We start from the raw sequence: 56,726 nt of genomic DNA on the forward strand, positions 1-56,726 counted from the left end.
CCATCCCGGAGGAGTACGGCGGAGCCGGAGCCGGATACGCCGAGCTCGCGGTCGTCCTGGAGGAGACCGGGGCGGCGCTGCTGCCGGGGCCCTTCCTGGCCACCACCCTCGCCGCGATCCTGCTGACGGAGGTGGGGGACAAGGAGTCGCTGCCCGGCATCGCCGCGGGAACCACGGTCGCGACCGTGGCGCTCGACGGCGACCGTGCGCTCAACGGGGCCGAGGCCGACGTGATCCTGGCGGTCGACGGCACGCGGGTCCGGGCCGTCCGGGGCGGCGACCGTACCCCGCTGACCACCCTGGACCCGACGCGCAGGCAGGCGCGGGTGGAACTGGGCCCGGGAGAGGAGATCGCCTCGTCCGAGGCGGCCGTGGCGCGGGCCAGAGACCTCTTCGCGGTGGCGGTGGCCGCCGAGCAACTCGGAGTGCTGCGGGCCTCGCTGGACGCCATCGTGGCCTACGCCGGGGTCAGGGTGACCTTCGGCCGCCTTATCGGCTCCTACCAGGGGGTCAAGCACAAGCTCGCCGACATGCACTGCAAACTGGAACAGGCCGAGTCGATCGTCCGCCACGCGGCCTGGGCGGCCGACGAGGCGCCCGGCGAGCTGCCCACGGCCGCCGCGCTCGCCCAGGCCTACGTCGGCCGGGCCTGCTTCGAGGTGGCCCGCGACAGCCTCCTGCTGCACGGTGGAATCGGTTTCACCTGGGAGCACGACGCGCATCTCTATTACAAGAGAGCCAAAGCCGACGAGGTGCTCCTCGGCCCGTCGCGGACCCACCGAGCCCGGCTCGCCGAGCTGCTGGAGCTCTGAGGAGGCCGGTGAGGATCCGAGGAGATTCAAGGAGAGCTGAGGAGAGCCGAGGAGAGTCGCATGCCTGAAACCAGTCTTCCGCCCGGCTTCTACAAGATCGCGGAGGCCGACCCGGACCGCCGCGCGGTGATCGACGCCGACGGCACCGTGACGACCTTCGGCGAGTTGCTCGCCAGGGTCAACCAGGTGTCGCACGGCCTGCGGGCCCGCGGGCTCGGCACGGGCGACGTGGTCGCGGGAGTGCTGCCCAACGGGCTCGACGCGGTGGTCATGCTGCTGGCCACCGGGCAGGTGGAGCTGTACTACGTGCCCGTCAACTGGCACCTCACGGCCGCGGAGATCGACTACATCCTGGCCGACTGCGACGCCAAGGTCGTGATCGAAGATCGGGCACACCCGGCGGAGAACACGGCCGAGGGCGTCGCCGAGCCTGCCGCCATGACCGTTCCCGAGCCTGCCGCCGTGACCGTTCCCGAGCCGGTCGCGGGACGGCCCCCGGCCATCGCCGAGCCGGCCGCGAGAGAAACCGTGACCGTCTCCGAGCTGGCCGAGGGGCAGCCGGTGACCGCCCCGGAGAACCGGTCGTCCGGAGCGATCATGTGGTACACCTCGGGCACCACCGGCTTCCCCAAGGGGGTGCAGCGGCCGTTGTCCGGCCGCGAGCCGGAGGCGGCCGTCCCCCTCGCCACCTGGTTCCTCGGAGAGGTCTGCGACCTGCGACCCGGCGACGAGATCCACCTGGTGACCTCGCCGATGTACCACTCGGCCCCGTGCGCGCACACCGTCTTCGCACTCCATCTGGGCCACACCCTGGTCATCACCCCGAGGTTCGAGCCGGTGAGCATCCTGGAGCTGATCGAGAAGCACCGCGTGACCAACGCCCTGATGGTCCCGACGATGTTCCACCGGATGCTGCGGCTTCCACCGGAGGTCCGGGAGCGATACGACGTGTCGTCGCTCCGGCAGGTGATCCACACCGGCGCGGCCTGCCCGGTGGCGGTCAAGAAGGGGATCATGGACTGGTGGGGTCCGGTCCTGTACGAGTACTACGGCTCCACCGAGTCGGCCATCGCCTTCTCCATCAAGCCTCACGACTGGCTGGAACACCCCGGCACCGTCGGCCGCCCCGTTCCGGGCTTCGAGGCGAGGATCCTCGGCCCGGACGGTGAGGAACTTCCCGCGGGGGAGCCCGGCATGATCTACGTCAAGTCGGGCCAGGGCCGCTTCCAGTATCGCAAGGACCCCCAGAAGACCGCCTCCAGCATGCGTGGCGAGTGGTACGCCCCGGGTGACATCGGCTTCATGGACAAGGACGGTTTCCTGTTCCTGTGCGACCGCCGTACCGACCTGATCATTTCCGGCGGGGTGAACATCTATCCGGCGGAGATCGAGGCGGCGCTGCTGGAGCACCCGTCGGTCGCCGACGTCGCGGTGATCGGCGTGCCCGACGAGGAGTGGGGCCACAGGGTGGTCGCGCTGGTCCAGCCGGTGCCCGGCGCCCGGCCCTCCCCGGACGAACTGCTGGAACACCTCGGCCCGCGCATCGCGCGCTTCAAGCACCCCAAAGCCGTCGAGTTCCGTGACGAGCTGCCCCGGACCCCTACGGGAAAGCTCTCCCGGTCCAAGGTCAGGGAGGAATACCTGGCCCGGTAGGCGCGGGCTCCGGGAGCGCGGAGAGCGGCCCGTAGGTGAGGCCCCGGGAGTGCCCGGGGCCCGGTGGGTACGGGCGTCGGTCGGCGCGGTGCCGTGGCCGGAGTCCCGGCACGGCACCGTGCGAGCCGCGCGGCCCGTCGGCCGCACCCCCCCGGGACGCGGTGGTGTCGTGGGGGTTCGGCGGTGCTACAGGGGGATCCATTCGGTGGAGGTGGTGACGGCGTCGAGGAGGTCGGGGATCGGGTCGATGCCGATGCCGGGTCCGGTGGGGACGCTCAGGTGGCCGTCGTGCAGTTCGAAGGGCGGGGTGATGTCGGTGGTGTAGTAGCGGTCGGAGGCGGAGGTGTCGCCGGGCAGGGTGAAGCCGGGCAGGGCGGCCAGGGCGACGTTGGCGGCGCGGCCGATGCCGGTCTCCAGCATGCCGCCGCACCAGACGGCGATGCCGTGGGCCTGGGCGAGGTCGTGGATGCGGCGGGCTTCGAGGTAGCCGCCGACGCGGCCGGGTTTGATGTTGATGATGGAGCAGGCGCCCAGGGTGATGGCGGCGGCGGCGTGGGCGGCCGATTCGATGGACTCGTCCAGGCAGATGGGGGTGGTGATCTTCTGGGCGAGGTGGGCGTGCTGGATCAGGTCGTCGTGGGCGAGGGGTTGTTCGATGAGCAGCAGGTCGTAGGGGTCGAGTTTGGCCAGGTGCGGGGCGTCGGTGAGGGTGTAGGCGGCGTTGGCGTCGACCTGGAGGAGCAGGTCGGGGCCGAAGTGTTCGCGGACGGCGCGGACGGGGGCCAGGTCGTTGCCGGGTTCGATCTTGAGTTTGATGCGCCGGTAGCCCTCCTCGAGGTAGCCGGTGACGGCCTCGAGGAGCTCGGGGATGGAGTTCATGATGCCGACCGATACCCCGCTGGGCACGCGGTCGCCCGCGGCGCCGAGGTAGGTGGCCAGGGATTGGCCGCCGGTGCGGAGCTGGGCGTCCAGGACGGCGGTGTGCAGGGCGGCTTTGGCCATGCGGTGGCCTTTGAAGGGATGCAGGGCGCGTTCGACGTTGTGGGCGTCGGGGTTCGGGGGCAGGGCGGGGATGAGAAAGCGGCGCAGGACGTCGGCGGCGCCGTCGACGTATTCGGGGGAGTACAGCGGGTCGGACATGGCCACGCATTCGGCCCAGCCCTCGGCGTCGGGAGTGGCGACCCGCAGGAGGAGCACGTCGCGTTCGGTCTCGGTGCCGAACGAGGTGCGAAACGGGGTGATGAGCGGCATCGCGATCCGGCGGAGCTCAATCCCAGTGATCTTCACGTTCTCTCCCTCTTGTCGCCGCTTTCATTCAGACCCCGCGCGAGGCGGGGTTCGTCCTCCGTACGTCGTTCAACGACGTATCCACCCTCACGCGCGAACCCCGTCACCCGGGCACCGTCCTTCATCAGCCCGCCCAGCACGTCGCGTACGGCGTGCCGCCAGGCCTTGGCCGCGCCGGGATCGGTGCGGCGCAGGCCCTCGATGTCCTCGGGAACGGCCACCAGCACCGTGCGCGCGTCGGCCCGCCCGAGGACCGGCCGGCCGTCGCGGTCGCTCAGCGCGGCCACCGCCCCGGACGGGACCCGCGGGGGGTGGGGTCGCCGCCGGGCGGCGGCCAGGACGTGCGGTTCGGACAGCCGCCAGACGGCGAGCACCCGGTCGGACTCGTCTCCGGCGTTGATCGCGTCGTCCATGGCGCCGTAGAAGGAGGGCAGGTACTCCTCCGGGCGGGCGCCGAGCTTGGCCAGGTTGAAGTGCGCGTTGCGCCGGACCAGCGGGTCGTAGGTCCAGGTGATCCGTTCCAGGCCGCGCTCCAGTGCCCAGGCGCGCTGGTGCAGTTTGAGCGCGAACCCGATCCCGCGTCCGATCGAGGCGCCGGTGACGTGCGAGTGCAGCACCTGTCCGGGGGGTGCGCCCAGGAACGCCACCGAGGCGCCCACCAGGCGGTCACCGTCGTAGGCCCCGGCCACGTAGTTGCCCGCGTGCGACAACGCCCGCATCATCTCCACCGAGATCGGCGCGCTGGCGGGGTCGGGGCGCCAGATGTCGTCGAACAGCCGGAAGACGTCCTCGAAGTCGCCGATCTCGAACAACTCCACGACGCGCACCCCGCCGGCTGCCGTGGCGAGGGCGTGCTCCTCGTCCCGAGGCTGGGGATCTCGCGGTCCGTCGCCGCCGGGCCGGCCGTTCCGGGGCCCGTCGTCCCGGGGTCCGTCGCCCTGGAGCCCGTCGCCCTGGAGCCCGTCGCCTCGGGGAGAGGCCGTCACCTGCCGTCCTTCCCCGTCAGCACGGAGGCGACCAGTTCGGTGAGCAGCTCCGTCCTGATGGGCATCTCCGAGACGACCACGTGCTCGTGGGGCGCGTGCGCGCCACCGCCCAGCGCGCCCAGCCCGTCGAGCGTGGGACAGCCGACCCCCGCGCTGAAGTTGCCGTCCGAGGCCCCGCCCACGGAGACCGCGCGCAACGGTTCCATGTCCAGATCCTTCGCGATCCGGCAGGCCAGCTCGAACAGCTCCGCCGCGGCGGCCTCCTCCATGGGAGGACGGTTCGGTCCCCCGTCCACCTGCAGCCGGGTTCCCGGGATCCGGGGGGTGAGCGCCCGCACCAGCTCGTCCACCCGCGTCTGCTCCGCGATGCTGGCGGACCGGACGTCCACGCTCACCTTCGCCAGCGCGGGCACGGTGTTGACCGTGACGCCCCCCGACAGCACGGTCGGCGTGACCGTGGTCGTCCCCTGGCCGAGCGTGCTGAGCGCGAGGATCTGGTGGGCGAGCTCGATGCCGGCGTTCGCGCCCTTCTCCGGTTCGAGGCCGGCGTGTGCCGCCTTGCCGTACACGGTGATCTCGTAGTTGGAGGTGCCCTTGCGCGCGGTCTTCAGGGCGCCGCCCTCCCCACTGGCCTCCAGCACGAACGTGGCCGCGCACTCGCGCGCCGTCTCCTCGATCAGCGCGCGTGAGGACGGCGAGCCGACCTCCTCGTCCCCGGTGACCAGCACGCACACCCCGTCCGGCGACGGCAGCGCGGCCAGCGCGTGAAACGCCTGCACCAGCCCGGCCTTCATGTCGAACACCCCCGGGCCGCGGGCGATCCCGTCGGTGAGCGACCAGGGAATCCTCTCCAGCGTCCCGATCGGCCAGACGGTGTCGTGATGGCCGAGGATCAGGACCCGGGGCGTGCCGAAGGTCCACCGCAGATGGGTCACCCCGTCGATCACGATCGTCTCCGGGCGCGCGCCCAGCCTCCGGAACCCCTGCTCGGCGACCACCGCGGCGCTGCGGGCCACCGCCTCGTGGTCGGCGGAGAACGACTCGCACCCGACGAGCTCCTCCAGGTCCTCCAGCATGTGCCCCAGATTCATGCGGTCTCCTTCTCCAGCCCGACTTCCCGGCCGGACGCACCTGTGATCGTCGTACCCGCCGTCTCACCTGCTTGGACAGGCCTGCCCAATTCGGCGCGGAAAAGACGCAGGACGTTGCCGCCAATGATCTTGACGATCTCCTCGTCGGCGAAGCCGTGCTTGAGCAGGGCGTCGGTGACCAGGGGCAGACCGCGTGGCCCGTCGAGCCCCGGCAGGACGGCCATGGCGTCGATGCCGCTGTAGCTGAACCCCTCGCAACACGGCGGGGTGACGTCGTGCATGACCTCGCGCATGAAGTCGGGGCCCAGGCCCACGTGGTCGATCCCGCCGACGCTCACGACGTGTTCGATGTGGTCCACCAGCCGGTCCACGGTGTAGTCGGCCGGATCGTCCGACAGGAAGGCGGCCAGGAAGTTCACGCAGACGACGCCGCCGGTGGCGGCGATGGCGCGAATCTGGTCGTCGGTGAGGTTGCGGTGATGGTCGCGCAGGGCGCGGGCCGAGGAATGGGTGGCCATCACCGGGCGGGTCGCGAGCTCCAGCACGTGACCGACCCCGGAGGCGCCCAGATGCGAGACGTCGAAGATCATACCGAGGCGTTCCATCTCCGCCAGGACCTCCACCCCGGCCGCGGTCAGCCGGCTGCCGGTGGCGTCCTCCCCGCTGCCGTCGGCCAGAGGGGTGCGACCCCAGTGCGCGATCGAGGCCACCCGCACCCCCAGCCGATGCACGGTGGAGAACAACTCCACGCTCGCGTCCAGCCCCGGCGCGCTCTCCAGCGCCAGCACCAGGGCGATCCGCCCCTCACCGAGCGCCTGATCGATCTGCGCCCCGTCCACGCACAACCGCACCGCGTCGGCGTTGCCCTCGGCCAGCACGTGCGCACACTCGATCATGCGTAACGTCTGCCGCAGCGCCCCCTCCGGCCGATACTGGTCATCGATGAAGACCGGCAGCACCTGCAGGTTCACCCCGCCCTCACGAAGCTGGGGCAACCACCGCTCACGAAAGAACGACGCCCACCGCTCCGGAGGCCGGGCGGAGACCGCCATCAACAGGTCGTTGTGAGTATCGGCGACCACGGCGTCGCGGTGGAGGTCTGTGGACACGGGCAGGCCCTTCTACGCAGGTGACTCTCGTTCGTCATGACGTTATCGAGAGTGTGATTCTTTCGCCCGGACGGGTGCGCCCGTCCGGGCAGGGGAGCGGTTCCCCGCTCAAGCGGGCGTGCTCGTCCGGACGGGGGTCCCGCTCGGGCGGGCGCGGTCTCCCCGGCTGTTTCCCACCTGTTCCCACCTGGACGGGTGGCGCGGGGAACCCCGGCCGGGCACGGGGGACGAGCGCACGGCACCCGCGGTGAGAAGGCCGCGGATTCCGTGCCGGGACGGGTCAGCGCGCGAAGCGGAACGCCCCCGGCCGGGGCTCCTTGGTGATCCGCCGGTAGACGGTCGTCGCCTCCGGCCAGTTGTTGGTCACCCGGCCGGCCGCGTTCTTGTACCAGCTCGTGCAGCCCGCCTGCCAGATCATGGTGCCCATGGCCCGGTTCAGGCTCCGCCGCCAGGTGTCCATCGCCTCCGGCCTGACCTCCATCGATCCTCTCCGCGCGATGTACGGCAGGCAGCCCATGATGTATCCGACCTGGCATTCGATCATGAAGACGATCGAGCTGTGGCCGAGGTTGGTGTTGGGCCCGTAGAGCATGAACAGGTTCGGGAAGCGCGGCACGGCGATGCCCAGGTAGGCCTCCGCCCCGTCCTTCCACTCCTCGTCGAGGCGGTGTCCCTCCCGGCCGGTGATCTCGATGGGAGCCAGGAAGTCGGAGGCGTGGAAGCCTGTCGCGTAGACGATCACGTCGGCCTCGTGAAGGCCCGTGGCGGTCTCGACGCCTCCGGGGGCGATCCGGGTGATCCGGTCGGTGACGACGTTCACGTTGGGCCGGGTCAGCGCGGGATAGAACGCGCTGTCGATGACGATCCTCTTGCAGCCGATCGGGTAGTCGGGGGTGAGCTTGGCCCGCAGTTCCGGGTCGGGGACCTGGTCATGAAGGTGGCCCAGGGCGATTTTGCGTAAGAGCCCGGTGCTCCAGCCGCCCGCCAGGGCCGGATAGAGGGCGCCCTCGGCGTACCGGTAGATCCACTCGCGATAACCCCGCTGCAGGAGGGGCAGGCGGCGGAAGGCCGTCGTCAGGGCGTCACCGAAGGTGGCATCCGACTTGGGGATCACCCAGTTGGGGGTCCGCTGGAAGACGTCCACCCGCCCGGCCACCGCGGCCACCCGGGGAATGAGCTGCGCCGCCGACGAGCCGTTCCCGATCACCGCCACACGCCTGCCCGTCAGGTCCTGGGAGTGGTCCCAGCGAGCGGAGTGGAAGGCCGCGCCCTCAAAGGCCGGCATCCCCGCGATGTCGGGCATCCGAGGCCGGTTGAGCTGGCCCACCGCCGACACCACGACGTCGAACAGCTCCTCCCCGGCAGAAGTGCGGACCCGCCACCTGCCCAGCGACTCGTCGAAGGCCGCGGCCGTGACCTCGGTGTTCAACCGGAGGCGCGGGCGCAGGCCGTACTTGTCGGCACACATCTCCAGGTAACCGAGTATCTCCGGCTGCTCGGGGTATCGGCGGGTCCAGCTTGAGTACTTCTCGAAGGAGAAGGAGTACAGGTGCGAGGGAACGTCGCACCCCGCACCCGGATAGGTGTTGTCGCGCCAGGTGCCCCCGACGTCGGGTCCCTTCTCGAAGATCGTGTAGGAGTGGATTCCGGCTTTTTCGAGCTGTATGGCCATGCACAGCCCGCCGAATCCGGCACCGATGATCGCGACAGTGAGGCTCATACGCCGGCCCTCCGGGTGTCAGAATCCACTTACATTAGGCGATCGGCCTGCGCTGGGAAATAGGCCGGTAGTCTGCGCACGTGCCTACGCTTGCCGACATCGTCCAAGAGCTCGAATCCATCTACGACCCCGCATGGGCGGAGTCGTGGGACGCGGTCGGGCTCGTCTGCGGAGATCCTTCCGCGAAGGTGCGGAAGATCCTGTTCGCGGTGGATCCGGTGGCCGTCGTCGCGGACGAGGCCGTCGCGTGGGGCGCCGACCTCATCGTCACCCATCACCCGCTCTACCTGCGCGGCACCACGAGCGTCGCGGCCACCACCTTCAAGGGCCGCCTGATCCACACACTGATCAAAAACGACGTCGGTCTCTTCACCGCCCACACCAACGCCGACGTCGCCGACCCGGGCGTCTCCGACGCGCTGGCCCGCAGCGTGGGCCTGACCGGTCCGCTCGTTCCTCTGCGGCCCTCCTCGGATGATCCCCGGCGCGGCCTCGGCCGGGTCGGCACGCTGCCCGCCCCCGTCTCCCTCGGCGAGTTCGCCCGGCGGGCGGCGGACGGGCTTCCCGCCACGGCGGGCGGCCTGCGGATCGCCGGAGACCTCGACCGTCAGGTCCAGCGGATCGCCGTGAGCGGGGGAGCGGGAGACTCCCTTCTCGACACGGCCCGCGCCGCGGGAGTGGACGTGTTCCTCACCGCGGATCTGCGTCACCATCCGGCCGCCGAGTTCATGGAGACCTTCGGCGGTCCCGCGCTGATCGACGCCGCCCACTGGGCCACCGAATGGCCCTGGCTGACCGATGCGGCGCGGCGTCTGACGTCCATATCGGCCACGAAGGGGATTACTGTTGAGACGCGCGTATCCGAGACGGTCACGGACGCCTGGAATACAACAGCAAAGTGCGAGGAATTGAAGTGAAAGCAGCCCCGGCAGCTCAGAAGCGTCTGCTCGACTTGGCCGAACTCGACTCCGTCATCGATCGGCTGGCCCACCGCCGCCGCACCCTGCCCGAACTCGCTCAGATCGACGAGCTCTCCGCCCGCGTGGCCCGGATCGCGACCCAGGTGATCGGCGCCGAGACCGAGTCGGGTGACCTCGCCCGCGAGCAGGCCAAGGCCGAGGCCGACGTCGACTCGGTCCGAATCCGCGCCGAGCGCGACCAGAAGCGCCTCGACTCCGGCCAGGTGTCCTCCCCGAAGGATCTGGCCAGCCTTCAGTCCGAGATCGTCTCCCTGGGTCGCCGCCAGAGCGATCTGGAAGAGGTCGTACTGGAGATCATGGAACGCCGTGAGGCGGCCGACGGGCAGGTCACCAAGCTCGTCGCCGAGCGCAACGAGCTCGCGGCCACCCGCGGCGTCGCCGAGGACAGCAGGGACGCCGCCTTCTCCGAGATCGACAAGGAGAAGGGCGAGGTCCAGTCCAAGCGCGATGAGACCGCCGCCGACATCCCGGCCGACCTGCTCGCGCTCTACGAGAAGCTCCGGGAGCAGTCCGGGGTGGGCGCGGCGAGGCTCCAGGGTGCCCGCTGCCTCGGCTGCCGCACGAGCCTGTCCATCGCCGAGATCAACCGGATCAAGGCCGCCTCCCACGACGAGGTCATCCGCTGCGAGGAGTGCCGCCGGATCCTGGTCCGCACCTCGGAGTCCAACCTGTGACCTCCTTCGTCGTCGAGGCCGACGGCGGATCCCGGGGCAACCCCGGGCCCGCCGGCTACGGCGCCGTGGTCAAGGACGCCTCGGACGGCCAGGTGCTGGTGGAGATCGCTGAGGCGATCGGCACCCAGACCAACAACGTCGCCGAATACCGAGGGCTGATCGCCGGCCTGCGGTTGCTTCTCGACCTCGCGGGAGACGGCGCGGCGGTCGAGGTCCGGATGGACTCCAAGCTGGTCATCGAGCAGATGGCGGGCCGTTGGAAGATCAAGAACGAGGGGCTGCGGCCACTCGCGCTGGAAGCGGCGGCCCTCGCCCGGCGCCTCAAGGTCACCACCTGGCAGTGGATCCCCCGCGAGAAGAACAAGGACGCCGACCGTCTGGCCAACGAGGCCATGGACGCCGCGGCCAAGGGCCGTCCCTGGCGCCTCGGCGCCTCGGGTACGGGGCTCTCCGATTCCTCCGGATCGAGGGATTCGAGCTCCTCCGGTTCCCCGGTCGCCGGAGCGCGAGGCACGGGACACTCCAACGTCCGGGACGCGGGGGGTTCCAGCCCCCGGTCCGCGACCTCTGGCTCGGCGACCGGTCTCGGTGCTCCCGCGGAGGACCTTCTCCTCTTCGACCCCGACGATCTCCAGCAGGGGGAGAAGCCATCGCCGGCGCCCACGGCCTCCGGTACCGGCTGGCGTGCGCCCACGACCGTGGCGACCTCGTTGCTCCTGCTCCGGCACGGCGAGACCCCGCTCTCGGTCGAGCGAAGGTTCTCCGGGCTCGGCGACCCCGAGCTCACCCCCAACGGCATCGCCCAGGCGGAGGCCGCCGCGGCCAGGTTGTCGCGCAAGCCGTACAACCTCCAGGTGATCGTCAGCTCGCCGCTCAGGCGCGCCCGCGTCACCGCCGAGATCGTCGCGGCGAGGGCCGGGCTGGAAGTGATCGTCGAGGAGGGTCTCAGGGAGACCGACTTCGGCGACTGGGAGGGCTACACGTTCACTGAGATCCAGCGCCGCTGGCCGGACGAACTCGCCGCATGGCTGGCGGACCCGTCCGCCGCCCCGCCCGGCGGGGAGAGTTTCGGGGTGGTGGCGCAGCGGGTCGAGGCGACCCGAGACCTGCTGACGGAGCGCTACGAGGGCAAGACGGTCCTCGTCGTCTCCCATGTCACGCCGATCAAGATGCTGCTCCGGCTCGCGCTGCTGGCCCCTCTCGCCGCGCTGTACCGCATGCATCTCGATCTGGCGGCCCTGTCCCAGATCGAGTACTACGCCGACGGGCCTGCGGTGGTCAAGGCGTTCAACGACACCTCACACCTGCGCTGAACCGGAGGCCCGTTCGAAACGCTCCCGCGGGTGAATCCGGGAATTCCCGTCGGCCCGGACCCGCGGGCTTGCGCCACCGGCTTTCCCCGGGATCCGACCGGAGGCGAAGCACCGCCCGGTTGGAGACCGCCTGGGGAGCCACTAGGCTTGGATCACGGCAGACGAGTCGGCCGGGCGACCGCGTTGGGTCTCTTCGGAGACTCGCCGAGGAAGGTCCGGGCTCCACAGGGCAGGGTGGTCGGTAACGCCGACCCGGGGTGACCCGCGGGACAGTGCCACAGAGAACAGACCGCCTCTCGCAAGAGAGGTAAGGGTGAAACGGTGGTGTAAGAGACCACCAGCGCCCACGGTGACGTGGGCGGCTTGGTAAACCCCACCCGGAGCAAGGTCAAGAAGGGACACTCCCAGGAGTGTTCCGCGCGCGGCGTTCGAGGGCTGCCCGCCCGAGTCGCGCGGGTAGACCGCTTGAGGCCGACGGCAACGTCGGTCCTAGATGGATGGTCGCCCCTTCACGCAAGTGAAGGACAAAACCCGGCCTACAGGCCGACTCGTCCGCCCTATCCGCCTCTGACCTGCGGCGGAGCCTCCGCTCGTCAAGATCGAAGTGCTCAGAGGGCACAATGGGGGCACATTGCGGGGTCTTCGAGGTTGAGCGGGCAGCGGTGAACAACAGTCTGGATCACCGCGGACGCACGAAACGGATGCCTGGTCTCTTGATGCTGGATGATGGCAGTGGTGGCGATAGTGGATCTTCGAGCTTGAGACCCGTCGAAATCACGCTGCGTTAAGCTCTCGCGAGACTGGAGGTGCCGGTGAGGCCTTTGAGCGACGTCCAATTGTCATTTTGGCAGGCTTATCTGGAGACTCTCTTGCCGGAGAGCCGGCCGGCTGATCCCTTCGTTGAAGCAGCCTTCGCTGGCACCAGGGAGTCGGCTGACGAGCTACTTGACTTGTACTTGAAGGGACGAAAGACCGCAGGTAGCAGCAGCAAGGAAGACTTCCTTGCTGCGGGCGACCCGTTGCCACGGGTCGGTAATTTCTGGATTCTGCTGAACAGCCGAGACGAGCCGGGATGCCTCTTGAGGACCGAGAAGATAGTGGTTCACAAGTTCTATGACGTGCCGCCGGAGATCGCCTTGGCTGAAGGCGAAGGGGACCTGTCGCTGGATCATTGGCGACGAGTGCATCAAGCGGCATACGAGCCGCATCTCGCGGAGTGGGGGCTGGCGTCGATCGCGGATGCGACCGTCATTACGGAGTACTTCACCTTGTTGTTCAAATAGCCCATCTTCTCCACTCGCAGGGTGAGCACGATGAGGATTGCCCCATATTTCCTTGTTCCTTCACGGGGTCAGGCGGGCTTGAGGTGTCCTCGGGTGCGGCGGTTGGTGGCGCAGCGGATGCGTAGCCGCTGGTTGGCGGGGTTGCGGAAGCCGTAAGCTTTGCGGGCTTCGAGCTTGATCACTCGGTTGAGTCCTTCGCTGACGGCGTTGGTGATCCCGGTTGCGATGAAGGCCCTGATCGCGGGCCACCAACGCTCGATCGTGGTAGCGAGGCGGTGCAGTTCGGGCTGACCAGATATGGCGCACCAATCGTGGAACTCGTACAGCCCCGCCCTGACCTGTTCCGGGTCCGGGTCCGGCCGGGTGCGAGCCAGGCGCAGCAGGTCACGCAGCTTCTCTTTGATGATCCATGCACCGAGCAGGGTGACACCGTGCTCACCACGTCCGACCAGATCCGCGACACGGCCACCCGGATGGGGGACATCGGCGCCGACGAGGTCATGTTCTACTGCTGGGCCTCGGACGTGAGCCAGGTGGATCGCTTCGCCGGGGCGCTCAGCGGTGCTTGAAAGCCGATGACGCCCTGAGGCCGCGGTGACCCGTGGCGGTGTGCCAGGCCCGTGGTTGGCGCGGACGGGGCATTTCATGAGCACCCGGAGGACGTGCGCTTCTGGTGCAGCCTGCGTGGCATGACGCGGAACGGACGAGAGCTTTGCAGTGGCGGTGGCGTCCGTTCGGCGTCCTGGCGGCCTGGCTCCGGTCCGGGGAACGGTGCCACGCCGCGGGTCCTCGGTCAGGGGACGACTTCGATGTTGGCCATCATGCCGTGGTCTTCGTGGTTGAGGATGTGGCAGTGGTAGGGGTATTTGCCGGTGAAGTTGCGAAACCTCATGCGGATGACGACTTCGCCGCGGGTGGGCAGCTGGACGGTGTCCTGCCAGCCGCGGAAGGGGTACGGCTTGCCGTTGACGCTCATCAGCTGGAAGTCGTTGACGTGCACGTGGAAGGTGTGTTGTTCGTCGGAGACATTGCGGACGGCCCATTCTTCGGTGGTGTTGAGCTTGGCCCGTACGTCGATGCGGTTCGGGTCGAAGAGTTTGCCGTTGATGAAGAACTGGTTGGTCTGGTCGTTCTCGGAGAAGGTGATGGTGCGCCGCTGGGCCAGGGGGTCATGGCTCAGGTCGTCGATCTCGGCGAAGTCGGCGGGGATGGCGGCCGGCTGCATGGGGCTGCCGGAGGAGACCAGGGTGGCGAGCGTCGTCTCCGGGTAGGAGTCGCCGTCCGGGCCGGTGTTGTAGGCCGTGGTGATCAGCCGGGTCCGGCCTTCGGGAGGGCCTTGCACGAGCACGTCGTATCGGCTGCCCGGTGGCATGAGCAGAGCTTCGTCGCTCCAGGTGTGGTCGACGGGATTGGCGTCCTGGGCCAGCACGGTGAAGCGGGCGCCCTGGAGTTGCACGTTGTAGGCGATGTCGGCGCCGATGTTGGCCAGGCGCCACAGCTGGGTCTCGCCGGGGCGGATGCTGATGACGGGGTTGACGAGTCCGTTCACGGTGCGGGTGGTGGGGGCGTTGCTGTCGATGTCGGCGGTGGGGATGGCGCCGCCCTTGACCTGGAAGTCCTTGAGTGCGATCAGCCGTTCGGTGATGTTGCGCAGGCCGGGTGGGAGGTAGCGTTTCAGGCCGTCGATCACGATTGCGCCGGACAGCCCGGCGAACACCTGTGGTTCCGACAGCGGGTGTGCGTGCGAGTGGTACCAGTAGGTGCCCGGGGCGAGATCCTCGCGCAGCCGATAGCTGTAGTGATAGCTCTGCCCCGGCTTGATGTGCAGGTAGATGTTGTCGGAATTGCCGCTGGGGGAGACGTGCCAGCCGTGGGTGTGCAGGTTGGTGTGCTCGCCTAGACGGTTGACCAGGGTCAGGTCGAGCCGGTCGCCGGGGCGCAGGCGGATGGTCGGCGGCATGTAGTGGCCGTTGTAAGTCATCGCCCGCACGTCCTGGCCGGCCAGCCGTACGGTGCGCTGTTCCACCACCAGTCGCACGCGCAGCAGGCCGTTGCTGCTGGTCAGCTCTTGCGGCTGGCGGAACGCCGGCTGAGCCTCGGTGGTCGGGGAGGTGGGACTGGCGGGTGAGGCCTGCATCGTCGCGGTGCCGGCGCAGCCCATCGCCAGCACGAGCGCCAGTCCCGATGAGGCGATGAAGCGCGACAGGGACATGATGCTCCTCGGGCATGATGTGGAACGCCCGCATAAATGCCCCGGGAGTTATCTACCCATACCGGGTCTAACCTGCATTTTCATGAAAAATGACCAGGCGCGGATGGAGGCTTCGGAGCAGTTCTCGGCGCGATGTTCACCGGCGGAGCCGCGCACCGTCGGCTCCGCCGGTGTCCCGATGCCTTCCGGCGGAAAGGTTACTTGCGACCGTGACCGTGGTCATCGTGATTGTCGTCGTGCCGGGGGGACGCAGGCCGGACAGGTCCCGGGCGCCGACGATGTTTCGGTCGGAAACGCTGCTGCCGAGAGCGAACTGCGGCCAGTAGCCCATGATTTCCTGCCGGCTGCGCTCGCTCCACTGCCGGGCCAGATCGCTGCGCGTCTTGTAGAAGTTCAGCGCGTAGCCGCCGGTGTAGAGGCGCAGCAGGGAGAAACCGCCGGGGTACTCCTTGCCCGCGGCCACCTCCTGCAGGGTGACGCGCGGGGCTAGCGGGCTGATCGTCCGCTTGTTGCGGTGGGTGTGCCCCGCGTAGTGCATGAAGAGCCCGGGCGTGCGGGCGTAGTCCTGCAGGATGATCTGGGCCTGCCCGGCGTCGAGGGAGCTGCTCGGGCTGATGGGGAACGCCGAGTCCTGGACGACAAGGGGGTGGTGGCCGAATACCAGGGTCGGCTGGTCACGGTCCTTGGCCAGCTCGGAGCGGAACCAGGCGAGCTGGTCGGTGGACAGGGCGCCCGCGTCGCCGCCGCCTCCCGGCTTGTCGTAGGTGTCGATCCCGATGACGCGCAGGCCCTGCAGATCGCGAGTGAAGTAGGTGGGCTCGTCGCCGGGGAAGAACTGGTCGTGGAAGCAGTCGTTGCCCTGCCACTGTCCGACCCGGCAGTGGGCGTAGGGGTCACCGATGTGCGCCCGGTCGTGGTTGCCGCGGGTGACGAAGTAGTCGCTGCGGTACTTGCCGAACTTGGTGAGCAGTTGCCCGGCCTTGCTCAGGTCGACCGGAACCGCCTCGGACGAAATGTCCCCGGCGGCCAGCAGGTAGTCCGCTTCGAGCGCGCCAGCGTCGCGGACGAGGGACTCCAGCATGACCTCGGGGTACGGCGGAAGCCCGGGGACCTGCTTGATCCCGATGTACTGCGGCTGGCCGCCGACGAGGCCCGCCTGGGTCTCGCCCATGTGCAGGTCGTTGCAGAGCGCGATGGAGAACAGGTACCGGCCGGGCGGCGGCTGGGGCGCGGTGAAGCTGAAGGGACCGGTGGAACCGTCCAGACCGTAGTCGGAGGTGCCCACCGCGTTGCCGCTGATAAGGGTGAACTGGGTCGGCGGAACAGGCTTCCCGTTGGAGCGGGCCTGATAGTAGTACGTACGACCCGGCTCCAAGCCGGTCAGTTCGACGTAGTGGTAGGGCGTGTGATGCGACAGGCCGCTCGCGACCCGGTTCAACCGGTCGGGACGGGTGCCCCAGTAGACCGCTCCGTCGGCGGGGGCGGGCTCCATGCGGCCCAAGCCGTCGTCGCTGCCGGTGTAGCCGGTGTACCAGGTGATGATGGCGCGGTCTTCGGTCAGTGTCGCCAGCTCGAGGTTCGCTGGCGACACGTCGTCGCGGCGGGTCGAGGCCACCGCCACCCCGCCACTGAAGGCGGCATTGGCAACAAGGGGGGACGCGGCTGCCACAGCAGACCAGCACAGAAGGTCTCGTCGGGTGAAATCACATCCAGGCATGCTCTGAGAACTATGGGGCGGGAGTGAATGGCTCGTGGGCGCAAGGAAACCTCAAACGGTCTGAATCTACCGCGGGTTGTCGTACGCCCCCGCTACAGTCCGGTCGTGAATGACGATCTTAAGAACGGCCTCATCTGGTGGTCCACGCACCGCGCCACCGTTGGACTGGTCGTGCGTGACGGCATCGTGGTCGAGTCCGCCCCGTATGCCCGGCGATGGGCGCAAGGACGCGACGCCCGCGAGATCTACCGCAAGGGGGAGCAACAGAAAGGCGTGACCCTCGCGTGGGTACCGGTGGAGGCATGCGGTCCGGAGGGCGGCAGCAATCTGACCCGTTGTTAAGATCACGCCTCCGTTCTTCCACGTGCAGGAGGAGACTCGATGCCTGACAAGACCGTCCGCGATAAAGCCCTCTGCTACATCGTCCGAGACGGGCGACTCCTCGTCTTCCGCCACCTGGACTACGGCTCCGAAGAAGTCGGCATACAAATACCTGCGGGCACGATCGAGCCGGGAGAGGATCCCGCGAGCGCCGCCCTACGCGAGGCCCGGGAAGAGACCGGCCTCACCGGGTTCACCATTGTCCGCAAGCTCGGGGTGGTCGACTACGACATCACCCCCTATCGTCCTGAGATCCAGCGCCGTCACGTCTTCCAGTTCGCTCTTCATCAGGACACCCCCCGGCGCTGGACAAGCCATGAAGACCATGACGGGACCGAGCGGTCCATTCGCTTTGAATGCTTCTGGATCCCCCTCGAACACGGACACGTTCTGCAATCTGGCCAAGGCGCTCTGCTCTCACGCCTTTTCGACGAGTAGACGGAGGCCGGCTCCGGGATATTCGCCGAGGTGCGTTCATCACCGCCGCCTGTGGGGCTTTGAGCAAGCGGGCGGAGCGTGCGCGCCTACGTAGGTCGTCATCCGTTCCTAGTTGCAGTTCTCGTTGCAATTCAGCGCCGCGTCATGTCGTTCCAGACGGACCAGCCGCGCCTGTTGGTCCAGGTGGGACCAATCGGGACAGGCAAGATCAGAGCTGCTAATGCGGTTTGGGTTTACCGTCTATTCGGGGTCCGAATCACTGTTCAGATTCAGATTCCTCGGAACGAGGGCCGGAAGCGATTCATGCGACAGCGAAAAACCCAGCCGGGCGTCAGGATCGCAACCCCCCGGTGACAAGGCCGAGATCAGCGATGGCCAAAGATGATCTCATGAGAAGATCATCCATACTGCTAGGTGTCCTGGCTCTCCTGCTCACGCCGTCGCTACCAGGCACGGCGCACGCCCAGAGTCGCGGCTCACTGACACAGGCGATATCCGCGCTGAAGAGTGAGTTCGCAGAAAAAAGCAGTGTGCTCTTCTCCCAGAAGACCCACGACGGCTTCGGCTCGGACGTCGTCGCCTTGACGGTCGCCCACGGCAAACACCGTTTCGCGGCCAAGGTGGGCGTGTACGCCAGCGACGTCACGGACACCTTCACCACGGGTGACATGCCTACGAACTTCCGAATGATCAACGTCGGTCGCGACAGCTACACCCAAGGCACCTGGACCAAGATTCCTGAAGGCAAGAAGTGGCTCCACTGGCGGGACGCGGACGGCTTCCTTTGGTCTCAAAACCTGGTAGACGCGCTAAATCCGAAATTCTTGCAGCTGATCTCCTCCGGAGCGGAGAAGACATCCGCCAGGGATCGGTACGACGGTGTCCCTACCATCCGGTATGACGGTTCGGTGAAGGTCGGTAGCCTCGGCTCGCGCCAGGCCGGGATCTACTACGGCCCGAGAGATGGGAGATCGGTAGGAGGTCGCATCAAGTGGAAGCTCTGGTTGGGCCCGGACAATCTGCCCAGGCGCTTCCAGACCGAGATCGTCTCTGATTCCTACGGCCCAGAGCGGGAAGTGGACATCGTGAGGATGAACGTCCTTTACAAGGGCTGGGGAACGCCTGTCCACATCGTGGCCCCGTCCAAGAACCTTGTGGCCGAAGACGACTGAGCCCACCGCCCAGCTCGCGTCCTTTTGCGGCCCACGACCGGACTGGCTTGCAAGCAAGTGATCCACCAGCATTCTGGGAGCCATCAAGCTCGGGTCGCGTCACGCCGGCAAGCTCGTCACCGTTGTCATTTAAGACACCCATTTCCGGATCCTGCACGGTGAGGAAGAGATCGCCGTCAGGCCGCGTAAGGACCTCACGCCTATCACCCGGCTCTACGTTCGTGGCGTGAACACCCAGCCGAGCTGACGTCAACCATGTCCTGAGACCAAAGCGTCAAGGATGTCCTGAGACCTCACATTGACAGTTTTGAGCCCACAAGCTGTCTACCCGGATGTTCGGACATAGTTGGACGACTCGGGGCATGGGTTGTGACCCCCGTTCGGTTACTTGAAGTCGCGGCGTGCCGCTGAGGACAGCAGGAGAGCCGTGACCACGATGGGGATTGCCACGAAGAACACCGCCTGAAGGACGGACATCCTCTACTCGGGGGTCTGGGTGCGGGCTGCCCAGCCTGGGCCTCGTACCAGGAGGGACAGTTCGGCCAGCAGTTGCGAGAAGAAGGCGGCGCAAGCGCAAACCGACACGACGACCGCGGCCCAGCGGGCGGTGGCCCGCCGACGCAGGACGCCCACGGCGAGCGCTGTCAGGCTGACGATGAGGGTCGCGATCGGTGGGAGTAAGACCATGACGAGGATCCCGTCCATCCCCATGGCTTCGCGGCGAGCCACGTCCCAAAGGACCACTGACAACACCGCGCCGCCTATCAGGAAGACCGCCGCCACGGTGGTCGCCCAGGACGCCCGATGCTCTGCATGTTCGGAGCGAGGCGTGCCCTGCGTGAGCAGATCTCGCGCGGCGATGCCGACCAGGACACCGGCGACGGCGCCGAAGGGGGCGCCGATGATGGCCAGTCCGCCGATCCCCAGGCCAAAGATCGCTGACGTCATGGGCCCGATTACGGCTCCGGCGACCGCGCCTGCGATGGCGGCCATCCCTGTGTGATGCGGACGCAACGGGTTGAGGCCCGCTGCCTTCGATACATTCGTCTCCATGCCTTGAGAGTGGAGGACGAGGGCTCCACGAGCTATCCGTTCCCGTACTCAGATGGTGGGAGGGTTGCGATGCTCAGCTGCCCAGCAGCGAAGCACGGCAACAGGGCCGTGCGTCCCCGTACATTGGCAAGCACTACCTCATGCCGGAGCAGCCCGAGACCTTACGTCGACATATCGCACGTTTCAGCATGGGGATGTTGTTGACGGCTTCTGTTACGGCCGTGCGGGTGTGGCTGATCGGTTTGGGAATCCGGAGGCTTCGGCGCGGGCCACGCTTATCCGTCTGAGGAGGGCGTTCGTGTCATGTAAGCCGCTGGCGTGGTGACGGTCCTTGAGTATGACTCGGAAGCGTAGAGGGCACATCGGGGGCACATGGCGTCGGAAGACAGGGGCGAGCACCGTCAATTGACGGCAGCGTTCTGGCAGCTCAGAAGCGATGTCCCTGGTTCCGCCGCAGGTCACGGGCAGGCGGAATTTGCACCCGGCCTACAGGCCGACTCGTCCGCCCTTAAGTCGCTGACCTGGGGCTTGGCTCCCGTGATTGGCCTCTGTTCCGGTTGTGTTCCGGATGGCAGGTTTGATCACGCTCTCGATGGCCCCGCGTCCGAGGTCCTCATCGTCGGGGAACGGGTGCCCGTACGTGTCCATCGTCTCGGCGATCGTCGCGTGGCCAAGCCGCGACTGGATCACCTTCGGGTTCGGATTCGTCTTGATCAGACTCGACGCGTAGAAGTGCCGGAGATCATGAAAGCGGGTGCCCTTCGGGAGCCCTGCCGCATCCACCGCCTCGCTCCAGCACGTCCAGAATGACGACCGCTGCACGGGCCGACCGCTCCGGTTGGTGGTGATGAGCTGATGCGGCTCCGGCTCCCATTTCTGCATGTGCGCGGTGATCTCGGTCAGCACCATGTCGTCCGCAGGCAGGTTGCGTTTCGACGACATGGTCTTCGGCTCGACGAACTCGCCCTTCTGGACCTGCTTTTGGATGTGGACCTTCCGGCGCAGAAAGTAGACGCGCGGTACGACTGGGCCGAGCGCTTCACCTTCCTGAAGGCCCGGACCGGCGCCGAGCTAGACCGCCGGCCTGTAGCGAGGCGTGATTGCCTCCGCGAGAGCGATGACCTGGGCTGCCGCCGGCGGCTCCATTACTCGGGGCTCCACCCGGGGGAGCGGTACCCGGGAACACGGGTGCGCCGGAACCACGCCGTCGTCCACCGCTGACTGCATGAGCGAGCGCAGCACCACGTACACCGTGGCGACCGTGCTCGGTTTCAGGACTGCGGATATGGCGGCCACGAACGACTTCGTGTCGGTGCGGGTCAGCGGTGACGGTGCAGGGCCGGGGATGGTCGTCGCCGAGCGGGAGAACCGGCCGGCCAAGTAAGCGGCACCCCAGATCAGAGAGACACGTCCGAGTACTGCCCAAGCTTGAAATTGGTTACTCCAAGTAGTCATATGGAGCGTGCAGTGACGGAGAGGGTGATCCGCAGTAGGCGGGGCGCCCCTGCTCAAAGGAGAGAACCGCGATGAACCGCACTACGATCGCCGCCGGCCTTATCGCCTGCGGCGCCATCCTGGCCGCGCCCGCACTGGCCGCCGGCCCAGCCCAAGCAGCAACGATCTCGTCCTATCCCGTCGGCGGGTTCGGCGGGTTCGGCGGCGGGTTCTACGGCGGCGGCATCTATGGAGGCGGCATCTATGGAGGCGGCATCTACGGCGGTGGCATCTACGGCGGTGGCATCTACGGTGGTGGCTTCTGCGGCGGTGGTATCTATGGAGGTGGCATCTACGGTGGTGGCATCTACGGCGGTGGCATCTACGGCGGTGGCATCTATGGAGGTGGCATCTGCTGCTAAGGCGACAGGTTCGGCGGGGGCTTCATCAACGGCAGCGACGTCAGTGGCGGCAGCGGGTTCGGCCACGGCGTCGGAGTAGGTGGCCTCATCGGCATCGGCGGCCTCAAAGCCAACGTCCTCGGCAGCCAGATTGGTGGGTAGAGGACCGTGGAAGGCGGGGAGGGCGGCGAAGGACGTCGTGACCGAGGCCTGCGGCACCCCGGTTCACGTCCTGCCCGACGTGACGCCCCACCCGGCGAGCAGGGCAGGGGCGTGGCACCTCGCGAAGGGGCTGGGGTGTCACGTCTGAGGGGGTTGTTACAGGTCAGAAGGGGTGCCACATGTCGTGGCACCCCTCCGTGGCAGGAGCGTGGCACTCTCCGTTGCCACCCCCTGGCGGCAAGAGTGCGTGATTCCGCTGTTCCGTCTCTGTTCCGGACGGCAGCAGCCAGGGGCGACCAACGGTCACTAATGATGACCAGCGAAACGCCAGGTCAGAGCGGGTGTCGGCGGAGTAGTCACAGGTCACAAACCCGCAGGTGACAAAACCCGGTCCATAGACCGGCTCGTCCGCCATAACGGCCGCGAACCGGCGGGGACCGCTGGGGCGTCGCGGCCACAGGTCCGTCAGCGGGCCGAGGTCCGGGGGCGATTCCACCACAGGGAGAGAGACAGGGCCGCGGTGACGAGGATGCCACCGCCGGCGGCGAAGGCGGCTGCTGTGTCGACCCGTTGGTGGACGACGGCGAAGCTGCCGGGGAGGGCGTCGAGGGCGCTTTGGAGCTGGTCGGCGTTCTCAGCGCGGTGGTAGGAGCCGCCGGTGGTCTGGGCTATCTGTTTGAGTGCGGGCTCGTCGATGGTGCGGGGGTTGCGGCCCCTGTCGAATCCGCCGCGGCCGCCGAATCCGCCACCCCAGCCGCCGAAGCCGCGGCCGTCGAACTGTGAGTTGTCGCAGACCATCGGGGCCGGGTTCGTGGTGCCGAAACCGATGGGGAAGACACGGACGCGGCGCAGGGCCGCCTCCTGGGCGGCGAGCTTCGGGTCGACGCCCTGGGTGTTGGCGCCGTCGGTGAGCACGACGATCGCGGCACCGGCGTAGCCTGACCCGCCGTCGCCGGGCTTCGCCCCGGTGGAGGCGACCGACGGGTCGACCTCCGCGATCGCGTCGATCGAGGTGAGCACGGCCTGCCCGATCGCGGTGCCGCGGGACACGGTGAGGTTGTCCAGCGCCTCGATCAGCGAGTCGGTGTCGTCGGTGGGTGGGACGAGCAGACCCGCGGTGCCCGCGAAGGTGACCAGGCCGATGCGCGGCCCGCCCCGCTGCGACTCGATGAACTCGGTGGCGGCTTTCTTCGCGGCGGTGATGCGGTTGGGGTCGACGTCCGTGGAGCACATGGAGCCGGAGGTGTCGAGCGCGAGCAGGATCGTCGTCGACGTCTGCGGCACCGGGACCGACGCCTGCGGTCGCGCGGCCCCGACCGCGAGCAGCGCGACTCCGGCCATGAACAGTGCCGGGGGGATCTTCCGCGTCCAGCGCGTACGGCCGGGCAGGGCGCTGCGTACGAGTGCGATCGAGGTGACGCGCACGGCGGCCCGCCGGCGGCGGCGCCGCGCCCACTCGCGGATTGCGAAGATCAGCGGGATGACCAGGATGGACAGCAGTGCCCACGGCCATGAGAAGGACATTCAGATCACCCGTCCAGACCGGAGCACGGTGAGCGCCGCGCCCGCGGTGAGCAGCGCGAGGGCGAGCCCGATCAGCCCGCCGGCGAGGGGCAGCGGCTCGTCGGAGACGGTGAGCCGCAGGTCGATCGTGTCGGCGATCCCGTCGAGCCGCGCGGTGTCGGAGGCGGGGTGGTAGGCGCCGCCGGTGGTCTGCGCGATCAAGGTAAGGGTGTCCTCCTCGAGCGAGGTCTGCAGATGGTAGCCGTCGACCTTCACCGTCGCGCCGGCCGTGGTGCCGACCCCGACGGTGTGGATGTGGACGCCCGCCCCCTGGGCGACGGTGGCGGCCCGTTCGACGTCCGCTCCCTGGTTCTGGCCGTCGGAGAACATCACGATCGTCGCCGACGGCCAGTAGCCGATGTCGGGCGCGGCGCCGTCGCGGCCGAAGACCACCTGCTTGCCGGTGATCGCCGACAGGGAGCCCGTGATGGCCGTCCCCAGAGAGGTGCCGCCGGTGATCTTCAGCCGATCGATGGCCTTGAGCGCGATGGAGTGGTCGGCGTCGGGCCGTGCGGTGGTGAGCGCACCCCGCTCGAACGCGACGACTCCGATGTCGACGCTGTCGGGCTGTGCCGCCACGAACCCGCGGGCCGCCCGTTGCGCGGCCGCCAGCCGGGTGGGCGCGACGTCGTCGGCACCCATGCTGTTGGAGACGTCGATGGCGAGGATGACGGTGCCCGCGGCCCGCGGGACCGGCACCATGGCCGCCGGTCCGGCGGTGGCGATCGCGAGTACCCCGACGCCGGCGATCGTCAGGCCGATTCCGAGGTACGCCCGGCGGCCGCCCGGCACGGCGACCCCGGCCGCGGTGAGGGCGGTCGTCCGGCGGCGCGCCGAGACGACGGCCGCCCAGGCGAGCGCCGCCGTGACGAGCAGCCCGACGACCAGCAGCAGCGAGGAGGACAGGGTCATGAGGCCTCCTTCGCCGGCCTCATGTGTCTGTTGACGACCTCGACGAACGTGGTCATGGCGACCGATCCCCGGTTCGGGCGACGACCTCGACGAGCGCCTCGGCCAGATCGCGGTCGGTGTCGATGCGGTGGACGGGCACCCCGGCCCGGCGCATACCCGCCTCGAGCCGGGTGTCGCGGGCGTCGACGGCGGCGCGGAAGCGGACCCGCAACAGCGGGTCGGCGGAGTCGACGACAAGCTGCTCGCCGGTCTCGGCGTCCTCGACCACGATCAGCCCGGCTTCGGGCAGCACGTCGTCGGCCGTGTCCACGATCCGCAAGGCGACCACCTCATGCTGCCGGGCCAGGCGCTGGAGCGAGCGTTCCCAGTCGCCGTCGCCGATGAAGTCCGACAGCACGACGACGAGCGCGCGGCGGCGCGCGAGCCGTCCGGCCGCGTCGAGCATCTCCGCCAGGTCGGTGGTGGAGCCGCCGCGCGCCTTGGAGGTGCGTTCCAGCTCGGCACCGATCCGCAGCGCGTGCCGCCGGGAGGTCCCGGGCGGCACGACGCGCAGCGTCCCGGTGTCGAACAGCAGGGCGCCGACGCGGTTGCCGCCCCGGCCGAACAGCCGAGCGAGGACGAGCGCGAGCTCGGCGAGTACGTCGTGCTTGCCGCGACCCGGCCGGCCGGCCGCCATCGACGCCGACCGGTCGAGGACGAGCCACACCGTCAGCTCGCGGTCCTCGGTGAACACTCGCAAGTGCGGCTCGTCCAGCCGTGCGGTCACGTTCCAGTCGATGTGCCGGGCGTCGTCGCCGTCGCCGTAGGCGCGTAACCCGGTGAAGTCGATCCCGGAGCCGCGGTGCGCGGTGCGGTGGGCGCCCTGGAGCCGGCCGTCGAGCCTGCGGACGACCTTCCACTCCAGGCGGAGCAGGAGCCTCTCGGGGGCGGTGGCCATGGCAGCTCAGCGATTCTGCAGGACGACGTCGGGCGCCCGGACAGCCCCGAGCACCCTGGTGATGATCGTGTCGGCGTCGACGTCGTCCGCGAGGGCCTCGTAGGACAGCACGACGCGGTGGCGCAGCACGTCGAGCGCGAGCTCGGACAGGTCGTACGGCAGGACGTAGTTGCGGCCGCGCAGGAACGCCAGCGCCCGGGCGCCCGTGACGAGCGCGATGGACGCCCGCGGGCTCGCCCCGTAGGTGACATACCGTTCCAGCTCGCCGAGCCCGGCCGTCGCGGGGGAACGCGTCACGGAGACCAGCCGTACCGCGTAGTCGACGATCGCCGGATCGACGTACACCTGCTGAGCGCGGGCCCGCATCGCGATCAGGTCCTCGGCCGTCACCATCGGCCGCGGCGGCTCGGGCGGACGCAGCGCTCGTACGACGATCGCCTGCTCTTCGGCCTGCGTCGGATAGTCGACGATCACCTTCATCATGAAACGGTCGACCTGCGCTTCGGGCAGCGGGTAGGTGCCCTCCGACTCGATCGGGTTCTCCGTCGCCATGACCAGGAACGGCTCGGGCACCCGGAACGTCTCACGGCCGATCGTCACCTGATGCTCCTGCATCACTTCCAGCAGGGCGCTCTGCACCTTGGCGGGGGCGCGGTTGATCTCGTCGGCCAGCAGCAGGTTCGCGAACACCGGGCCGAGCTCGGTTTTGAACTCCCCGGAGTGCTGGTGGTAGACCCGCGTGCCCACGAGGTCGGCCGGCACCAGGTCGGGGGTGAACTGGACGCGCTGGAAACTTCCGGCGATCGCGGCGGCCAGCGACCTCACCGCGAGCGTCTTGGCCAGGCCCGGCACGCCCTCGACGAGCAGGTGGCCGTCGGCGATCAACGCGACGGCCATGCGCTCCAGCAGGACGTCCTGCCCGACGATCGTGCGTTTGACCTCGAACAGCACATGTTCGAGCGGATGGGCCGACTCGGAGGAATTGGTCGAGGTCATATGGTCTTCCTTCTCGTGACGCTTCGGTCAGATCTGGGGCCCGTCGCCCGGCGGCCCGTCGCCTTCGCCGCCGCCCAGGGCAGCGCCGATCGGCACCGCGAACGCGATGCCGGCGAACGCCTCGTCGCCTCCCGGGTCGGCGATCGAGACGACGATCCCGATGACCAGGCCGCGAGCGTCCAGGAGGGGACCGCCGGAGCTGCCCGGATTCACGGAGGCGTCGAACTGGATGAGGCCGTTCAGGCCGCCGTCTTTGGTGGTCCGGTTCAGGCCCGACACGACGCCGGTGGAGACGCTGTAGGTCAGGCCCAGCGGATTGCCTATCGCCACGACAGGCACGCCCACGGTCGCTGCGCCGCCGAGCGTCGCCGGGATGACGATCTCCGGCAGCTTCGCGGGCTTGAGGGTCGCGACATCGAGCTTGGGATTCGACGACGCGACAACGGCCTTCGTCTTGGTGCCGTCGGCGAACGTCACGGTGACGTCCTCGGCATCTTTATCCGAAGTGCCTTTGACGACGTGGTGCGCCGTCAGAATCGTCCCGTCCTCGGCCGCGATCACCCCGGTTCCGAGCGACTTCCCGGCCTGGATGACCACCACCGACGGCCCGACCCTCTTGAAGACGTCGGGCACCGTGAGCGTCGCACTGGGCGTCGGCGTCGCGCTCGGCCTGGGCGCGGCCGCTTCGCCGTTCCCACCGCTGCTTCCCAGCCAGTACGCAAGCAGCGCCACGACGACAAGTGCGCCACCCCCGGCGACAAACCACCGGGCCTTCCCGGCCACGGCTTCCTGAGCCTCGGCCGCATCGGCCTCCTGCGGCACGCGCTCCATTGCCCTATATTCATTGATCTCAGTTGAAAGTGCTACAAACTCCGCCTGGGAACTCCATAAGAACCGGCCCCGCAGCCCCATGCGCGGAGCACGGAGACGAGGACGGCGGCCCGCGGTTTCGCCCGGTCCTGGCTCGCGTCAAGATCTGCCTGTCCGTCAGGCGCCCGCGCACCCGACCGGTCGCGGTGGCCGACCATGCCTGTTCCTTCCGCGGCGACCGCGTCTGTCTGCGCCGGCGCCGCATCCATGAGGCGGCTCTGCCGGATCTCTCAAGATGTTGACGTCGTCGGCGAGGGATACTCGCGCCCCGGTGGACCCGGGGCCGAGCCACCCGAGGTTGAAATGACAACCCGGCTTCATGGTCAGCCGCAGTGGGTCCAGCCTGACTGCCGGCTGTCGCCGCTGCCGGCGCCGTTCGAGGCGACGCCTCCCCATGAGACACAGGTGCCGGCGTAGGACATGCAGAAGTCGGTGTCATGGATCCTTTCGCCACCCTGCTTCTGGATGGAGGCCCCCGTGGTGCTGTAGATGCCCTGGTACTTGCTGCTCTTCCACGTCACCACACAGTTGGTGCTGCCGTTGTAGAGCAGGTAGATCGTGGCGAGTCCGCCGATGGCGTAGCTGTCGATGAAATGAGACATGTCGCAGTGATGCGAAGGCTCTGGGCCTTCGTCGCGACATCGCTCTCCGATGGCGGCCGATCCTGGGCGCGCCGACCACCCGGCGCCCTGGGCGCCTGCCACCGAACGATCGTGGCCCCGAGTCAGGCTCGTTTCCCATCCCGCACTGGTGGGCCCGCAGGCGCACTTTCTACGGTACGTAATGGATTAGTCACTCAATCGATATGGTCACCGACGGTGATCTCCCGAAAACATGGAGCCTTCCGAAGAACGGAGGCTGATGTGGCCAGTGAGTTTCAGCGCAGAAAGATCCTCGGAGTTTTCCGCACGATGGATACGGACGGGGACGGCCGGCTGACCGAGGCCGACTTCCAGGCACTCGCCCACCGCTGGACGGCTGTCGCCGGATCCGTCGATCCGGAGCGACTGGCCTCCGTCATGACCGGTTGGTGGCCGGTGCTCCGGGCCGCCTCCGACTCTGACGGAGACAAGGCCCTCACCCTCGACGAGGTGCTCCTCGTCGTGGACGGTCTCGGCGGCATGACGGACGCGGTCTCCGGTACCGCCGACGCGATGTTCGAGGCCATCGACCTCAACGGGGACGGCCTCATCTCCCGTTCGGAATACGGCGCGCTCATCGAGACGTGGAACGGGACGCCCACGGAGACCGACACGATCTTCCCTCGCCTGGACCTGGACGGTGACGGCCACCTCACCCGCGACGAGTTCCGCACCCACTGGACGGAGTTCTGGGCAGGCGACGACCCGAACGCTCCCGGGACCTACGTCTTCGGCGCGCCGGCGCAATAGCCCGGTCCGGCGTCGCCGCCTCGCCCCCGGTCACGTCCGCATCGACCGGGGGCGATCGAGCGACCGGCTCGGCAGAGGCCGGTCGCCTGGCCGGATCCAGCGGCATACGGCCGGTCCCGGCACCGGGCCGGCATCACGCCCGGCTCAGGAGAACAGTCTGAGCACGTGCTCCGACGTCAGGCAGCCGGCCGTCGCCAGATCCAGGTTGGCCAGCGACATGTGGTGAGCCTCATCGGTCGCGGCCGTGACGCAGTCGCTGACCGTGTGGACGGTGAAGCCGAGGTCGGTGCCGTGCCTGGCGGTCTGCTCGACGGTGAGGTTGGTGGCGACCCCGGTCACCAGCAGCGTGTCGATCCCGTGCTCGGTCAGCCACCGGGGGAGGTGGTTCCCGGCCAGGCCGGACAACTTCTGGTTGTCGACGACCTGGTCGGCCTCGGCCGGAGGCCGCATCTCCGGGATCAACTGCGTTCCCGGAGCGTCCGGGCGGAAGGCCTCCTGCGCATCGCCGACCGCGTTCATGAAGCCCGTGTTGCGGACCAGGGCACCCTCTCCCGCGGGCACGGTGAACCGGGTGAAGACCACCGGCACCCCTACGGCGCGCATGGATCGGTGGAACCGTACGGCACGCTCCACGACGCCGCTGCGCGCGACCGGCTCGCCGAGCATCGCGCCGAAGAATCCCTCGGGCTTGATGACGTTTACCTGCCAGTGCAGAGCGAGAACGGCGGCGGTCCGCGGATCGTAGGTCATGGTCACGATCCTGCCGTATTTCCTCCGCGTTTCATGCTGAAAATTCCGCCCCGCCGGGAGAACCACGCTCCGCCGGACCGGCTGACGGGAGACGCCGGCTCACGCCATGGAGGTCGATGACGCGGCCGGGCGCACGGCCTCCGCCGGCTCGCGATCTAGACGACAAGTTCCGAAGGGGGTCAGTGATCGTAGGCGATCAGTGACCGGGTGATCGGTGCGTCGGTCTTGTTGTTGTGCCAGATCGCCGCGGCCATCGCCAGGATGCGCTGGGCGACGCGGACGGCGACGCCCTCGAAGGTCCGCCCGCCGTGGTGTTCCAGGTCGAGTTGGCCTTTGAGGGTGTCGTTGACCGACTCGATGAGCTGGCGAACCTTCTTGAGCATCGGCTCACCGTGCCGCTGCTTTTCCCGCTTGCGCGAGGGGCGCAGCAGCTCGATACCCTGCTTGGCGAGGGTCTCCTCGAAGGGTTTGGACGCGAAGCCCTTGTCCGAGATCAGCAGGACGCCGTCGCGGTCGGCGACCAGCTTGGCGTCGATCTCCAGCATCGCGGCCAGCACCTCGCGTTCGCCGATCTTCGGGTTGGCCAGTGCCCACATGATGGGCATTCCGGCCGGGGTGCAGACCAGGTACAGGCGCAGGCCCCAAAAGAAGCGCGAGTGCGAAGCGCGGTAGCCGTAGCCGGGGCGTTCGGGCAGATAAGGGAACATGCCGGACAGATGTGCGTGGGCGAAGCGCAGCCAGCGGGCCTCGGAGTGGTGTCCGAGCAGGGCTTGGGCCACCGCGAGGCAGATGAGTTCGGAGTCGCTGAGCAGGGGTGGGCGGCCGGGGCGTCGTGTTCCTCCGATCTTGTCGTCGATCTTCACGTAGAGTGCGGTCACGAGGGTGTCCAGGTCGGTCGTCACAAACTGATCTTCGACACCCTCGTTTTGTTCGGTGGCCGGTTTCGCGACTTCCGAAGCACCCGGTCAGGGGCTGGGGTGTTCACGAGTGGATGTGAATAGGCGAATGGAACGGCTCGGAAGATCGTTTCGCGGATGACTGCCGAACCTCTGCACGCGAACAGTTGAGGCGAAGCATGTGATGGTCGTGGCCTCGAGCCGCGTCTTCGGCGGAGCAGGGCCTGAAGATGATGACCCCGAGTCAGTTGCGTGTGGCGGCGTGATATTGGTGAATGAGCCAGGCGCCCTCTGCCTGTTTGGCCACGATGGACAGGCAGATCAGGTGGATGTCACCGGCGGGCGCGGTGAAGGTCACCTCCGCGAATCCATGCACGACCACCTGGCTCAACGGGGCGGCGGACAGCACCTTGGCTTGTGCCGTCGTACCGCGGGTGACCCTGTCGTAGTAGTCGAAGATTTCCCGCGGGCCGCGTCGCAGCCGTGGACTGATGCCCTGGAAAAGCGCGTCCTGGCTGAACAGCGAGACGATCTCGGCCGGGTGGTGTTCGTTGAAAGCCCGCTGCCAGCGGTGGAGCACCCCGGTGAGAACATCTGTGGCCACGGAGCCGGTCATCGCGAGCTACCGGCGTGTAGAGCTTCCCGCTCCCACTGGTGTCGTGGTTGTGTGTGCAGCCGCCAATAGTGCTCGGCGATGTCATCCGGGTCGAAGTCGGTGCCGGGGGCGACCGGGCCGGCCACGGTGACGCTCGCCACATGCACCCCGGAAGGCCCGTACTCCTGGTCGAGCAGGGTGACCAGGGTTCGGACGCCCGCCTTGCCCAGCGAGAGGCTCACGTATTGCGGCTTGGGCTCGGGCATACCGCCCGTGATGAGGAACGTTCCGTTGCCGCGTGCCGCCATCGCGGGCGCGACGTGGGCGGCGGCATTGAGCGCGCCGACCACGTTCACCGCCCATGCCTCCATGTGAGCGCGTACCGACAGCTCGCCCGGCGCGTCGGCCTGGATGATCGCGGCGTTGTACACGACGACGTCCGGCACGCCGTGCTCGCTGACAGCCTTGTCGAGTGCGGCGTTCAACGTGGCCTGGTCGGTGCTGTCGGCCTCCACCATGACAACCGGAACACCATGGGGAGCAACCGCCTCGGCCACGGCACGCAGCGTGCGCTCACTTCGGGCGATCAGCGTGATCGGCAGCCCCTCCCCGGCGAGCCGGCGAGCCACGGCCTGTCCGATCCCCGGACCTGCACCAATAATCACTGCACTCGGCATCGATATCTCCTCATTTTTCGTGATCAGCGATACTTGGGACGGTAAGGCGTCACATCCATGTGAAGGTCAAGCGAAAGGAGCCGAATGCGGATCGGCGACCTGGCTCACGAGACCGGGGTGCACAGGCGACTGTTGCGCTACTACGAAGAGCAGGGCCTGCTCAGGCCGGTCCGGCTGGTCAACGGCTACCGTGAGTACACAGAGGCGGACATCGCGACGGTGCGCCACATCCGCGCCATGCTCGCCGCCGGGCTTCCCACCGCGGTCATCGCCCGGGTCCTGCACTGCGTTCACGACGATGACGAACTGATGGTTCCTTCCGGCTGCCCGACCTTCATCGATGACCTGCGGCGCGAACGCGTCCGCATCATCGAGACGATCGTTCAACTCCAGAGCTCCCAGGGGATGCTGGACGCGATCCTCGATGCGGCGCTACAACAGGCGGCAGATGGGCCACGCGAGCCCGTTCCGTGATCGAGCACTGACTCCGGCGCAGCCGAACTTCGTGGTCGCACACTCTCACACGCCCCGACACCACCGGCGCCCTCCATCGCTGCCACTACGCGAGCCGGAACCGGCCCTCCAACGGCTCCCCGATCTCGGAAAACGCGAAATCCCGTCCGATCAAGATGATCAGACGGGATCCCGTCACTTCCTTCAGGCCGTCTCAAGAACGGCCCCTGGTGTGGCCTGGGCATCTTAAGATGCCCAGCCGCCGTCATCGTTACCGCTTGTCTGCCTGCGTTGCTGTCTCAGCTCGTCGACCGACAAGTTCAGCTGCTGCCTTTGCGGGCAGCGGCCACCACCGTCGGCCGAGGTGGGCTTCAGGCGCACCACCGAAGCATCCGCTCCACGGGCGGGCCGCAAGCGGCCCTGCACAGCCGACCATCAGCGTCGCCGCTACTTCGGAACTTGTCGTCTAGTCGAGTGAGATCACGATGCCGGTCAGGCCGTTGACCACGGCCGCGACACCGGCCCGGACGGCGCGCCCGGCGCGCTCGGGGGTGAAGGTGGCGGGATCGTACGTCGAGGACATGCCGAGCCCCTCGCCGCGGAACGACGCCCCGACCCAGTCGGTGGCGGTGACGTTCTCCGTGGGCTCGGCGAGCTCGGCGCCGACCACGAGGAACTGCTGGTCGAGGTGGTTGGGAGTGATCATTGCCAGGGGGTCGATGAGGTCGTTGCCGGCGCTGATGATGAGGTCGGGCTTCAGGCCGATCGCGCCGCTGATGCGCGGAATGAACTCATCCGGCTTCGTGGCCGTGACGGTCTTGAGGCTGACGTGCTCCTCCTCGGCCCACTCCGTCACGGCGCTCGCCAGCGTCCTGGTCTGGGAATCCTTCCCCGCGGTGAGCAGCACCACGCGGTAGCCCTCCGACGGATGGACCCCGTCCCAGGAGCCGGGTCGCGGCGCGATCGTCGCCTCAGGGGCGGGCGGGGCGGCGGGGTCGAAGAACCCCGAGCCGAGAGCGCCGACGGCGGTGGGTTTCGCGTGCGGCCGGGACCAGTCGTCGCCGGAGCTGCATCCACTGACCAGTACGGCGGTCGCGACTGCCGCGGCCAGCGTGCCGGCGGGCAGAAGGCGAGAGCGCATAGAGATAGTCCTTCGGGGGTGACGGGAGGTGCGCCTACTTCCTACCCCATCACCTGCACTCTTCGATGCGGTGGGCGGTCTCCGCCGTGTTCGGTTCGTCACCGGTTTATGCGCGAGACGCCGTTCGTTCATCTGAGTCGACCAGATTGCGTTCGCCAACCGAAGAGGAGTCACATGTTCCACGCCGCTCGGCGTCGCGCCTGTGCTGTCGTCGCCGCCGCAGCCGTGGCCGTCCTGCTCAGTGCCGTACCCGCTTTTGCTCACGGATTCACGTCGACCGTGTACGTCGATCTTACGTCGCCGGAAGCCGGGCATGTCCATACCGAACTCGAGCTGGAGTACGACCTGCTCGTCGTCTCCGCCGCCGACTCCGAGAAGGACGATCCGCTCTTCCAGGAGGGCACCGCGGCGTTCGAGGCCGGCGACGCGGCGAAGCAGGCCGCCGCGCTCGACGCCCACGCCGACTCGGTCGTCGCGTACGTGACCAAGCGCTTCGGCGTCACGACCGGGGGCAAGGCGTGCGCCCCGGTCCAGGACGGCGACTTCACGATGGAGCAACGCGAGGGCGTCCCGTACGCGCTGCTGGTGCTCGACTACCGGTGCCCGGAGTCCACCGGAGCGCACGAGGTGCGCGGCGCGCTGTTCCCGGACTCCGAGGGCTATGTGCGCGACAGCAAGGCGGTGGTCACCTACGACCTCGACCTGAAGTCCGGAAGCGCCGCGCTCGACGCGCAGCACCGGTCGTTCTCCACGCAACAGTCATGGGCCGAGCGGTTCTGGGAGTTCTTCCGGCTCGGAGCCGAGCACCTGCTCACCGGGATCGACCACATCCTGTTCCTGCTGGCGCTCATCGCGGGGTCACGCCGCCTGCGCGAGATCGTGCTGGCGGCGACGACCTTCACGCTGGCCCACTCGGTGACCTTCATCCTTGCCGCCCTCGGCCTCGTGGAGGTGCCCGCGTCGTTCGTCGAGCCCGTCATCGCCCTCTCGATCGCGGTCGTCGCGGGCTGGCATCTGTGGCGGATCTGGCGACGCCGGTCGCACGCCACAGATCTCGAAGAGACCGGTCACGGTCGTCTCGGCCTGGACCGCGCGGGCTGGACGCGACTCGCGGTCGTCTTCTGCTTCGGCCTCGTGCACGGACTCGGCTTCGCCGCGGCACTGGGCATCGACCAGGCCCTGTCGTGGACGCTTCTGTGGTCGCTGCTCGTCTTCAACGTGGGCATCGAGGCCGTTCAGTTGACGATCATCATTCTCGTCTTCCCGTTGCTCGCCCTGCTGCGTCACCGTCGGCCGGTCGCGGGGCTGTGGACGACCGGGGCGATCGCAGCGGGTGTGGCCGTGATGGGCCTGGTGTGGTTCGTGCAGCGCGTTCTCGGGGTCTGAGATCGCATCACAACTTCCGGTAGGCGCAATAGATCGCCTATCTCACGTTCACCTCCAGGACATCGACTTTCGGAACTGTGACAAAGCTCCTTATCCCCCTGAAACGGACGGAAACCTAATGAAGTTCGACAATCGAGCACAGGGCTCCCAGCTTGCTCGACGTCGGCTGGCTGTGGGCGCCACCGCGGCGGTCATGGGCCTCACCGCGGTGCTCAGCACCGGCCTGACGGCCGCGGCTCGCGCTGACGTCAGCGCGAGCGCGCCGCTCACCGGCATCATCCTCGGCGTGGGCGCCAACGAGTCGCAGCGCGTCGTGTCCTGGTACTCCTCGGTCGGCACCGCACAGGTGGTCGAGGTCGTACCGACTTCCAAGCTCGTCCGCGGACAGTTCCCCAAGCACGCCGTCACCTTCCCGGCCACGGTCGCCGCGAACAGCGTCAACGGCGGTTACAACGGTCACGCCACGATCGACGGCCTGAAGAAGAACACCGCGTACTCCTACCGGGTCGGTGTCGCGGGCAACTGGTCCCCGACGTACTCCTTCAAGACCCAGGAGTTCAAGGGCGACTTCGACTTCCTGTTCTACGGTGACCCGCAGATCGGCTCGTCCGGCGATGTGGCCAAGGACGGCGCCGGATGGATGGACACCGTGAACGTCTCCCTCGCCGCCAACCCGAAGGCCGAGCTGCTGGTCTCGGGCGGCGACCAGATCGAGAGCGCCAACAACGAGACGCAGTGGGACGCGTTCCTCGCACCCAACAAGCTGCGCCAGTACCCGTGGGCCGCCACCATCGGTAACCACGACGTCGGCGGCAAGGCGTACGAGCAGCACTTCTGGACTCCGAACACCGACCGTTCCACGCCGTACTACAACGGCGACGCGGCCACCCGGTCGGGCGGTGACTACTACTACACCTACAAGGGCGTCCTGTTCATCGACCTGAACAGCAACGCCTACGCCGCCGGCTCCGACGCGGCGCACATCAGCTACGTCACCGACGTCGTCAAGAAGCACGGCGCCGACGCCAAGTACACGGTGCTCGTCTACCACCACTCGATCTACTCGCCGGCCAGTCACGCGAACGACAGCGACAACCAGCAGCGTCGTCAGGACTTCCCGACCGCCTTCTCGAACCTCGGTGTCGACCTCGTCCTGCAGGGTCACGACCACAGCTACTCCCGCAGCTACGTGATCAAGAACGGTCAGAAGTCGAACAAGAACGAGAAGCCGGGTGCCGCCGAGGTGGCGCAGGGTCCGGGTGGCGTCATCTACGTGACGGCGAACTCCGCGTCGGGCTCGAAGTACTACAACATCACCGCTCCGGACACGACCAAGGACCCGAACTACGGTCCTGACCCGCTGAACCCCAAGAGCCACTGGGCCAACTCGGTCGAGAACCAGGAGCACGTCCGTACCTACGTGAAGGTCCAGGTGCGTGACGACAAGCTCGTCGTCGAGAACCTTCGCAGCGGTACCTGCGCCGCCCCCAACGCCGCGGTGGAGCTGGGCCAGGAGGACTGGTGCGGCCCGAACAGCGGCGCCAGTGCCGCTCAGCCGGTCGGTTCCACCGTCGACAAGGTCGTGATCCACCCCTACGGCCGCGACGACAACGACCACGGCGACGACCACGGCGACGACCACGGCAACGGTCACGGCGACGACAACGACCACGGCAACGGTCACGGCAACGGCAACGACCACGACCACGGCGACGACCACGGCGACGACCACGGCAACGGCCACGGCGACGACGGCCACTGGCTTCAGTAAACGATCGAGGGTGATGCCGGAGACCTCACGCTCACCGCGCTGAGCGATCCGGCCGCTCCACCTGGTGGGGTGGGCACCGTCGGGTGCCCACCCCACCGCACGTCTTCCATCCCGCCACTTCCAGACCGCCCGAGGATCACCAGATGCGCCTGCCCAGATCGCGTACGACCACAGCAGCCGGAGCCCTCGCCCAGGCCGCCGCCGTGGTGCTGCTCGCCGTGCTCGGCCTCCTCGGAGTGGGGGCAGGACCCGCGGCGGCGGACGGCGACGTCTCCTGGACGGTCACGACGGCCTCCAACGACTTCGGTTCCGACCGGCAGAACTACAGCTACACCCTCGACCCGGGCGGGCAGCTCAAGGACGGTCTCGTGGTCGTCAACCACGGCACCACACCACTGCACCTGGCCGCGTACGCCGCCGACGGGTTCACCGCCGAGGGGGGCCGGCTCGACCTGGTCACCAAGGGCGCGACGTCGACAGGGGTGGGTGCGTGGGTCCACACGGACCGACCCGACGTGACGGTCCAGCCCGGCGCGTCGGTCGAGGTGCCGTTCACGGTCACTCTTCCGGACGACGCCGCGCCCGGCGAATACATGGGGGGCGTCGTCACCTCGCCGGCGCAGGCCGGCGAAGCGGACGGGACCGATGCGGAACAGCGTCTCGGCATCCGTATCCGTCTGCGCGTGGGTGGAGAGCTCACGCCGAAGCTGTCGGTAGAGGACCTGCGCCTGCGCTACTCGGGCACGCCCAATCCGTTCGGGAAGGGCGACGCCACCGTCACGTACACGATCCACAACACGGGCAACGCCATCCTCACCGCTCGGCAGGCGGTGTCCCTGTCCGGCCCCTTCGGGAGCTCTGACGTTCGTACGGGGCAGATCGACGACTCGCCCCAGCTGCTGCCGGGCGACACCTGGAAGGTCTCCGTGCCGGTGCACGGAGTGGCTCCCGTGCTGAGGCTGACGGGGACGGTCGCCCTCATCCCGCTGCTCACCGACGCGTCGGGCTCGGTCGCCCCGCTCGCCGCCGCCGAGACCACGACGGGTTCCTGGACCATCCCCTGGACACTGCTGCTTCTCCTCGTCGTCCTCTGCGGGCTCGTCGTCGCGGGTCTGGTGCTCCGGCGCCGCCGCCGTCGGGCCGGGCTCCACGAGGACGCTCCCGTCCAGGCGGCGCGGATCCCGCACGAGGGGTGAGGCTCCTGCCGTCCACACGTGGCCGGCGCCAGGCATCTCGAACCCGGTGGCTCCTCCGCGCCCCGATCCTTGCTTCTCACCTGCGGCGCATCTGCGCGAAGCTCGGCGCGCACCGCAGTACGCGAGGATCTGACGAGTGGCCATACCGCGACCGGCGGTGTCGAAAGAATGCCGAATCAATCGGCTCCGGTCGCCGGATATCCCCGGTCGACCGGGAAATCGGTTCTGCCGATCGACGAGTTCGCGAAGTACGATGTTCTGACTTGCCGCAAAGCCGCGACGGCGCAGGAGAACATCATGAGGGCAGTCGTCCAAGACGCGTACGGCTCGCCCGATGTTCTGAAAATCCAGGAAATCGACCGGCCGGCGGTCAAGGACGATGAGGTGCTGGTGCGCGTTCACGCGGCCTCCGTTCACCCTGATGTCTGGCATGTTGTGAGCGGCAGGCCGTATGTCCCGCGACTCATGGGGGCCGGGCTGCTCCGGCCGAAGATTCGCGTTCCGGGAACGGATATGGCCGGTCGTGTGGAATCGGTGGGCAAGAACGTGACGCGATTCCAAGCGGGCGACGAGGTGTTCGGCGAGGCCCTCTGGGGCAACCAGTGGAGAAACGGCGGTGCCTTCGCCGAGTACGTGTCCGTTTCGCAGGACGCCCTGGCGTTGAAACCCGGCAACGTCACCTTCGAACAAGCCGCGGCCGTACCCACCTCCGGACTCATCGCCCTGCGGAACCTTCAGGAAGGGCGGTCGGGGCCAGGCCGAAGTGTGCTGGTCAACGGTGCCGCCGGTGGTGTGGGAGCCTTCGCCGTACAGCTCGCCAAAGCGTACGGAGCGAAGGTGACCGGCGTCGACCACCACACCAAACTGGACCTGGTCCGTTCGCTCGGCGCGGATCGCGTCATCGACTACACCCGGGAGGATTTCACCCGGAACGGCGAGCGATACGACCTGATCTTCGACATTCCCGGGAACCACTCGTTTGCTGATTGCCGGCGTGCCCTTATGCCCGAGGGGGCCTACGTGCTCATCGGGCATGACCGCTTCGGTGATGTGGGAGGCCGTCGGCTGGGAAGTCTGCCGCATTTCTTCAAACTGATGGCGCTCTCCCCGTTCCGGAGTCAACTGTCGACGCCGAGCTCGTCGATGCCGAGCAGGAAAGACTCGATGGCCGTCCTGAGGGAGTTTCTGGAAACAGGGAGACTCACGCCGGTCGTCGACAGAACGTATTCGCTGGAAGAGGTTCCCGAAGCCATCCGCTATCTGGCCGGAGGAGAGGCCCGGGGAAAGGTCGTCATCACCGTTTGGAACGCACCCCGGTCGTCATGTGAGGGACCCTTTTACCGGAGGGCGACGCGGACGCCGTACGTTCGACGAACGGCCGGCGCGGGAAACCGTACTCCGCGCTCGAATGAATGATTCGCCCCTGCCGGCGATGCCACTACTCCAGTCGCCATTCCAGGGTGTTTCCGGTGCTCGGCTGATAGAGCAGCGTGCGCGGCTCGCTGTCCTCGGGAATCTCGAACGGGATCCAGCCGCGGACGCAGTCCCCCGGCCGTACCGCCTGGACCTGGGGGTAGATCGGGACATCGAACCAACTCGGACTCGCGATCGACGCCATGGTCGTCGAGTCGTCGGCGAAGGAAAGCATCCAGGGTGCCGCGAAGGCCGTGACGGGCTCGCGCGTGTTCTCCGGTACGCATAGTTTCACGTCAAACGCCAGATATTCGTGGCCGGGGCGGCTGAGTGCCTTGGATATGGGCTTCAGTGACCGGATTCGCAAGGCGGAGATCTTCGAGACGGAGTCGTCGTCACGCGTCTCCTGGGTGCTGCCGACCGCGGGCAGGGTGCTCGGTGTGGGGGTGGGGGAGGGTGTCGGGCTGGGCCGCACCGAAGGGACGACCGGGGGTACGGGGGGCGCGGCGGCCCCGCTGCCAGAGCATCCGGCGACAAGAAAAAGAGATAGAACAAGGGGGACGAACCTTCGCATGACGACTCCTGGTTAGGAAATCGGGGCGAAGAGGAGACGCGAAAGACGGTCGCGTGGATGGCCCAGGTTCCGTGAAGGAGTTGTGGCCGCGTCGGATCCCGTATCCCGTGGTCTCCGCAGGGGGCGGTCTACCTGGACCGTTCCGAATCGCGGGTCTGGAGGCCCGACGAGCGGGTCTCGGGTGCGAGATGGGAGCGGACGTACGTCAGCGCGGCGTCGAGGGCGATGGCGAGAGGGCGGGCGCTGCGCATGGTCTGGGAGAGCAGGAAACCGCCCTGGAGCCCGGCCATGATCGCGGTGGCCAGGGCGTCGGGGTCCGCGTCGGCGCGCAGTTCCCGGCGGTCACGCATCCTGGTCAGTCCGCGCAGGAGATGGCCCTGCCAGTGGTCGAAGGCTCTGACCAGGTCCAGGCGCGCCGTCTCGTCGACGTCGGCGAGCTCGCCGGCCAGCGAACCGAGCGGGCAGCCGCCCCCGCATCTGCGATCCCGTTGCAACGTCACCAGGTGATCGCGCCAGGCGACCAGGTCTTCGAAGGACTCGATCTCGTCGATCAGCGGGCGTTGGGCGTCGATCATCCGCTGGGTCTGGTGCTCGATGACGGCGCGTACGAGGTCGGACTTGTCGGCGAAGTAATGGTAGAGCTGCGATTTGCTGGTCCTGGTGACCGCCCGGACCTCGTCGAGCGTGGTGGAGGTCGCCCCCTGATCGAAGATCAGGTCGGTGGCGGCTTCCAGGATCCGCCGCCGAGTCGCCTCGCCGCGCTTGGTCAGCGCGGGCCGCTTGGCGTCGTACGCCGTGAGCTGCCTTGACATGGAGTCACACTATCCAAAATGGACCCATCGGTCCAAGCTGTCCGCTGTGGGGCTCCCGGCGGCGACGGGCTCGCCAACGCCTGGCGCTCGACCACGCGGGCGGGGGTCCCGACGCTCGGCCGCGACCCCGTCCAGACCGCTCCGGGACCGGTTCGCGGGGGTGAAGCTCAGCCGGCGCTCCACGACAGGGCAAGCGTGGTGTGCCGCTTGCGGACGAGCAGCCCCTCGCGGGGCGCGGCCTCACGATAGGCGTCGATGCGCAGTCCGGTCGTCATGGGACGGTTCGCCGTGTCCCAGGACCGGACGTGGGTGACGAGATCGGCGGCGAGCCGCGTTCTTTCCGGCCCGTAGCCGCGCGCGATCAGCAGGTCGTCCGCCTCCGCTTCCAGCAGGGAGAGGCTGTCGCCGTCGATGACTCCGATGGCCATCCTGAATCCCGAAGGGGTGAGCGGGGGCGATGCCAGCCGGCCGGGCTGTGCCTCGGACAGCATGCACCAGCGGGGCTCGTGTATCGCCAGCCACAGGCTCAGCCCGTCGAGAAGCTGCGTACGGCTCACGCCGACCTCGGCGGGCATCCTCACCGAGGGGCCTTCCAGCGCGCCCGGCACATCGCCGACCTCACCCGGGCCGGGAAGGGAGATCGTCAGGTCGGAGGCCCGGTCCAGCACCAGGGTCGTCTCCGGGCCGGCGAAGGGGCCTCGCATCCGCATGAAGCCGCAGGGCACCACCGAATGGCTCGTCCAGTGCCCGCCCGCCCGTTCCATGGCCACCGAGCGTTGCACGCCGCGCACGTCCAGCGGCACGACGACGCGTCCGCCGGGGCCGAGCTGGTCCAGCCAGGCCGGGAAGAGATCCCAGACGCCGACGGTGGCGATCACCCGGTCGTAGGGGGCCGCCGGCGCGAACCCCTCGGCGCCGTCGCCGCACACCACGGTCACCTCGGGACGGCCTGCGTCGATCAGGTGCTCCCGAGCGCGGTCAACCAGGTCGGCGTCGATGTCGACACTGACGACCTGGCCTTCGGGTCCCACCAGGTGGGCGAGCAGCGCGGCGTTGTAGCCCGTTCCGGTCCCGATCTCCAGCACCCGCTGTCCCGGCTCCACCCCGAGCTGGTCGAGCATCAAGGCCATGATCGCCGGTTGCGAGGAGGAGCTGATCGCCCGGCCGTCCGCGTCGCGCTTGGTCACGATCGCGTCGTCCCGGTAAACGGTCTCCGGGGGAAGATCCGGCAGGAACACGTGTCGTGGCACCGTCCGGAAGGCATCTGCCACAATCCGGCTGATTCCACGCGTGCGCATCTGCGCGACCAGCTCTTCCCGGGGCTCCTGCCACTCGACCATCGTCGACCTCCATGCCAAGGTTCTCTACCTATACCAATTTGTGTACTAATTATGCACTTTGGTCAATATGGAGAGAATGTGAGAAATACTGACTTTCATCCTGTTTGGAATGCGCAGATGGAGATCCGTATCTTTTCGGGTGAAGGTGTCAGTATGGACCCCTATGCTCAGGACATGAACAGCGATTTCGATTTTCTGCACGGCGAGTGGGACGTGGTCAACCGCAGGCTGGTCAAGCCGCTCACCGGCAGCACCGAATGGGACGAGTTCCCGGCCGTCTCGACCTGCCGCGGCTTCTTCGACGGTGCGGGCATCTTCGACGAGATGGTCTTTCCCACCAAGGGCTTCTCGGGAATAACGCTCCGAGTGTTCGACCCCGCCCGCGAGCAGTGGGGGATCTACTGGGTCAACAGCAAGCTCGGGACGCTCCAGGAGCCGGTTTTTGGCAGGTTCGCCGACGGCAGGGGCGAGTTCTACGGCGACGACACCTACGAGGGCACCCCGATCCGGGCACGTTACGTGTGGTCGGAGATCACGCCGACCACGGCCCTGTGGGAGCAGGCCTTCTCCGTCGACGGGGAGAAGACCTGGGAGACCAACTGGACGATGGCGCACACGCGCCGCGGATAGGCCGTGGCGACCGGCCTTCGCCGCGCCCCTGACAAGGGCATCGCCGGGAATTGTCGTTCCGTATCCGGGAGGGGTTTCTCCTCGCGGCCGGAATGACCCGATGCGGGTGGAGGGCGGCATCGGCCACCCTCCACCCACGGCCCTGGGAGCGTGGACCGCTGTCCGGCATTCGGGGGATGGAGCCGGACAGCGGTGAATATATTCAGATAACCGCACTCTGTATGTGGAGAAATGCACTTTCGCTGCGCGCGGGGTTCGTTCCGCCGGGCCGATCGCCGCTCCGGCGATTCCCTTTTTTCCGCTCGCGCCGAGACCGCCACCTGAAAGGCGACGGTCTCGGGTGAATCGGGTGGGCACCGGTTTGTTACGCCCATTCCGCCAGGAGCTTGGCCTCCTTCGCCGGGTCGATGCCCTGCCTGCCGAAGACGCGCTCCTCGGAGGGGATCTCGCGAAGCCAGGCCCAGGTGTCGCGGATGGTCTCGGCGACCGGGCGGCAGCGCAGCCCGGCCGCGTGGGCCTTCGCGGACGAGGACATCCAGGCCCCGGCGAGTTCGGGGCCCTCGGGGACCCAGAGGGGCAGCTCGACCCAGGATCCCACCTCCCGGTCGAGCAGGAACCGATCCTCCACCCAGACGAGTTCGGCGTCCGAGCCCGTCACCGCGCGGCACTCGGCGAGCCAGTCGCCGAAGGTGATGTTGCCCCGGACCCCACCGGTGAAGAACCGGTCGTTCACCCCGGCCTCGGCCTGGGCCAAGGTGAACGCGGCGATGTCGCGGGCGTCGATGACCTGCATCGCCACATTCGGATCGCCGGGAGCGAGGACCTGCCCGCCCCGGGAGAACCGATCGAGCCACCAGGGCAGGCGGCCGACGTTCTCATGCGGGCCGAGGATGAGGCCCGGCTCGATGATCAGGGCGTTGCCCTCGAAACCCTGCTCCACCGCTCGCTCGCAGCCCGCCTTCAGCGTGCCGTAGTCGCCGTCGTCGGGTCCGGCGTCCGGGGCGCACTCGAACCGGGGCGAACTCTCGTCGGTCTCCGGCAGGCCCGGCCAGTCGGCGCAGGCCGAGATGCTGGAGATGAACGCGTAGGTGGCGGCCTTGCCGTTGAGCGCGCGCACCGACTCGCCGACGACCCGGGGGACGTACCCGCAGACGTCCACCACGATGTCCCATTCGCGGCCTGCCGTCAGTCGTTCCAGATCCCCGGGTATTTCGCGATCACCTCTGACCGCCTCCACCCCGGGTACGGTCACCCCGCTCCTGCCTCGGTTGAATGTCGTGACCTCGTGTCCGCGCCGCAACGCCTCCTCGACGATCGCCCGGCCGAGGAAAACCGAACCGCCGATAACCAGAGTTCTCATAACGCCTCATCCTTCTCTTCACGCCAGAGCGGAGCCATGAGCTTTCACCCTTGGCGCAAGCCGTACGCTCAGGGCGGACCGGCCGAGATCGGCGGTGATTGAAGGATGTGGACCCGGGCGGTGGAGATGTCGAAGTAGGCGCCCACCAGCTCCAGGTCTCCGGAGCGGAAGCGTTCGTCCACCTGAGGGTAGGTCCGTAGGTTCTCCAACTGCTGGGTCACGTTGACCCGGCAGAGGCGGTCCAGCGGGCCGTCGTCGGCTCCGTCGCTCTCGGTGGTGACGAACTGGGCCAGACTGTGGTGGCCGTGGCGTAGCCAGCGGGAGAGCGCGGACCCTTCCACGGTCTTCTCGCCCCCGCTGAGCAGCGCGGCCATGGCCCCGCAGCCGGAATGGCCGCAGACCGTGATGGTCCGGACGCTGAGGACGTTCGTCGCGTACTCGATCGCCGCGGCGACCGAGTCGTCCGAGTGAGCCGAGCCCTTCCGGGGGACCAGGTTGCCGATGTTGCGAACGGTGAACAGGTCGCCGGGACCGCTGGCGGTGATCAGGTTCGGCACGAGCCGGGAGTCCGCACAGGTGATGAAGAGATGCGAGGGGTCCTGCTTGCGGGCCATCTCGTGCATGAGCGGGCGGATCAGCGGGGCCGTACGCCGGTGGAACTCCCGAGCTCCGGCGAGCAGGTCGGGTGCGGCGCGAGCGTCCTCCGCCGGCACGTGCTGAGCGGGGACCAGCGAATTTTCGGAGGCCCGGCTGTAGCGCCGGTGGGACCAGGGCAGCCACCAGCGGTCCGGGGCGCGCGGCGGGGTCTTGGCCGGAAACATCCGGGCGCCGCTGGCGGCCATCGCGTACCACTCGTCATGGATCTCGTCGATGTCCACGGTGCCGCCGCCGCGCTCGTGTTCGTGCCGCCATGCGTGGACGGCCTCGAAGGCCGCGTTGTCCATGAAGTCGATGTTCAGGTCCAGCTCCACCGCCGCCCCGGCGGGGATGGAGTGAAGCTGGGAGGTGAGCGTGGGCACGCCGAGGAAGGTCAGTGAGCCACCGATCAGCACGCGCCAGTGCCCGTCGGGTTCGGGCGTGACCTGTACGGTCACCCAGGTGAGGCGGCGCAGCGCGAGCAGCGCGGCGAGGATGAGGCCGAGCAGCACTCCCTCGGCGAGGCCGAGGAGCACGACCCCGGCCATCGTGATCACGTATACCGGGATCTCGCCGTGACCGCGCAGGTTGCGGAGATGTCCCATGTTGACCATCTGGATGCCGATGAAGACCAGCAGGGCGGCCAGCGCCTCCATTGGGATCAGGGTGATCGTCCAGCCCAGGAAGACCGCGAACACCAGGATCCAGAAGCCGTGCATGATCGTGGACCAGCGGCTGCGAGCCCCGGCGCGGACGTTGGCGGTGCTGCGGACGATGACTCCGGCCACGGGCAGGCCGCCCAGCGCGCCGGTCACCATGTTGGCCACCCCCTGGGCGGTGAGCTCCTTGTCCAGGTCGGACCGCTTGCCGTCGTGCAGCTTGTCGGTGGCCACCGAGCAGAGCAGCGACTCCACTCCTGCCAGCAGCGCCACGAGCATCACCGCCGCGATGATCCCGTGCCAGTCGCCCTGAGGCCAGACCGGGCTGGCCCATTCGCTCAGACTCTTGGAGAGGTCGATCCGGGTGACATCCCAGTCGAACGCCCAGGCGGTCACCGAGGCGGCGAGCAGGGCGGTCAGGGGCGCAGGGATGATTCGGAGCTGCTGGGGCAGCCGGGTGGAGGCGACCAGGACCGTGATGGTGAGCAGGCCGACGAAGACCGCGTGGTTGTGGTTGTCGATGATCTGCTGCGGCAACTCGATCAGGTTCTCGATCGCGGAGCGTTGAGGGCTCCCGCCGAGCACCACGTGCAGCTGGGAGAGCGCGATCACCACGCCGACCCCGGCGAGCATGCCGTGAACCACGGCGGGTGAGACCGCCAGGGCCGAGCGGGCGACCCGGAACACCCCGAGCAGAAGCTGTAACGCCCCCGCGAGCAAAGTGATCATGCAGGTGGCCCGCCAGCCGTACGTCATGACGAGATCGGCGACCACCAGCGAGAGGCCGGCGGCCGGCCCGCTCACCTGGACGACCGAACCGCCCAGGAAGCCCGCCACCACGCCGCCTACCACGCCGGCGATGAGCCCTGCCACCAGCGGTGCTCCCGAAGCGATCGCGATGCCCAGCGAGAGAGGCACCGCCACCAGGAAGACCACCAGGGAGGCGGGCAGATCGTATCGCAGCACGGAAGATATGTTACTTTTTGTGAGCGCCGTGTCGCTCTTTGTGTCCGTCCCCATGAAAGAGACCGTACGTTGCCGCCCCCCGCCGCTTAAGCCGTTATCGAAAGCTTTTACGGAGGGCGGGGAGAATCAGCGGTAATAGTCGGGGTAGTCCGGCTCCTGTGACCGGTGGTGGTTGCCCCTGGAGTTCGCGCGGTCGCGCTCGTTGGGAGCGGGGGCGGCGGCCTCGGGACCGGCGCCGTAGAGATCGCCGTAGGTGGGCCAGCTGGCCCCGTCGCTACCCGGCGGGACGGGCGGCTCGGGCCAGGCGGCCGGGGATCCCGGAGTGGCCTGGCGAGGCTCGTAGCCGTAGCCTCCGGTCGCCCCGGACCGGGGGTCGGCCGGGCGCTCGAGGGGAGGAACGGTCCGGGAGGGCCCGGTCGGGGTGGAGACCGCCGGGGTCGGCCCGGTGATCGAGTCTTCCTCGATGGTGGCCCAACCGGCGCTCACCTCGTAGGAGGCGGAGGCGGGGGGGTTGTTGTACACGGGTGTTTGGTAGGAGTTGTAGGACGACGGTCCCGGGTCGTCCAGTATGTCGGCGGTGCTCGGAGTCGCGGGCCAGCCTCCGGACTGGGGGGCCGTGGCCTGTGCCCAGGGGTTGTCGGAGATGGGCTTGGGCGGCTCGGGCTGGGCCCGGCGAGGCTCGGGGCGGGTGTTGTACGAGGCCGCGAGCGGGTCGACGTTCGGGGTGGCGGGGAATCCGCCGCTGGTCGTGGGGCCCATCGGGGGCATGTGGGGAAGCGGTCCCGGGCCGGTGTTCGGGCCGGAGGGGCCACCGGTGGCGCCGAGCGCGGGCATCGCGCCGCTGGCGGTCGTGGAGCTTCTGCCGCCTCTGCCGCCACCGCGCGAGTAGGAGCCGCCGAGCGGGTCGCTCAACGGGTCGGGCCTGGAAGGGGCGCCGTTGCCCTGGGCGGGGGTTCTGCCGCCGCCCCGGCGGGAACTCGACCGCTGGGGACGGCTGTCGCCGAAGGTGCCGGGGGTCGGAGCGGGGGAGAAGGCGCCCGGGGTGGGAGCCGCGAAGGTGACCGTCTTCTGCTCGGCGAGCGAGGAGGTCGTGGGGGCCTGATTCGGCTGGACCGCCGCGATCAGGTCGGTGAGATTCGAAGGCAGGGAGGCCGAGGCGACGGCGGGCTCCGGAGAGGGAGCGGGCCGGGAAGCCTGCGGCCTGACGGGCAGGGGCGCCTGCACGGTCACCGCGTCGGCGTCCGCCTGGGGCTGATCCTGCTCGACGGGACGGCTCGCGCCCATGCGGGCCGCCAGGGAGCCCCCGAAGCCGCCCTCGTCGGCCTGGAGCCGCGTCCAGTAGTCGTCGTCATAGTCGTCGGCCTGACCGAACTCGTTCATGCCGCGCTTGCCGCGCGAGCTCGGCGGACGTGGCTGGCGTGGCGGCTTGGGCTCGTCGAACGGGGTCAGGTCGGGAGTGAAGTGGCCCATCCTGGGCTCTCTGGTGGCGAAGTCATCGCTGGACCGGGTAGGGGTCAGCGCCTCCTTTTCCGCCATCTCCCGCAGACGCTCCGCGGGGAGCGCGCTCTCTCTGCGGTTCATCGACCGCATTCCCAGTGCCACGACGACGAGCACGAGGAGCACGACGGCGACCAGACTTACTACGACCGCGATCATTGCACCACCCTCAAGGCCATGGCCTTCCAGCGGCGCCGGTGAGATCGCGCGGCCATCGACGCGACCTGCCCCCTTGGATCACCTGCGCTCGGACATTGGATCTGATTGTGTCGGACCACTATGAGCGTTGTCACACCCTAAGTGAAGAATTGGTAACCATTACTACCTCCGGTGTTTGGCCTGTCACTCAATGTGCGTCGTGGTGAGTCGCCCCCAGGCGATCGTCTTCGCCGCGATGCTCTTCAAGGTCTGGTCGAGAGCTTCGCCCTTTTTGAGGTTGAGCTTGCCCTTGAGTGCATAGACGGTGAAACGATAAGTCTCCTGGGCGTCACATGGCGGGCTGTAGCCCACCTTGCCACTCGTTGTGCGCCCCTCCACGGCTCCCACTGGGACACTGCCTTCCGCCAGCTCGTTGGTGCGGGGGTCGATGTCGAACACGACCCAGTTCACCTCGCCGCCGGTGCGCCCGGTGCTGTCGGTCACGATCGCGACGGACGTGGTGTCGTCCGGCACGCGCGACCAGCGCAACGGCGGGTTGCCGACCGAGCCTTTGCATGAATAGTCGGCCGGCAGTGGATCACCGTCACTCACCCGAGGGCTTGAGACGCTGATCAGCTCAAGCTGCAACCGCTCTGCGGAAGCGGTGCTGCCCAACATGCCACAACCTGAGGACACGACGACAACCGCCGCGGCCATCGCCATTCTGGCGGCTTGCCGCGGGCGGCGCGTAGACGTGCTTGGCTGCCCCATGCCCGATGATGCTACGCGTCTCTGGCGGATGCGCAGACCCGATCGCGAGGTTCCGTCGGGCGGAAATACTCGGGAATCGGGCAGAATCGAGGGACGGAAGGGGTGGGAGGGGACACTGAAATGAGTTTCGTCGCGCTCGATCCCGTGGAGGCCCGCGGCCGTCGTGAGACCGTGAAGATCACGGGAAATCACCTGTTCGCCCTTTCCCGCCCGCCGCTTCCCGGCGCGAGACGGGTCGTGTCGATCGCCCGGCCGGCCGCCGGGATGTGGAAGGATCATCTGCCGAACGCGATGGGAAGCGCGCTGCGGGCCCCGCCCTCCGGCTGCGCGACCCCGGCCGGTCGGCGGGCACCGGCCGAGGTCGTGACGCGACCGGCGCGGGAAGAACGGGGCTAGTCACCGCTCAGCTCCCGGTAGGGCTTCCTGAGCAGGTCGACGAGCGGGATGTGCCGGACCTTGACCGGGGGCGGCTCCAGCGCTCGCAGCAGCAGGTCCGCGGGGACGGCCGCGGCGTCCGGCCGGGGACGCAGCCGGTTCAGGGAGACGGAGGGGGAGTAGAAGTCGTTCAGCCGCTCGTCGAACGGCACGTCGTCGATCGCGATGGTGGGCTCCATGTCAGCTGACCGCCCCGGGACCGAGCTGGAACAGCTCGCGCAACTGGTCGGTGGACAGGTTCGTGATCCAGTCTTCGCCGGTGCCGACCACGCTCTCGGCGAGGGACTTCTTGCGTTCGATCATCTCGTCGATCCGCTCCTCCAGGGTGTCCACGCAGATGAACTTCCTGACCTGCACGTTTTTCGTCTGGCCGATCCGGAAGGCCCGGTCGGTCGCCTGGTTCTCCACGGCGGGGTTCCACCACCGGTCCACGTGGATCACGTGGTTGGCGGCGGTCAGGTTGAGGCCGGTCCCGGCGGCTTTGAGGGAGAGCAGGAACAGCATCGGCTCGTCGTCTTCCTGGAAGCGCTCCACCAGCGCGTCACGCCTCTTCTTGGGCAGTCCCCCGTGCAGCCACAGCACCGGCCGGTCCAGGTGGGCGGCCAGGTAGGGCTGCAGGAGGGAGCCGAACTCGGTGTACTGGGTGAACACGAGGGCCTTGTCGCCCTCGTCGAGGATCTCCTCGGCCAGCTCCTCCAGCCGGGCCAGCTTCCCCGACCGTCCCGCCAGCCGTGACCCGTCCTTCAGCAGATGGGCGGGGTGATTGCAGACCTGCTTCAACCGGGTCATCGTGGCCAGGACGTTGCCGCGCCGCTCGATGCCCACGGAGCCGTCGATCCTGCCCAGCATGTCGTTCACCACGGCCTTGTACAGCTTCGCCTGCTCTTCGGTGAGCGTGCACCAGACTTTCATCTCCAGTTTCTCCGGCAGGTCGGAGATGATCGACCGGTCGGTCTTGAGCCGCCGCAGCACGAACGGCCCGGTGGCCCGCTTCAGCGCGTCGGTGGCGTCGGCGTCGCGCCGTGTCTCGATCGGGTCCTGATAGCGACGCCTGAAGCGCTTGGCCGGGCCGAGCAGGCCGGGGTTGCAGAACTCCATGATCGACCAGAGCTCGGAGAGGTGGTTCTCCACCGGCGTGCCGGTCAGCGCCAGCCGGGTGCGGGCGGGGATGGATCGCACCGCCCGGGACTGCTGCGCCGAGCTGTTCTTGATCGCCTGGGCCTCGTCGCAGACCACCCGGCCCCATTCGAGCGCGGCGAGCGCTCCCAGGTCCCGCAGTGCCGTGCCGTACGTGGTGACGACCAGGTCGGCCTCGCGCACGGTCGCGGCGAGCTCCTCCTCCCGCCTCCGCGTCGCGCCGTGATGGACGTAGACCCGCAGCGAGGGGGCGAACCTGGCCGCTTCCTTCTGCCAGTTGCCGATCAGCGACATCGGGCAGATCAGCAACGTCGGGCTGTGCGCGCCGCTCTCCCGTTCGGACAGCAGCAGCGAAAGGGTGGATATGGTCTTTCCGAGCCCCATGTCATCCGCGAGGATGCCGCCCAGGCCCAGCCCGGACAGAAAGCTCAGCCAGGACAGGCCGCGCTCCTGATAGGGCCGTAGCGTCCCCGCCAGGGCCCGTGGCACGGCGACGGGGGTGAGGCGGCGGTCGGCCTCGCCGGAGAGGAGATCGCCGAGGAGCCCGTCGGCGTCGACGGCGACCAGCGGCAACTCCTCCTCCCCGCCCTCCACGACTTCGCGGATCACCTCGCTGACGGTCCGCTCCCCGTCGCCGCGCTCTTCGACGATCTTCAGCGCCGCCTTGAGCTGATGGTCGTCCAGCTCCACCCACTGTCCCTTGACCTGGACCAGGGGGATTTTGAGCCGGGCCAGCTCGGCCAGCTCCTCTCCGCTGATCGTGTGGTCGCCGATGGCCACGTCGAGCCGGAAGCTCACCCGCTTGTCCAGGCCGAACGCGTCGTCGTCGGCGACCGCGCGCGTGGTCAGCCTCAGGCCCAGTCCCTGACGGCCGGCCCAGGCCGGGAGCCGCACGCCGTACCCGGCGGCCCTGAGCATGGGCGCCCCGTTGCGCAGGAAGGAGAAGGCCCAGGCCGTCTCGACCTTCAGGCTGGACGGCTCGGGGGTGCGCAGCGCGGTGTAGAGATCGGGGTGGAGGCGTACGGCGCGGTTCAGGTCGGTGCGGAGGAGCTCCATGGGCCGCTCCGGAAGCCAGGAAGGACGCTCTCCGGCCCGGATCCGGTCGGCGGACAGGTATCCGGCAGGGTCGCCGGCCGGGGCGAGACCGAACTCCACCCTCCAGGATTCGCCGTCGCCGCCGGGTTCGACGAGCTCGAAACAGGCCCGGACCGGCCCGTCCAGCTCGTGCGCTGAGGCGAACCACCCGGCGAGGGCGTCGCCGAGCGCCACGGCCTCGGCGGGTCTGGCGCCGGGGAGCGAGGCGTCCTCGCCGGTCAGCGCGTACAGCCAGCGGTCGGGCAGGGCCGTCTTGAGCCCCGGACGGCCGCTGAGAATCAGCCGGTCGGGCAGCGACAGGCGGGCCGCGCCGTCCGCCAGGCCGTTCAGCGCCTCGCGCAGCACGTGCGAGGAGGGCCTCTCCTCGGGCACGGCCCTGCAGACCGGAGGCATCGCGGCGGCGAGGTCGGCCACCAGGACGAGGTCGGCGCCGGTGAGCACGGGTCGCCAGCGGGCCGCGTGCTCACCGTCTTCGACGACGAGCTGGGGCAGGATCCGGCCGCGTCGCACCAGGCCGCGCGCCTGCTCGGCGACCACGGCGAAGTAGCGGAGGGAGAGGCCGGGCCCCCATTCGGGCTCTTCGACGGCCTCGCGCACGACGCCCGCGTCGATGCCGGAACCGGAGCCGCCGCCGGACGACCCGGCGTCCGGGCGCGGGCCGAAGCCGGCGTCCGGGTCGATGCCGGAGGAGCCCGGGCCCGGATCGGACAGGGAACCGAACAGGGAGAACGCGTCAACGGGGTGGAGCAGCAGGGCGGGGACGAGCCAGGTGGACATCTTCGGGCTCCGTGCCCGGCTCGTCAGGCCGGACTCGGGAGAGGGCGACGGGCCCGCGGCCGAACCGGGGAGCCGGATGGCGAGCTCGCGCGCCTCGGCTCCAGCCGTGATCCTCGTAAGGGGCTCCGCGGGACCCGCCTCACGCGTGGCCGTCGCGTCGAGGGCCGCGACCAGCGTGGTCGTGGGAGCCGCGAACGGGTGAGGGCGGAGCGCGGCCCGGGAGACGGGGCCGGGGGCCCGGGCGGTGTCCTCCGCCCAGACCCCCAGTCGTCCGTCGACCCATGCACCGTGGATCACGAGCACGCAACCACCCCGTTCTTCCTCATCGTGTATCGCGGCTTCACCCATGGCGCGACCTCACCGTGTGTCGCGACGCGCGGGTGCGTCCTCCCGGCAGGACGCTCCGGCAAGGTTAGACGCGACTGCGGAACGCGAGGATCGCCAGAGGCGCGAAGACCACGGCGAAACCGGCCGCCCAGAGCAGCGAGACGAGGGTGGACCCGGCGACCTCTCCGCCGATCAGCAGGCCGCGGATGGCGTCGGCCAGGTGCGTGACGGGGTTGATGTCGGACCAGGTCCGCAGCCAGCCGGGGAAGGTGTCCGAGGGCACGAGAGCGCTGCTGGTGAACGTGAGCGGCATCATCGTCGAGAAGGAGATCATCTGCACCTTCTCCGGACTGGACGCCTTGAGCCCGATCAGCACCGACATCCACGACATCGCCAGGGAGACCACCACCAGCAGCGCCAGTGCCCCCAGGGCGCCCAGCACGCTCGTCGTGACACGGAAACCGAGGACCATGCCGAACACGACCAGCAGGACGAACGCCCACACCTGCTTGACGGTGTCGGCGATGATCCGTCCGGACAGCGGGGCGGTGCGGGCGATGGGCAGGCTGCGAAGCCGGTCGAAGACCCCCTTGGTGATGTCGGTGTTCAGGCCGATCGCCGTGGACAGGGTGTAGAAAAGCGCGTTCTGCACCAGAAGGCCGGGCAGGGCGAACTGCAGGTAATCGCCCGTCGAGCCGGAGATCGCGCCGCCGAACACGTAGGTGAACAGCAGCAGGAACATGATGGGCTGGATGCTCAGGTCGAGCAGCTCCCACGGGTTGTGCTTGATCTGGACCAGACTCCGCCAGGCGAGCGTCATGGTCTGCCGCAGCGTGGCCAGCGGCGTGACGCGCTTGGCTCCGGCGGGCATCGTCGCCGTCAGCGTCGTCATATGAGGGCCTCTTTTTTCGTCTCGGAGGTCGGTTCGGCTTCCGCGGGGTGCCCGGTGAGGGCCAGGAACACCTCGTCGAGGCTGGACTTGCGCAGCGCCAGCTCGGTCGCGACGATGCCGAGGTCGTCGAGGCGGCGCACGATGACGGGCACGACCGCGGGGTCGTGCACGGAGGTCACGGCCTTTCCGCCGGTGAGGCTCGGAGCCTCGCCCAGGACGTCGCCGAGCACCTTGGCGACCAGGTCGAGGTGGCCGGCCTGGAGCGGACGGACTTCCAGGACCTGTGCCCCGGTGGTCGCCTTCAGCTCGTCGGAGGTGCCGGAGGCGATCACCTTGCCGTGGTCGAAGACCACGATGTCGTCGGCGAGCTGGTCCGCCTCCTCCAGATACTGGGTGGTGAGCAGCACCGTCACCCCGTCGGCCATCAGGCCGCGCACGACGCTCCACAGCTCGGTGCGGCTGCGAGGGTCGAGCCCGGTGGTCGGCTCGTCGAGGAACAGCACCTGAGGCCGCCCCACCAGGCTCGCCGCCAGGTCCAGGCGGCGGCGCATGCCGCCCGAGTAGGTCTTGGTCGCCCGTCCGCCGGCGGCCGTGAGGTCGAATCGCTCCAGCAGCTCGGCCGACCGTGCTTTGGAGTCGGCCCTCGACAGGCCGAGCAGGCGGCCGATCATCATCAGGTTCTCCACGCCGGTGAGCATCTCGTCCACCGCGGCGTACTGGCCCGTGAGGCCGATCAGTAATCGCACCTGATGGGCCTGTCTGGTCACGTCGAACCCGCCGACCGAGGCCGTGCCCTCGTCGGGTTTCAGCAGTGTCGCCAGAATGCGCACGGCGGTGGTCTTGCCCGCCCCGTTCGGTCCGAGGACTCCGAGCAGCCGCCCCTGCGGCACGACGAGATCCACCCCGTCGAGGGCCCGGGTCTCCCCGTATCGCTTCACCAGACCTTCTGCCTGAATGGCATATCGCATCGGCGGCACCTCTCTTTTGTTTTCCCGGCCCCCCAGGATGCCCGGCCCCACCGACATTTCTCCGGGCACGGAGCGGCCGCCGACGAGGGCCGGCCGGCAGATCGCCGATTTGGGGGGAGGCCCGTCCGGACAAGACCGTTTAGGCTGACAGCGTGAGCGACCGAGCCGACGAACACAGGGATTTCACGAACGTGGCGGCGCCAGCCGATCACGGGAGTGAGCGCGGCAGGGGGGTCCCGGGGCGCGGTCGTGTCCCCTTGCGCGACCCCGCCAACCCGGTCTCCCGCAAGGCCATCGCGTTGTGGCTGCTGGAAGCCCTCTTCTGGGCCGTCCTCCTGGTCGGCGGCTCCTACTTCCTGGCCGGGTGGATAGACGGCGACCGGTGGTCCTGGCTACCCGGCTGGGCGGTGGACAACATCCGGTGGCTGCCGGTGCTGGTGGCGGTGCTCCTGGCCCCCGGCACGATCATCGAGCCGTTCTGGCGCTACGCCGTGCACCGGTGGGAGCTCAGCGAGGACGTCGTCTACGCGCGTTCCGGCTGGATCAGCAGGGAGTGGGTGTTCGTCCCGGTCAGCAGGATCCAGACGGTGGACAAGGCACAGGGCTGGATCGAGCGGATGCTGGGTCTGGCCACGGTCGAGATCCGCACCGCCTCCCACGCGGGCTCGTCCACGATCAAGGGTCTCGACTACAAGGTCGCGGCAGGACTGGCCGAAGGGCTCGCCCGCCGGGCCGAGGAGCTCAGGGACGACGCGACATGACCGAACCTCCCGGCGAGCGGCCCCTTCCCGGACGGCGGGCCCCCTCCGAAGACCTCGGCCCCGGACGAGACCGGGAGAACCCCGGACCGGCCCCGGAGGCCGTGCAGGACGCCGTGCAGGACGCCGTACCGGACGACGGGCGCGAGGACGTGCGTGAGGACGTGCGCGCCGTACCGGGCGACGGGCGCGAGGATGTGCGCGCCGTGCCGGGCGAGGCGTGGGCCGCGCCTGACGGCGGGAACGGCGAGGCGCCGGTGGTGCCGGCCGGGGAGTGGACCGGGGAGCGGGCCGTGCCCGACGGCGGGCAGGCGTCGCCGATCGGCGGGTACGGCGAGGCGCCGGCGGGGCCGCACGCGTGGGCGTACGGCCTGCCGGCCGGTGAGCCGTTGCGGCTCAGCCCCAAGGTGCTGCTGACCGACCCGATCCGGATGCTGCCCTCGCTCTTCCTGCCGCTGGCCGGTGTCCTGTTCCTCGGCGGGTTCTCGCCCCGCTCGTTCGTGTGGGCCGCGCTGGGAATAATCGGCTCGGTCGCCTACGCCGCCGTCCGCTGGGCCACCTTCACCTACCGGATCGTCGACGACCGGCTGGAGCTCAGCCGGTCGCTGGTCAGCAGGTCGGTACGGACGATCCCGCTGGAGCGGATCCGGGGCGTCGACGTCAGCACGCCGCCGCTGCACCGCCTGCTCGGCATCGCCGTGCTCAGGATCGACACCGGCGCGAGCGGTGACGAGAAGCAGGAAGGCGAGCTCAACGGGGTCACCGTCGCGGAGGCGGAGCGGCTCAAGGCCGTGCTGCTCTGGCACGCCCGCGCCCGGATGGCCAGGCGCGCTCAGGCACGCGGAACCGTTCCCGGGGCGGGATCCGCCCTCCCGGCGGCGGAGCCCGGCGCGTCCGGTGCGCTTCCCGCGCTCCCCGGCACGCCGGAGAGCGCGGCTCACGCCACCGTCGGCCACGAGGTCGGCGACACGACCCCGGAACGGGTGTTCTTCGTGCTGCCGCGCAAGTGGCTCGCCTACGGACCTCTCTCCGGCGCCTACCTGCTGACCCCCTTCGCGCTGCTGGCCGGTGCGGTCGGCCTGGCGTTCCAGTGGGGCAGCGAGCTCAGGATCGACGGACGGCTCGTGGTGAACGCCGGGGAGTGGCTCTGGGGACACCCGGCTCTCCTCGTCGGAGCCCTGCTGGTGCTGGTTCTGGCCATGCCGGTCGTCGGCATGATCATGTACGGCGTGTTCAACTGGGACTTCACCCTGCGAGGCCGCGAGGGATACCTCGTCGCCGAGCGCGGCCTGATCACGCGCAGAAGCGTGTCGCTGGAGCGGCGCAGGGTGCGGGGGTTCGAGCTGGTCGAGGGGCTGATCGAGCGCCGCGTGGGACTCGCCCGCGCGTGGGCGATCGTGACCGGCCTCGGCGATTCGGCGACCCGGGGCCAGCTGCTGCCCGTGGTGCCACGCGACACCGTGCTCGACGTGGTGAGCGAGGCGATCGGCGCGGTCCCCCCGGGGCTTCGGCCGCATCCGGCGGCGGCACGCAGGCGACGGCTGTTCAGAGCGATCTTCCCCTGGCTGGTGGTGGTCGCCTGCGCCTCGGCCGCCGCGCTGGAGTGGTCCACGTACTGGTGGTGGCTCGCGGTGCCGGCCGCGATCGGCGCGCTGCTGGGCATCCCGCTCGGCCTGGACCGCTACCGCTCCCTCGGCCACACCTACGACGGGACCCGCCTGTCGGTCCGCTCGGGCTCGCTGCGCCGTTCCCAGGCCGTGGTGGAGGAACGGGCGGTCGTGGGCTGGACGCTGAGGCAGACCTGGTTCCAGCGGCGCGCGGGAGTGCTCACCGTCGTCGCCGGGGTGGGCGCGGGCTCGGGAGGTTACTCCGCCCTCGACGTCGGCGAAGCGCAGGGAGTGGCCTTCGCCGCCGAGGTCACACCCGACTGGTTCGCCTCGTTCGTCACCCCCGAAGCGGCTCGGGCCCCGGAGGCCGATCGCGACCTCCGGGCTCGTTGAGGCTCACGCCGCCCCGGAGACCTCCGAGAAGCCCGAGGCCCCGGAAGGCCCCCGGGTGTCCCCGGAAACCCCTGGAGGCGGCGGACACGCCCGCCTGTACGGCGAAGCGGGGGTGACCGGAACACCGGT

54 protein-coding genes and 1 other RNA gene (1 of these 55 cut by a window edge) are annotated in these 56,726 nt (G+C 68.7%); 23 read left to right on the plus strand and 32 right to left on the minus strand.

Annotation, left to right across the window (positions count from 1 at the left end; translation table 11 throughout):
• Together J2853_RS01430 and J2853_RS01435 are read left to right on the plus strand one after the other, a co-directional pair.
• Positions 1-812, plus strand: partial view of an acyl-CoA dehydrogenase family protein gene (locus J2853_RS01430; RefSeq protein WP_307554102.1) — the 3' portion only. The gene continues 169 nt to the left of window position 1, outside the view; the window shows 812 of its 981 coding nt (coding positions 170-981); its start codon lies beyond the left edge, outside the window; it ends in the stop codon at positions 810-812.
• 60 nt (positions 813-872) lie between these two features.
• Entirely contained in the window at positions 873-2,465 is a 1,593-nt protein-coding gene (locus tag J2853_RS01435) for an AMP-binding protein (protein WP_307554104.1), read from the plus strand.
• 186 nt (positions 2,466-2,651) lie between these two features.
• Here the strand turns inward: J2853_RS01435 and menC are convergent, their stop codons facing one another.
• The 5 genes from menC to J2853_RS01460 form a co-directional block, all read right to left on the minus strand.
• Complete coding sequence (gene menC, locus J2853_RS01440) at positions 2,652-3,752, minus strand: o-succinylbenzoate synthase (protein ID WP_307554106.1); 1,101 nt, start codon at positions 3,750-3,752, stop codon at positions 2,652-2,654.
• Positions 3,749-4,738, minus strand: coding sequence for a GNAT family N-acetyltransferase (locus J2853_RS01445; RefSeq protein ID WP_307554108.1), 990 nt, complete (start codon positions 4,736-4,738; stop codon positions 3,749-3,751). Before J2853_RS01445 ends, menC begins: the two co-directional genes overlap by 4 nt.
• The gene (locus J2853_RS01450) at positions 4,735-5,829 is read right to left on the minus strand and encodes a M20/M25/M40 family metallo-hydrolase (RefSeq protein WP_307554110.1); all 1,095 of its coding nucleotides are present in this window, start codon (positions 5,827-5,829) and stop codon (positions 4,735-4,737) included. Before J2853_RS01450 ends, J2853_RS01445 begins: the two co-directional genes overlap by 4 nt.
• Positions 5,826-6,938 (minus strand): dipeptidase, encoded by a 1,113-nt coding sequence (locus J2853_RS01455; RefSeq protein ID WP_307554112.1) that lies wholly within the window; start codon positions 6,936-6,938, stop codon positions 5,826-5,828. The genes J2853_RS01450 and J2853_RS01455 overlap by 4 nt, the downstream gene beginning before the upstream one ends.
• A 280-nt stretch (positions 6,939-7,218) precedes the next feature.
• Positions 7,219-8,658, minus strand: coding sequence for a flavin-containing monooxygenase (locus J2853_RS01460; protein ID WP_307554115.1), 1,440 nt, complete (start codon positions 8,656-8,658; stop codon positions 7,219-7,221).
• A gap of 80 nt (positions 8,659-8,738) precedes the next feature.
• Here J2853_RS01460 and J2853_RS01465 point away from each other — a divergent pair, with 80 nt between their 5' ends.
• The 5 genes from J2853_RS01465 (at position 8,739) to J2853_RS01485 (ending at position 12,908) form a co-directional block, all read left to right on the plus strand.
• Positions 8,739-9,575: a Nif3-like dinuclear metal center hexameric protein gene (locus J2853_RS01465; protein ID WP_307554117.1), complete on the plus strand. Its 837-nt coding sequence runs from the start codon at positions 8,739-8,741 to the stop codon at positions 9,573-9,575.
• A complete protein-coding gene (locus J2853_RS01470) occupies positions 9,572-10,312 on the plus strand; it encodes a zinc ribbon domain-containing protein (protein ID WP_307554120.1) in 741 nt (246 codons plus the stop codon). The genes J2853_RS01465 and J2853_RS01470 overlap by 4 nt, the downstream gene beginning before the upstream one ends.
• Positions 10,309-11,625, plus strand: coding sequence for a bifunctional RNase H/acid phosphatase (locus J2853_RS01475; protein ID WP_307554122.1), 1,317 nt, complete (start codon positions 10,309-10,311; stop codon positions 11,623-11,625). The genes J2853_RS01470 and J2853_RS01475 overlap by 4 nt, the downstream gene beginning before the upstream one ends.
• Positions 11,626-11,787: 162 nt before the next feature.
• Positions 11,788-12,180, plus strand: an RNA gene (rnpB, locus tag J2853_RS01480) — RNase P RNA component class A.
• Positions 12,181-12,446: 266 nt separating this feature from the next.
• The gene (locus J2853_RS01485) at positions 12,447-12,908 is read left to right on the plus strand and encodes an ASCH domain-containing protein (protein WP_307554124.1); all 462 of its coding nucleotides are present in this window, start codon (positions 12,447-12,449) and stop codon (positions 12,906-12,908) included.
• A 68-nt stretch (positions 12,909-12,976) separates the two neighbouring features.
• Here the strand turns inward: J2853_RS01485 and J2853_RS01490 are convergent, their stop codons facing one another.
• On the minus strand, positions 12,977-13,330 hold the full coding sequence (locus J2853_RS01490) for a transposase (protein WP_307568560.1): 354 nt from the start codon (positions 13,328-13,330) through the stop codon (positions 12,977-12,979).
• Here J2853_RS01490 and J2853_RS01495 point away from each other — a divergent pair.
• Positions 13,220-13,477: a hypothetical protein gene (locus J2853_RS01495; RefSeq protein WP_307569043.1), complete on the plus strand. Its 258-nt coding sequence runs from the start codon at positions 13,220-13,222 to the stop codon at positions 13,475-13,477. The two genes, J2853_RS01490 and J2853_RS01495, sit on opposite strands and share 111 nt — an antisense overlap.
• Before the next feature lie 224 nt (positions 13,478-13,701).
• On the opposite strand, the gene J2853_RS01500 is transcribed toward J2853_RS01495, so the two are convergent.
• The gene (locus J2853_RS01500) at positions 13,702-15,120 is read right to left on the minus strand and encodes a multicopper oxidase family protein (RefSeq protein ID WP_307554127.1); all 1,419 of its coding nucleotides are present in this window, start codon (positions 15,118-15,120) and stop codon (positions 13,702-13,704) included.
• 136 nt (positions 15,121-15,256) lie between these two features.
• Positions 15,257-16,789, minus strand: a complete 1,533-nt coding sequence (locus J2853_RS01505) for a purple acid phosphatase family protein (protein ID WP_307554129.1) — start codon at positions 16,787-16,789, stop codon at positions 15,257-15,259.
• Between the two features lie 153 nt (positions 16,790-16,942).
• On the opposite strand from J2853_RS01505, the gene J2853_RS01510 reads away from it, so the two are divergent.
• From J2853_RS01510 to J2853_RS01520, 3 genes are all read left to right on the plus strand, one after another.
• Entirely contained in the window at positions 16,943-17,179 is a 237-nt protein-coding gene (locus J2853_RS01510; RefSeq protein WP_307554132.1) for a hypothetical protein, read from the plus strand.
• Positions 17,180-17,218: 39 nt separating this feature from the next.
• Positions 17,219-17,656, plus strand: coding sequence for an NUDIX hydrolase (locus J2853_RS01515; RefSeq protein WP_307554134.1), 438 nt, complete (start codon positions 17,219-17,221; stop codon positions 17,654-17,656).
• Positions 17,657-18,045: 389 nt separating this feature from the next.
• The gene (locus J2853_RS01520) at positions 18,046-18,828 is read left to right on the plus strand and encodes a hypothetical protein (protein ID WP_307554136.1); all 783 of its coding nucleotides are present in this window, start codon (positions 18,046-18,048) and stop codon (positions 18,826-18,828) included.
• 480 nt (positions 18,829-19,308) lie between these two features.
• Here J2853_RS01520 and J2853_RS01525 read toward each other — a convergent pair whose 3' ends face one another.
• A complete protein-coding gene (locus J2853_RS01525) occupies positions 19,309-19,776 on the minus strand; it encodes a hypothetical protein (RefSeq protein ID WP_307554138.1) in 468 nt (155 codons plus the stop codon).
• A gap of 591 nt (positions 19,777-20,367) precedes the next feature.
• Complete coding sequence (locus tag J2853_RS01530) at positions 20,368-20,886, minus strand: tyrosine-type recombinase/integrase (protein ID WP_307568562.1); 519 nt, start codon at positions 20,884-20,886, stop codon at positions 20,368-20,370.
• 220 nt (positions 20,887-21,106) lie between these two features.
• Here J2853_RS01530 and J2853_RS01535 point away from each other — a divergent pair, with 220 nt between their 5' ends.
• Positions 21,107-21,265 (plus strand): hypothetical protein, encoded by a 159-nt coding sequence (locus tag J2853_RS01535; protein WP_307554140.1) that lies wholly within the window; start codon positions 21,107-21,109, stop codon positions 21,263-21,265.
• 142 nt (positions 21,266-21,407) lie between these two features.
• Positions 21,408-21,737: a hypothetical protein gene (locus J2853_RS01540; protein ID WP_307554142.1), complete on the plus strand. Its 330-nt coding sequence runs from the start codon at positions 21,408-21,410 to the stop codon at positions 21,735-21,737.
• Between the two features lie 606 nt (positions 21,738-22,343).
• On the opposite strand, the gene J2853_RS01545 is transcribed toward J2853_RS01540, so the two are convergent.
• The 6 genes from J2853_RS01545 to J2853_RS01570 all read right to left on the minus strand — a co-directional run bounded on the left by J2853_RS01545 (position 22,344) and on the right by J2853_RS01570 (position 27,758).
• Complete coding sequence (locus J2853_RS01545) at positions 22,344-23,402, minus strand: VWA domain-containing protein (RefSeq protein ID WP_307554145.1); 1,059 nt, start codon at positions 23,400-23,402, stop codon at positions 22,344-22,346.
• On the minus strand, positions 23,403-24,353 hold the full coding sequence (locus J2853_RS01550) for a VWA domain-containing protein (RefSeq protein ID WP_307554147.1): 951 nt from the start codon (positions 24,351-24,353) through the stop codon (positions 23,403-23,405).
• A 52-nt stretch (positions 24,354-24,405) separates the two neighbouring features.
• Complete coding sequence (locus J2853_RS01555; protein WP_307554149.1) at positions 24,406-25,290, minus strand: DUF58 domain-containing protein; 885 nt, start codon at positions 25,288-25,290, stop codon at positions 24,406-24,408.
• 6 nt (positions 25,291-25,296) lie between these two features.
• Positions 25,297-26,286, minus strand: coding sequence for an AAA family ATPase (locus J2853_RS01560; RefSeq protein ID WP_307554151.1), 990 nt, complete (start codon positions 26,284-26,286; stop codon positions 25,297-25,299).
• 27 nt (positions 26,287-26,313) lie between these two features.
• A complete protein-coding gene (locus J2853_RS01565) occupies positions 26,314-27,117 on the minus strand; it encodes a S1C family serine protease (protein ID WP_307554153.1) in 804 nt (267 codons plus the stop codon).
• Positions 27,118-27,479: 362 nt separating this feature from the next.
• Positions 27,480-27,758 carry a hypothetical protein gene (locus J2853_RS01570; RefSeq protein WP_307554155.1) on the minus strand — a complete coding sequence of 93 codons (279 nt, stop codon included), beginning with the start codon at positions 27,756-27,758 and terminating at the stop codon, positions 27,480-27,482.
• 261 nt (positions 27,759-28,019) lie between these two features.
• On the opposite strand from J2853_RS01570, the gene J2853_RS01575 reads away from it, so the two are divergent.
• Positions 28,020-28,547: an EF-hand domain-containing protein gene (locus J2853_RS01575; RefSeq protein ID WP_307554157.1), complete on the plus strand. Its 528-nt coding sequence runs from the start codon at positions 28,020-28,022 to the stop codon at positions 28,545-28,547.
• Positions 28,548-28,691: 144 nt separating this feature from the next.
• On the opposite strand, the gene J2853_RS01580 is transcribed toward J2853_RS01575, so the two are convergent.
• From J2853_RS01580 to J2853_RS01595, 4 genes are all read right to left on the minus strand, one after another.
• The gene (locus tag J2853_RS01580) at positions 28,692-29,297 is read right to left on the minus strand and encodes a cysteine hydrolase family protein (protein ID WP_307554159.1); all 606 of its coding nucleotides are present in this window, start codon (positions 29,295-29,297) and stop codon (positions 28,692-28,694) included.
• Between the two features lie 179 nt (positions 29,298-29,476).
• A complete protein-coding gene (locus J2853_RS01585) occupies positions 29,477-30,199 on the minus strand; it encodes a transposase (RefSeq protein ID WP_307554161.1) in 723 nt (240 codons plus the stop codon).
• Between the two features lie 238 nt (positions 30,200-30,437).
• On the minus strand, positions 30,438-30,797 hold the full coding sequence (locus tag J2853_RS01590; protein WP_307554163.1) for a Cif family virulence factor: 360 nt from the start codon (positions 30,795-30,797) through the stop codon (positions 30,438-30,440).
• An 8-nt stretch (positions 30,798-30,805) separates the two neighbouring features.
• Positions 30,806-31,465 (minus strand): SDR family NAD(P)-dependent oxidoreductase, encoded by a 660-nt coding sequence (locus J2853_RS01595; RefSeq protein WP_307554165.1) that lies wholly within the window; start codon positions 31,463-31,465, stop codon positions 30,806-30,808.
• An 84-nt stretch (positions 31,466-31,549) separates the two neighbouring features.
• Here J2853_RS01595 and J2853_RS01600 point away from each other — a divergent pair, with 84 nt between their 5' ends.
• Positions 31,550-31,939 carry a MerR family transcriptional regulator gene (locus tag J2853_RS01600; RefSeq protein ID WP_307554167.1) on the plus strand — a complete coding sequence of 130 codons (390 nt, stop codon included), beginning with the start codon at positions 31,550-31,552 and terminating at the stop codon, positions 31,937-31,939.
• 445 nt (positions 31,940-32,384) lie between these two features.
• Here J2853_RS01600 and J2853_RS01605 read toward each other — a convergent pair whose 3' ends face one another.
• On the minus strand, positions 32,385-33,059 hold the full coding sequence (locus J2853_RS01605; protein WP_307554169.1) for a type 1 periplasmic-binding domain-containing protein: 675 nt from the start codon (positions 33,057-33,059) through the stop codon (positions 32,385-32,387).
• 174 nt (positions 33,060-33,233) lie between these two features.
• Between J2853_RS01605 and J2853_RS01610 the strand changes: the two genes are divergently transcribed.
• From J2853_RS01610 to J2853_RS01625, 4 genes are all read left to right on the plus strand, one after another.
• On the plus strand, positions 33,234-34,445 hold the full coding sequence (locus tag J2853_RS01610; protein ID WP_307554171.1) for a HupE/UreJ family protein: 1,212 nt from the start codon (positions 33,234-33,236) through the stop codon (positions 34,443-34,445).
• A 118-nt stretch (positions 34,446-34,563) separates the two neighbouring features.
• The gene (locus J2853_RS01615) at positions 34,564-36,216 is read left to right on the plus strand and encodes a purple acid phosphatase family protein (protein ID WP_307554174.1); all 1,653 of its coding nucleotides are present in this window, start codon (positions 34,564-34,566) and stop codon (positions 36,214-36,216) included.
• A gap of 143 nt (positions 36,217-36,359) precedes the next feature.
• Entirely contained in the window at positions 36,360-37,412 is a 1,053-nt protein-coding gene (locus J2853_RS01620) for a hypothetical protein (RefSeq protein WP_307554175.1), read from the plus strand.
• An 18-nt stretch (positions 37,413-37,430) separates the two neighbouring features.
• Positions 37,431-38,828: an NAD(P)-dependent alcohol dehydrogenase gene (locus tag J2853_RS01625; RefSeq protein ID WP_307554177.1), complete on the plus strand. Its 1,398-nt coding sequence runs from the start codon at positions 37,431-37,433 to the stop codon at positions 38,826-38,828.
• A 22-nt stretch (positions 38,829-38,850) separates the two neighbouring features.
• On the opposite strand, the gene J2853_RS01630 is transcribed toward J2853_RS01625, so the two are convergent.
• The 3 genes from J2853_RS01630 to fxlM form a co-directional block, all read right to left on the minus strand.
• Positions 38,851-39,300: a DUF4352 domain-containing protein gene (locus J2853_RS01630; RefSeq protein ID WP_307554179.1), complete on the minus strand. Its 450-nt coding sequence runs from the start codon at positions 39,298-39,300 to the stop codon at positions 38,851-38,853.
• 227 nt (positions 39,301-39,527) lie between these two features.
• Positions 39,528-40,211 carry a TetR/AcrR family transcriptional regulator gene (locus J2853_RS01635; protein ID WP_307554181.1) on the minus strand — a complete coding sequence of 228 codons (684 nt, stop codon included), beginning with the start codon at positions 40,209-40,211 and terminating at the stop codon, positions 39,528-39,530.
• 167 nt (positions 40,212-40,378) lie between these two features.
• Positions 40,379-41,551 carry a methyltransferase, FxLD system gene (gene fxlM, locus J2853_RS01640; protein WP_307554183.1) on the minus strand — a complete coding sequence of 391 codons (1,173 nt, stop codon included), beginning with the start codon at positions 41,549-41,551 and terminating at the stop codon, positions 40,379-40,381.
• A gap of 174 nt (positions 41,552-41,725) precedes the next feature.
• Between fxlM and J2853_RS01645 the strand changes: the two genes are divergently transcribed.
• Positions 41,726-42,181, plus strand: coding sequence for a hypothetical protein (locus J2853_RS01645; protein ID WP_307554185.1), 456 nt, complete (start codon positions 41,726-41,728; stop codon positions 42,179-42,181).
• A 364-nt stretch (positions 42,182-42,545) separates the two neighbouring features.
• Here J2853_RS01645 and J2853_RS01650 read toward each other — a convergent pair whose 3' ends face one another.
• The 4 genes from J2853_RS01650 to J2853_RS01665 form a co-directional block, all read right to left on the minus strand.
• A complete protein-coding gene (locus J2853_RS01650; protein WP_307554187.1) occupies positions 42,546-43,541 on the minus strand; it encodes an NAD-dependent epimerase/dehydratase family protein in 996 nt (331 codons plus the stop codon).
• A 68-nt stretch (positions 43,542-43,609) separates the two neighbouring features.
• Positions 43,610-45,856: a SulP family inorganic anion transporter gene (locus J2853_RS01655; RefSeq protein ID WP_307554189.1), complete on the minus strand. Its 2,247-nt coding sequence runs from the start codon at positions 45,854-45,856 to the stop codon at positions 43,610-43,612.
• A 72-nt stretch (positions 45,857-45,928) separates the two neighbouring features.
• Positions 45,929-47,458 carry a hypothetical protein gene (locus J2853_RS01660; RefSeq protein ID WP_307554190.1) on the minus strand — a complete coding sequence of 510 codons (1,530 nt, stop codon included), beginning with the start codon at positions 47,456-47,458 and terminating at the stop codon, positions 45,929-45,931.
• Between the two features lie 183 nt (positions 47,459-47,641).
• Positions 47,642-48,115, minus strand: coding sequence for a YbhB/YbcL family Raf kinase inhibitor-like protein (locus J2853_RS01665; protein ID WP_307554192.1), 474 nt, complete (start codon positions 48,113-48,115; stop codon positions 47,642-47,644).
• Positions 48,116-48,328: 213 nt separating this feature from the next.
• Between J2853_RS01665 and J2853_RS01670 the strand changes: the two genes are divergently transcribed.
• On the plus strand, positions 48,329-48,604 hold the full coding sequence (locus tag J2853_RS01670) for a hypothetical protein (protein WP_307554194.1): 276 nt from the start codon (positions 48,329-48,331) through the stop codon (positions 48,602-48,604).
• Here the strand turns inward: J2853_RS01670 and J2853_RS01675 are convergent.
• From J2853_RS01675 to J2853_RS01690, 4 genes are all read right to left on the minus strand, one after another.
• Positions 48,601-48,822, minus strand: coding sequence for a hypothetical protein (locus J2853_RS01675; RefSeq protein ID WP_307554195.1), 222 nt, complete (start codon positions 48,820-48,822; stop codon positions 48,601-48,603). The two genes, J2853_RS01670 and J2853_RS01675, sit on opposite strands and share 4 nt — an antisense overlap.
• Position 48,823: 1 nt before the next feature.
• A complete protein-coding gene (locus J2853_RS01680) occupies positions 48,824-51,955 on the minus strand; it encodes a DEAD/DEAH box helicase (protein WP_307554197.1) in 3,132 nt (1,043 codons plus the stop codon).
• 109 nt (positions 51,956-52,064) lie between these two features.
• On the minus strand, positions 52,065-52,871 hold the full coding sequence (locus J2853_RS01685) for an ABC transporter permease (RefSeq protein WP_307554199.1): 807 nt from the start codon (positions 52,869-52,871) through the stop codon (positions 52,065-52,067).
• The gene (locus J2853_RS01690) at positions 52,868-53,839 is read right to left on the minus strand and encodes an ATP-binding cassette domain-containing protein (RefSeq protein WP_307554201.1); all 972 of its coding nucleotides are present in this window, start codon (positions 53,837-53,839) and stop codon (positions 52,868-52,870) included. Before J2853_RS01690 ends, J2853_RS01685 begins: the two co-directional genes overlap by 4 nt.
• A gap of 152 nt (positions 53,840-53,991) precedes the next feature.
• Between J2853_RS01690 and J2853_RS01695 the strand changes: the two genes are divergently transcribed.
• Positions 53,992-54,600 (plus strand): PH domain-containing protein, encoded by a 609-nt coding sequence (locus tag J2853_RS01695; RefSeq protein ID WP_307554203.1) that lies wholly within the window; start codon positions 53,992-53,994, stop codon positions 54,598-54,600.
• On the plus strand, positions 54,597-56,597 hold the full coding sequence (locus J2853_RS01700) for a PH domain-containing protein (protein ID WP_307554205.1): 2,001 nt from the start codon (positions 54,597-54,599) through the stop codon (positions 56,595-56,597). The genes J2853_RS01695 and J2853_RS01700 overlap by 4 nt, the downstream gene beginning before the upstream one ends.
• The last annotated feature ends 129 nt before the right edge of the window (positions 56,598-56,726 follow it).

Source organism: Streptosporangium lutulentum, from assembly GCF_030811455.1.
Taxonomy (GTDB): Bacteria; Actinomycetota; Actinomycetes; order Streptosporangiales; family Streptosporangiaceae; genus Streptosporangium; species Streptosporangium lutulentum.

Excerpts from the sequence above, each read along its gene's own strand:
- J2853_RS01435 (WP_307554104.1), top strand. The coding sequence starts at position 873 with ATGCCTGAAACCAGTCTTCCGCCCGGCTTCTACAAGATCGCGGAGGCC.
- J2853_RS01450 (WP_307554110.1), bottom strand. The coding sequence starts at position 5,829 with ATGAATCTGGGGCACATGCTGGAGGACCTGGAGGAGCTCGTCGGGTGC.
- J2853_RS01460 (WP_307554115.1), bottom strand. The coding sequence starts at position 8,658 with ATGAGCCTCACTGTCGCGATCATCGGTGCCGGATTCGGCGGGCTGTGC.
- J2853_RS01500 (WP_307554127.1), bottom strand. The coding sequence starts at position 15,120 with ATGTCCCTGTCGCGCTTCATCGCCTCATCGGGACTGGCGCTCGTGCTG.
- J2853_RS01515 (WP_307554134.1), top strand. The coding sequence starts at position 17,219 with ATGCCTGACAAGACCGTCCGCGATAAAGCCCTCTGCTACATCGTCCGA.
- J2853_RS01520 (WP_307554136.1), top strand. The coding sequence starts at position 18,046 with ATGAGAAGATCATCCATACTGCTAGGTGTCCTGGCTCTCCTGCTCACG.
- J2853_RS01525 (WP_307554138.1), bottom strand. The coding sequence starts at position 19,776 with ATGACGTCAGCGATCTTTGGCCTGGGGATCGGCGGACTGGCCATCATC.
- J2853_RS01535 (WP_307554140.1), top strand. The coding sequence starts at position 21,107 with ATGAGCGAGCGCAGCACCACGTACACCGTGGCGACCGTGCTCGGTTTC.
- J2853_RS01540 (WP_307554142.1), top strand. The coding sequence starts at position 21,408 with ATGAACCGCACTACGATCGCCGCCGGCCTTATCGCCTGCGGCGCCATC.
- J2853_RS01545 (WP_307554145.1), bottom strand. The coding sequence starts at position 23,402 with ATGTCCTTCTCATGGCCGTGGGCACTGCTGTCCATCCTGGTCATCCCG.
- J2853_RS01550 (WP_307554147.1), bottom strand. The coding sequence starts at position 24,353 with ATGACCCTGTCCTCCTCGCTGCTGCTGGTCGTCGGGCTGCTCGTCACG.
- J2853_RS01555 (WP_307554149.1), bottom strand. The coding sequence starts at position 25,290 with ATGGCCACCGCCCCCGAGAGGCTCCTGCTCCGCCTGGAGTGGAAGGTC.
- J2853_RS01560 (WP_307554151.1), bottom strand. The coding sequence starts at position 26,286 with ATGACCTCGACCAATTCCTCCGAGTCGGCCCATCCGCTCGAACATGTG.
- J2853_RS01565 (WP_307554153.1), bottom strand. The coding sequence starts at position 27,117 with ATGGAGCGCGTGCCGCAGGAGGCCGATGCGGCCGAGGCTCAGGAAGCC.
- J2853_RS01570 (WP_307554155.1), bottom strand. The coding sequence starts at position 27,758 with ATGTCTCATTTCATCGACAGCTACGCCATCGGCGGACTCGCCACGATC.
- J2853_RS01580 (WP_307554159.1), bottom strand. The coding sequence starts at position 29,297 with ATGACCTACGATCCGCGGACCGCCGCCGTTCTCGCTCTGCACTGGCAG.
- J2853_RS01595 (WP_307554165.1), bottom strand. The coding sequence starts at position 31,465 with ATGCCGAGTGCAGTGATTATTGGTGCAGGTCCGGGGATCGGACAGGCC.
- J2853_RS01600 (WP_307554167.1), top strand. The coding sequence starts at position 31,550 with ATGCGGATCGGCGACCTGGCTCACGAGACCGGGGTGCACAGGCGACTG.
- J2853_RS01605 (WP_307554169.1), bottom strand. The coding sequence starts at position 33,059 with ATGCGCTCTCGCCTTCTGCCCGCCGGCACGCTGGCCGCGGCAGTCGCG.
- J2853_RS01610 (WP_307554171.1), top strand. The coding sequence starts at position 33,234 with ATGTTCCACGCCGCTCGGCGTCGCGCCTGTGCTGTCGTCGCCGCCGCA.
- J2853_RS01615 (WP_307554174.1), top strand. The coding sequence starts at position 34,564 with ATGAAGTTCGACAATCGAGCACAGGGCTCCCAGCTTGCTCGACGTCGG.
- J2853_RS01620 (WP_307554175.1), top strand. The coding sequence starts at position 36,360 with ATGCGCCTGCCCAGATCGCGTACGACCACAGCAGCCGGAGCCCTCGCC.
- J2853_RS01635 (WP_307554181.1), bottom strand. The coding sequence starts at position 40,211 with ATGTCAAGGCAGCTCACGGCGTACGACGCCAAGCGGCCCGCGCTGACC.
- fxlM (WP_307554183.1), bottom strand. The coding sequence starts at position 41,551 with ATGGTCGAGTGGCAGGAGCCCCGGGAAGAGCTGGTCGCGCAGATGCGC.
- J2853_RS01645 (WP_307554185.1), top strand. The coding sequence starts at position 41,726 with ATGAACAGCGATTTCGATTTTCTGCACGGCGAGTGGGACGTGGTCAAC.
- J2853_RS01650 (WP_307554187.1), bottom strand. The coding sequence starts at position 43,541 with ATGAGAACTCTGGTTATCGGCGGTTCGGTTTTCCTCGGCCGGGCGATC.
- J2853_RS01655 (WP_307554189.1), bottom strand. The coding sequence starts at position 45,856 with ATGGGGACGGACACAAAGAGCGACACGGCGCTCACAAAAAGTAACATA.
- J2853_RS01660 (WP_307554190.1), bottom strand. The coding sequence starts at position 47,458 with ATGATCGCGGTCGTAGTAAGTCTGGTCGCCGTCGTGCTCCTCGTGCTC.
- J2853_RS01665 (WP_307554192.1), bottom strand. The coding sequence starts at position 48,115 with ATGTTGGGCAGCACCGCTTCCGCAGAGCGGTTGCAGCTTGAGCTGATC.
- J2853_RS01670 (WP_307554194.1), top strand. The coding sequence starts at position 48,329 with ATGAGTTTCGTCGCGCTCGATCCCGTGGAGGCCCGCGGCCGTCGTGAG.
- J2853_RS01675 (WP_307554195.1), bottom strand. The coding sequence starts at position 48,822 with ATGGAGCCCACCATCGCGATCGACGACGTGCCGTTCGACGAGCGGCTG.
- J2853_RS01685 (WP_307554199.1), bottom strand. The coding sequence starts at position 52,871 with ATGACGACGCTGACGGCGACGATGCCCGCCGGAGCCAAGCGCGTCACG.
- J2853_RS01690 (WP_307554201.1), bottom strand. The coding sequence starts at position 53,839 with ATGCGATATGCCATTCAGGCAGAAGGTCTGGTGAAGCGATACGGGGAG.
- J2853_RS01700 (WP_307554205.1), top strand. The coding sequence starts at position 54,597 with ATGACCGAACCTCCCGGCGAGCGGCCCCTTCCCGGACGGCGGGCCCCC.